35 protein-coding genes, 1 tRNA gene and 1 pseudogene (1 of these 37 cut by a window edge) are annotated in these 45,895 nt (G+C 42.8%); 9 read left to right on the forward strand and 28 right to left on the reverse strand.

The window, feature by feature from the left end; genetic code table 11:
• The 3 genes from DD657_RS02185 to DD657_RS02195 all read right to left on the reverse strand — a co-directional run.
• Positions 1–1,285, reverse strand: partial view of a RagB/SusD family nutrient uptake outer membrane protein gene (locus DD657_RS02185; protein ID WP_287048311.1) — the 5' portion only. 344 nt of this gene lie to the left of the window's left edge; only the first 1,285 of its 1,629 coding nucleotides appear in the window; it begins with the start codon at positions 1,283–1,285; its stop codon lies beyond the left edge, outside the window.
• Between the two features lie 5 nt (positions 1,286–1,290).
• Positions 1,291–4,656 carry a TonB-dependent receptor gene (locus DD657_RS02190; RefSeq protein WP_287048313.1) on the reverse strand — a complete coding sequence of 1,122 codons (3,366 nt, stop codon included), beginning with the start codon at positions 4,654–4,656 and terminating at the stop codon, positions 1,291–1,293.
• 162 nt (positions 4,657–4,818) lie between these two features.
• Positions 4,819–5,820: a FecR family protein gene (locus DD657_RS02195; protein ID WP_287048315.1), complete on the reverse strand. Its 1,002-nt coding sequence runs from the start codon at positions 5,818–5,820 to the stop codon at positions 4,819–4,821.
• A 146-nt stretch (positions 5,821–5,966) separates the two neighbouring features.
• Here DD657_RS02195 and DD657_RS02200 point away from each other — a divergent pair, with 146 nt between their 5' ends.
• The gene (locus tag DD657_RS02200) at positions 5,967–6,557 is read left to right on the forward strand and encodes an RNA polymerase sigma-70 factor (RefSeq protein ID WP_287048317.1); all 591 of its coding nucleotides are present in this window, start codon (positions 5,967–5,969) and stop codon (positions 6,555–6,557) included.
• Positions 6,558–6,688: 131 nt separating this feature from the next.
• Here DD657_RS02200 and DD657_RS02205 read toward each other — a convergent pair.
• The 8 genes from DD657_RS02205 to gdhA form a co-directional block, all read right to left on the reverse strand.
• Positions 6,689–6,760 (reverse strand) — tRNA-Arg (locus DD657_RS02205).
• 67 nt (positions 6,761–6,827) lie between these two features.
• Entirely contained in the window at positions 6,828–7,301 is a 474-nt protein-coding gene (locus DD657_RS02210) for an ExbD/TolR family protein (protein WP_118774072.1), read from the reverse strand.
• Complete coding sequence (locus tag DD657_RS02215) at positions 7,301–7,873, reverse strand: ExbD/TolR family protein (protein ID WP_118774073.1); 573 nt, start codon at positions 7,871–7,873, stop codon at positions 7,301–7,303. Before DD657_RS02215 ends, DD657_RS02210 begins: the two co-directional genes overlap by 1 nt.
• Positions 7,874–7,909: 36 nt before the next feature.
• The gene (locus DD657_RS02220; RefSeq protein ID WP_021989431.1) at positions 7,910–8,350 is read right to left on the reverse strand and encodes a hypothetical protein; all 441 of its coding nucleotides are present in this window, start codon (positions 8,348–8,350) and stop codon (positions 7,910–7,912) included.
• A gap of 6 nt (positions 8,351–8,356) precedes the next feature.
• Positions 8,357–9,148, reverse strand: coding sequence for a MotA/TolQ/ExbB proton channel family protein (locus DD657_RS02225; protein ID WP_021989432.1), 792 nt, complete (start codon positions 9,146–9,148; stop codon positions 8,357–8,359).
• Positions 9,149–9,275: 127 nt separating this feature from the next.
• Positions 9,276–10,316, reverse strand: coding sequence for an asparaginase (locus DD657_RS02230; RefSeq protein ID WP_082989339.1), 1,041 nt, complete (start codon positions 10,314–10,316; stop codon positions 9,276–9,278).
• Between the two features lie 30 nt (positions 10,317–10,346).
• Complete coding sequence (locus DD657_RS02235; RefSeq protein WP_287048321.1) at positions 10,347–11,105, reverse strand: TatD family hydrolase; 759 nt, start codon at positions 11,103–11,105, stop codon at positions 10,347–10,349.
• 114 nt (positions 11,106–11,219) lie between these two features.
• Positions 11,220–12,554 (reverse strand): NADP-specific glutamate dehydrogenase, encoded by a 1,335-nt coding sequence (gdhA, locus tag DD657_RS02240; protein ID WP_021989435.1) that lies wholly within the window; start codon positions 12,552–12,554, stop codon positions 11,220–11,222.
• A 401-nt stretch (positions 12,555–12,955) separates the two neighbouring features.
• On the opposite strand from gdhA, the gene dprA reads away from it, so the two are divergent.
• Positions 12,956–14,068 (forward strand): DNA-processing protein DprA, encoded by a 1,113-nt coding sequence (gene dprA, locus DD657_RS02245; protein WP_287048323.1) that lies wholly within the window; start codon positions 12,956–12,958, stop codon positions 14,066–14,068.
• Positions 14,069–14,315: 247 nt separating this feature from the next.
• Here dprA and DD657_RS02250 read toward each other — a convergent pair whose 3' ends face one another.
• The 3 genes from DD657_RS02250 to DD657_RS02260 all read right to left on the reverse strand — a co-directional run bounded on the left by DD657_RS02250 (position 14,316) and on the right by DD657_RS02260 (position 21,418).
• Positions 14,316–17,963, reverse strand: a complete 3,648-nt coding sequence (locus tag DD657_RS02250; protein ID WP_287048324.1) for a PKD domain-containing protein — start codon at positions 17,961–17,963, stop codon at positions 14,316–14,318.
• A gap of 10 nt (positions 17,964–17,973) precedes the next feature.
• Positions 17,974–20,316: a PKD-like domain-containing protein gene (locus DD657_RS02255; protein ID WP_068691215.1), complete on the reverse strand. Its 2,343-nt coding sequence runs from the start codon at positions 20,314–20,316 to the stop codon at positions 17,974–17,976.
• A 169-nt stretch (positions 20,317–20,485) separates the two neighbouring features.
• The gene (locus DD657_RS02260; protein WP_021989440.1) at positions 20,486–21,418 is read right to left on the reverse strand and encodes a PorP/SprF family type IX secretion system membrane protein; all 933 of its coding nucleotides are present in this window, start codon (positions 21,416–21,418) and stop codon (positions 20,486–20,488) included.
• A gap of 297 nt (positions 21,419–21,715) precedes the next feature.
• Between DD657_RS02260 and DD657_RS02265 the strand changes: the two genes are divergently transcribed.
• Positions 21,716–24,223, forward strand: coding sequence for a hybrid sensor histidine kinase/response regulator (locus DD657_RS02265; protein WP_021989441.1), 2,508 nt, complete (start codon positions 21,716–21,718; stop codon positions 24,221–24,223).
• Positions 24,224–24,232: 9 nt separating this feature from the next.
• Here the strand turns inward: DD657_RS02265 and DD657_RS02270 are convergent, their stop codons facing one another.
• From DD657_RS02270 to DD657_RS02310, 9 genes are all read right to left on the reverse strand, one after another.
• Positions 24,233–25,561: a sigma-54-dependent transcriptional regulator gene (locus DD657_RS02270; protein ID WP_068691219.1), complete on the reverse strand. Its 1,329-nt coding sequence runs from the start codon at positions 25,559–25,561 to the stop codon at positions 24,233–24,235.
• A 141-nt stretch (positions 25,562–25,702) separates the two neighbouring features.
• A complete protein-coding gene (locus DD657_RS02275; protein ID WP_147379540.1) occupies positions 25,703–26,068 on the reverse strand; it encodes a hypothetical protein in 366 nt (121 codons plus the stop codon).
• Between the two features lie 367 nt (positions 26,069–26,435).
• Positions 26,436–27,767, reverse strand: coding sequence for an argininosuccinate lyase (argH, locus tag DD657_RS02280; protein ID WP_273133409.1), 1,332 nt, complete (start codon positions 27,765–27,767; stop codon positions 26,436–26,438).
• A 77-nt stretch (positions 27,768–27,844) separates the two neighbouring features.
• A complete protein-coding gene (locus DD657_RS02285; protein ID WP_273133407.1) occupies positions 27,845–28,903 on the reverse strand; it encodes a M20 family metallo-hydrolase in 1,059 nt (352 codons plus the stop codon).
• Between the two features lie 116 nt (positions 28,904–29,019).
• Complete coding sequence (argB, locus tag DD657_RS02290; RefSeq protein WP_287048328.1) at positions 29,020–29,778, reverse strand: acetylglutamate kinase; 759 nt, start codon at positions 29,776–29,778, stop codon at positions 29,020–29,022.
• Between the two features lie 57 nt (positions 29,779–29,835).
• Positions 29,836–30,963, reverse strand: coding sequence for an aspartate aminotransferase family protein (locus DD657_RS02295; RefSeq protein ID WP_118774527.1), 1,128 nt, complete (start codon positions 30,961–30,963; stop codon positions 29,836–29,838).
• Positions 30,964–31,050: 87 nt separating this feature from the next.
• Positions 31,051–32,028, reverse strand: coding sequence for an N-acetyl-gamma-glutamyl-phosphate reductase (gene argC, locus DD657_RS02300; protein ID WP_074042470.1), 978 nt, complete (start codon positions 32,026–32,028; stop codon positions 31,051–31,053).
• Positions 32,029–32,173: 145 nt separating this feature from the next.
• Entirely contained in the window at positions 32,174–33,364 is a 1,191-nt protein-coding gene (locus DD657_RS02305; RefSeq protein WP_118774532.1) for an argininosuccinate synthase, read from the reverse strand.
• A gap of 64 nt (positions 33,365–33,428) precedes the next feature.
• Positions 33,429–34,037, reverse strand: a complete 609-nt coding sequence (locus DD657_RS02310; protein ID WP_068691235.1) for a GNAT family N-acetyltransferase — start codon at positions 34,035–34,037, stop codon at positions 33,429–33,431.
• Positions 34,038–34,400: 363 nt separating this feature from the next.
• Here DD657_RS02310 and DD657_RS02315 point away from each other — a divergent pair, with 363 nt between their 5' ends.
• Together DD657_RS02315 and udk are read left to right on the forward strand one after the other, a co-directional pair.
• Positions 34,401–35,909 (forward strand): glutamine synthetase family protein, encoded by a 1,509-nt coding sequence (locus tag DD657_RS02315; RefSeq protein ID WP_287048333.1) that lies wholly within the window; start codon positions 34,401–34,403, stop codon positions 35,907–35,909.
• Positions 35,910–36,029: 120 nt separating this feature from the next.
• Entirely contained in the window at positions 36,030–36,644 is a 615-nt protein-coding gene (gene udk, locus DD657_RS02320; protein ID WP_021989453.1) for a uridine kinase, read from the forward strand.
• Positions 36,645–36,918: 274 nt separating this feature from the next.
• Here the strand turns inward: udk and DD657_RS02325 are convergent, their stop codons facing one another.
• A complete protein-coding gene (locus DD657_RS02325; protein ID WP_068691238.1) occupies positions 36,919–38,247 on the reverse strand; it encodes a sensor histidine kinase in 1,329 nt (442 codons plus the stop codon).
• A 31-nt stretch (positions 38,248–38,278) separates the two neighbouring features.
• Positions 38,279–39,643: a sigma-54-dependent transcriptional regulator gene (locus DD657_RS02330; protein ID WP_021989455.1), complete on the reverse strand. Its 1,365-nt coding sequence runs from the start codon at positions 39,641–39,643 to the stop codon at positions 38,279–38,281.
• 274 nt (positions 39,644–39,917) lie between these two features.
• Here DD657_RS02330 and DD657_RS02335 point away from each other — a divergent pair, with 274 nt between their 5' ends.
• The 4 genes from DD657_RS02335 (at position 39,918) to DD657_RS02350 (ending at position 44,152) form a co-directional block, all read left to right on the forward strand.
• Complete coding sequence (locus DD657_RS02335; RefSeq protein ID WP_068691240.1) at positions 39,918–41,252, forward strand: TolC family protein; 1,335 nt, start codon at positions 39,918–39,920, stop codon at positions 41,250–41,252.
• Positions 41,253–41,292: 40 nt separating this feature from the next.
• Positions 41,293–42,543 (forward strand): efflux RND transporter periplasmic adaptor subunit, encoded by a 1,251-nt coding sequence (locus DD657_RS02340; protein WP_068691241.1) that lies wholly within the window; start codon positions 41,293–41,295, stop codon positions 42,541–42,543.
• Between the two features lie 134 nt (positions 42,544–42,677).
• Positions 42,678–43,394, forward strand: coding sequence for a head GIN domain-containing protein (locus DD657_RS02345; RefSeq protein WP_287048338.1), 717 nt, complete (start codon positions 42,678–42,680; stop codon positions 43,392–43,394).
• A gap of 35 nt (positions 43,395–43,429) precedes the next feature.
• Positions 43,430–44,152 carry a head GIN domain-containing protein gene (locus DD657_RS02350; protein ID WP_287048340.1) on the forward strand — a complete coding sequence of 241 codons (723 nt, stop codon included), beginning with the start codon at positions 43,430–43,432 and terminating at the stop codon, positions 44,150–44,152.
• An 83-nt stretch (positions 44,153–44,235) separates the two neighbouring features.
• On the opposite strand, the gene DD657_RS02355 is transcribed toward DD657_RS02350, so the two are convergent.
• The 3 genes and pseudogenes from DD657_RS02355 to DD657_RS02365 form a co-directional block, all read right to left on the reverse strand.
• A complete protein-coding gene (locus DD657_RS02355) occupies positions 44,236–44,481 on the reverse strand; it encodes a hypothetical protein (protein WP_148453342.1) in 246 nt (81 codons plus the stop codon).
• 191 nt (positions 44,482–44,672) lie between these two features.
• A complete protein-coding gene (locus DD657_RS02360) occupies positions 44,673–45,104 on the reverse strand; it encodes a hypothetical protein (protein ID WP_068691249.1) in 432 nt (143 codons plus the stop codon).
• Positions 45,088–45,895 (reverse strand): annotated as a pseudogene (locus DD657_RS02365) (hypothetical protein); the annotation flags it as partial. The pseudogene DD657_RS02365 and the gene DD657_RS02360, both read right to left, overlap by 17 nt.

Consider the following 45,895-nt stretch of genomic DNA (forward strand, 5'->3'; position numbering starts at 1 on the left):
TCGTTTCGTTCAACAAAGACGGTGTAATCACCTCTCCGGCTTCCAGCTTAGCCTCCAAATAACTCAGCAAAACTTCGGCATAACGGATAACGGGAACATTCCCTCCATAACTATTCTTATCCCCCGAATATGCCTCATCAAAATATTTACGCATCATCAGCCCCGTTTGGGTCGTTTGACCGCCCGCCACTTTATCCGGACTATTGGAATCAGGGTGGCAATCATAGACCTTTCCTTTAAAAACAGCTCCGTTATAATAAATCGTATAATTCAAACGAGGATCGCGGTTTTTACCCAGATCTGCAGGATCATAAAGTGGGCTGTTATAACTGAAAGGCGTTCCGTCCGTAAATTCGTATGCCTCGAACAACCCTCCTGCTACATTGATCAGACACCATCCGCCGTCTTTTACGGGTAATGCATGCTGCATCAATGCCATTCCGGCCAGATTCTCTAAATATTGCATTGAAAAAATATTCTCGCTGCTGTTTTCATTACTGGGTAAAAAAATCGACTGATAATTCGGATCGATATCATTATCCCCGAAATCAATGATTTGTTTGTAAGCTGCCGCCGCCTCAGGATACATTTTAGCCCCTAAACAGGTACGTCCCAAAAAGGCAAGAGCCGCTTGTTTAGTAGCCCGTCCCGTTTCATTTGTCTGCAAATCTTTAAAACGGGGTAAATCGGCTGCCGCTTCGGTAAATTCCTGGATAATAAAATCCGTGATTCGGGCTTTGGACGCCTTTTCCACCATATTGGCTTCATCTTTCGTCAGCACTTTCGTTACCAAAGGCACGTCATGAAAAAAAGAAGACAGGTAAAAATACTGAGCAGCCCTTATAAAACGGGCTTCGGCCGTCAAACGGGTTCTGACGGCCTCATCTGTCAATTTCGAAACCCCTTCGAGAAAACGGTTACAACGTGTAATTTTAGCGTATGAATTGCTCCAATATGCGCTAACATAACCGTTATTAGGCAACAAAGCCCCATTGGTCATTTTATAAAAATTAGAATTGGTCCCCCGGCGATCATAGGCATTGTCCGTAGGAAATTCCATAAACAACAACCCTCCATACGACCACCAGTCCGTAGGCCCGTATTCCGGGGAATTAAACAGAATATTTGCTTTATAAATACCAGTCAGAGCGAGTGTCGCGTTATCTTCACTGGTCCAGAAACTCTCTTCCGAAAACTGATCCAACGGGAAACGTTCCAGATCACAAGATATACATGCAAGCACATATATCAGCAAACAAACAATTGTATATTTTATCTTTACCATAACCATTAAAAATTTAAGTTGACACCGAAGGTATAAGTCGCCAGAATGGGATAATAGTTGCCATTGGTATTCTGCTCCGGATCCCATCCTTTTCTGTATTTATTCCACGACAGCGGATTCTCAGCCTGAACATAGAGGCGTAATCCGCCCAACTTGGCTGAATGCATCCATTTCTTAGGAAACGAGTAGCCCAGTCGAATATTTCTTAAACGGACATAAGAAGCATTCAAAATCCAAAAATCAGAAGTCACAATATTGGGACTGACGGAATTGCTCAAGTCCTCTACCCGTGGATATTTAGGATAACGTACCGGTTTTTCCGGCCTGAAACGTCCGTCAGCCTGCCACCTTTGGATATTTCCGTCTCCCCTGAAAGCATAACCGGCAAAATCTCCCAAAGAGCCTTTGACTCCGGCCACGCCTTGAATCAAAATAGCCAGATCGAATCCTTTATATTCCGCTTCCAGATTAAAACCGAAAGTAAATTTCGGAATACGTGTTCCCAAGTACACCCGATCGTAATTAGGATCGATTATTCCATCCGGTTTGCCGTCTGGCCCACTGATGTCTTTATAACGGATATCTCCGGGTTTTGCATTCGGTGTTACCTTTTTTTGATCATGCCAGGCCTGAATATCAGCATCATTCAGGAAAACCCCGTCTGAAAGATAACCGTAATACATCTGTATAGGATAACCGACAAATAAATCGCTTCCATTCCCCACCATACCGTTCAATTGCTCCACATTACCAACTCCTAATGTTTGTAATTCATTCCTGATAATACTCAAATTGGCATTCAGGTGATACACAAACTCTCCGACACGGTGACGATGCCCGATTTCAAATTCCCACCCGTAATTTTTCAGTTTTCCGGTGTTCATAACGGAAATACCCTGTCCCAACACAGAAGATATGCTTCCGCTTGGCCGATACAAAATATCGTATGTTTTACGGGTAAAATAAGAAACACCGAAACTCAAAAGCCCATTCCAAAGCGTTGCTTCGATCCCGCCGTCGATCGTCTCTGTTTCTTCCCATTTTATAGTGGGATCGATGGCAGTCGTCACAGCAGCTCCCTGTGCAAAATTTTCACCGAAGGGATAATTTTGCCCCAATACATATACGGATTGATAAGGATAATTACCTATATTCTGGTTTCCCAAGCGTCCCCACGACACTTTTAGCTTCAAAGCCGATACCCACGATAAGAGCTCGCTCTCTTTAAAAAAGCTTTCTTCCGAAATTCTCCAACCGGCAGCTACCGAAGGAAACAAACCGAACTTCTTGTTTTTAGGAAAGCGGGATGAACCGTCGTAACGCACGGTAGACTCCAATAAATAACGCTCGTTAAAATTATATTTCAACCGACCGAAATAGGATTGAAGCGCCCAACCATATCCTCCTCCCGAGGCTTTCTGATTATCGGGCGAACCGGCATTCAGATAAGGCAAATCATTGCCCGGAAATTTATCACGCGAACCCTGCACACCCCTGTTATCCTCCTGCTCCCAGGAATATCCCAATAAGGCATTCAGATGATGTCCGCCGATCCGCTTATTGTAATCGGCTGTCGCCTGAAAGGTTTTATAAATAGTTTTACCCATAAAATGAGTCAGGCTCGAAGGTCCCAAAAGCTGACCACCTGTCAGTTTCATCGTAGCTCGGTAAGTACGTCTTTCACCATTTGAATAAGTATAAGCGCCGATAGCCGACAACGTGAGGTCCTTGACAGGCTTGTAATCCAGACGTAGATTGGCATTTACGGAAAACCAGGGATTTTCAAAAAACGAACCGCTCTTGATCCATGCCGGAGGTGTACCATGGCCCTCACGTCCCAAACCGAACGACCCGTCGGAAAGTACAGAAGGCGTCAACCCCGGAAAACGCACCGCTTTACTGATCATATTGATCATTTCTGCAGCATCGTCCCCTCCCGGAGCCAACGGTTCGTTACGTATGGAATAAACACCGGACAAACGTGTGGATAATGTCAGATTAGGAAATATACCATTAATCATGTTCACTCGAGCATTATAACGCTGGTAATCATTACGTTCTATGATCCCGTTCTGTCGCAGGTAACCGAACGATATCATATACTTATTTTGTGTGTTTCCACCGTTAACGGTAAGGTTGTGACCGGTTTGAAAACCGTTTCGGGAAAAAAGTTCGTCCAGATAACGGGCATTGGCATAGCGATCGGGATCACTTCCATCTTTAAACTTCTGAATTTCTTCAGGCGTATAAGCCTGCCTGCCTACAGCCTCATTATAAATCGTAGCATATTCCCAAGTATCGACAAACTCCGGTAATTCTGTCGGTTTGTTAAATCCGACATAACCGCTGTAGTTTACCGTTATTCTCCCCTCACGTCCTGTTTTAGTTGTCACCAAAATAACCCCGTTCGCTGCACGGGAACCATATATCGCCGCTGTCGAAGCATCTTTCAATACGGAAATAGACTCCACATCTTCTGCATTGATGTCATTTAATGAACCCGGTATACCGTCGATCAAAACCAATGCATCCGATTTATTACTTTCTCCTCCGAAAGAACCAACACCACGAACACGGATTTCTCCACCTCCGGCTCCCGGCCTTCCCGTTCGCTGAATAACGGTAACACCGGCCATTTGCCCGGTCAATGCGTTAGAAAGCTGCGGTGTCGAACGACTTTCCAGCTTATTGCTACCTATCAAGGCGATAGAACCGATTACGTTTACTTTCTTTTCCGTTCCATAACCGACCACCACGATTTCGTCCAATGTCTGCAAATCCTCAGCCAATTCGATAAAATAGTCCGTCCTGTTACCTACCGTAATTTCTTTTGTAACATAGCCGATATAGGAAATCTGTAATTTAACACCCTGGGATACCTCCAGCGAAAAATGACCGTTTACATCGGTACTCGTTCCGCTACTAGTCCCTTTTACGACCACATTGGCTCCGATAATCGGCAAACCGGACGCATCGACAATCGTACCGGTTATTTTACCATCTTCCTGTTTTTCGTTACCGAGTAATACGATCTTATTGTTTTCAATTCGATACTTGTAAGAAGCAAGAATCCGGCTCAATACCTCGCGAATACTGCCGTTGCGTATATTTATATTCACTTTCTTATTCAAATCAACAACAGAATTATTAAAAAAGAATACAAATTGTGTTTCTGCTTCAATGGTTTTAATCGCTTCACCGAGTGTAACGTCTGACAATTTCAAGTTGATTTTTGTACTTTGGGCATAACTTTCCTGTACGAATACCTGGAACAGGGAAATGACAACGAATAGAAATATCGGTTTCATTTTCCCGAATGAATTAATGTTAAGAATGGGCATAATACACCCATACATGGATTTTTTTTTCATACATTTGCAATGTTTAAGTTTTACATATTGCTCACACGCTCTTACCTTTGTGAGCAGTTTGTTTAATTTGATTCCGGGCAGATGCTAACAGCGTCTGCCTGTTTTTAAATATTTGTTTTTATCAAACCATAAGCCATAAATTTATTAAATTGATAATCTGTTCTATCTGCCTGCCGGGCTTACCACGACTCTGTCACCATCGATTCTATATTTTACCGGAACAATCATTTCCAGAAGTTCAAATATTTCATCCGGCGATTCTTTCCGGATCACCAGTGATAAACGCTGTTCCAACGGAACCCCTTGATCGCACACGATTTCTATTCCATACCACCGTTTCATCCGATACAGGACAACTGCCAATGTCTCATTCGTACAAACCAGTCTTTCATTAATCCAAAGAATATAATCAGCCGCATTGACCTTCGTCAACCGATAAGTGCCGGTTTGTTTGTCACAGGTGATTTTCTGATTCGGTTCAAGAATGGCTTTTTTTTGCGTACCGGGAAAAAATACCTCAACCCTGCCGGTTAGTAAAGTAGTTTCGCTCGTCGCTTTCGATTCGTAGTTTTTCACATCGAAACGGGTACCGAGCACATGAACCGACATACCGTTTGTCTCTACATAGAAAGGCATTTTTTCGTTTTTTATTACTTCGAAATAACCTTCACCTTCCAGAGACACCCTCCGGCAATCAGAGTCAAATACCTCCGGATAGATCAATTTACTGTCTGCATTCAGCCAAACCCGCGTTCCGTCGGGCAAAGTAACAACACCCTTACTGTCTTTGCCTATAATCACCCGGTTCATCACACTCGCTTCCGCTTGTCCGTGCTGTCCCAAGTAGTTCCGGCTCCCGGTAAAATAACCGCCTGTCAGACAGAGAATACAGAAAATAACCGCTGCGGCCTTTCGGATACAAGCATGCAAACGGATACGCTTTCGTCTCGTATCCATAGCCCTCACTTCCGCCTCAAAATGCCGGAATGCTCTCCTGGCATAATCCGAATCGGCCAAAGGTGATTTTCCCGACACCAGCCAAATATCACGCATTTGCGAGAAAAGTTTTCTATTTTCAGAACTTTCTCTCAACCAATCCAAAAACAGCCGTTTTTCTTCATCAGTAGCTTCTCCCTGCAGATATTTTACAATTATACCGTTCATCTCCTATCCATATATTAAAATTCCGAAACTTAAACCTCTTTATATCTATCACAAGTTAAAAAGAGATTACCCTACCTGATAACTAAAAAAATTGTTTTTATTGAAAAATAGTTTAAGTTTGTAAAATAACAAGTACGGCCACCTGGATGAGAAAATTAAAAACAAACTATAAAAACAATGAGATAACTCTGTTCAAAGAGCTATTTGACAAATATTTCCAATCAATGGTCACTTATGCTTATCGCTATGTCAATGACTGGCAAACCGCTGAAGATATCGCACAAAATGTTTTTATGGCTCTTTGGATAAAAAAAGAAAGTATCGATTTCGAGAAACCCATTAAGCCCTATTTATACAAAGCCATTTACAACAAATCGATCAATCATCTCAATTCCGTACTGATACAACGCCGGACCGATGTACCGGAAACCACAGATATCCTGTTGAACCGTGAAATTCTGGATTACAACCAGTACGATACATTGCTGCTTAAAGAAATAAAAGGAGAAATCGACTCTTTTGTCGATACCCTTCCACCACAATGCAGAAAAGTGTTCCTATTGAGCCGCGAAGAGCATCTAAGAAATAAAGAAATAGCCGAAAAACTCCATATCAGCGAAAAGGCCGTGGAAAAACATATATCCAAAGCACTGAACGAAATCCGCAATCATTTGATCAAACTGGATATGATACCGTTCTATATCCTGCTGTTGCTTCCATCGCAAATGAACTCATAAAAAACAAACGGAAATTGGTACGTCCCCGCTTTTATCCTGCATTCTTTATAAATTACAGGAAAAGAAAAAGTCTGCAATATCAAGATATTGCAGACTTTTACTAAACTTGTTGCCGATTGGCTTTTTGTCAGTGATCCCGACGGGAATCGAACCCATATCAAAGGAACCGGAATCCTTCATTTTATCCATTAAACTACGGGACCAATTGCGATTGCAAAGATAATAAAATTTGAAAGAAAAAGGGGATTTGAAATCCCCTTTTTTTCTTTATTAATTTCTCGTCACTTTCTGACGGGCTCCGTAGTTGATTCTCAAAGAATTAGCCTTACGCAATTCCTGCTTTACATCCGTAACGATACCCATCGTTGTTTCCGATTGTACTTTCAGGTTATTGGTAATACTATTTCTTTCTTCTTCTTTCCGGGCTTCACGTTCTGCAGCCACAAACGCTCCCAAATCCTGTAAAGTTGCAAACTTATCGTTCAACTGAATACGGGGTTCGGTTCCGTATGCCTTTTGGAATTGCATGGTCGGCTTTCCTATGTAAATATTACTTACCAACGATTTCTTTTCCAATTTGGCAATCTGTGTCGCTTCAGGTAAATTATTCTGAATCATCAGGGTCACTTCGCGCATCGTCGTACTAACCATGAAGAAGAACAACAACATGAACACTATATCAGGTAATGACGCTGTAGAAATAGCGGGAGTTTCTTTTTTCCCTCCTTTTTTAAATTTTGCCATTATTTTTTCCCTCCTATATTTTTAGGTTCTGCTTCAGATATCGACATGGGAACCTGCTTTCTGAGCGCTTCCTGTTGATCCGAGGTCAGGGCTGAATATTTCTTACCCCACTTTGTCACCGCTTTCCGATCCCTTACTTCATTATAAGCAGCTGCAAGCTGATCTTGTACGGCGATATACATTTCATAGGAAGTACCCTTGTCGCTCTGCAAAGAAACAATACCTTTCGACACTTCTACATTTCCTAACAAATCGATGTTTTCCACCTTTTTTTCAGGTAAATTTTCGTCATTCATCGGATTGAGAAGAAATTCGATGGTTCTCTCTTTAAGCTTAGATACATCCATCAATTCACCGTTTACAGCAAGCTGGTTATTTCTATTCACCAATACCTGCAAAATATTACGTTTTGCAACTTTCGGGACTTCAGTATCATCCTGCTGATATGGCGGCAATTTTCGGAACATACCGGAATCTACGTTCATTGTCGTTGTCGCCAAGAAGAATACAAGCAACAAGAAAGCGATATCGGCTGTCGAAGTAGCATTAATTTCTGGTGTCTTTTTTGCCATATTTTTCGTTTTTATCTATTCCCTCCCGGGGAATGATTATCTTACTTTTCTAAGCAGTTCTGTTGCAAAAATTGCAATAATAGCTGCTCCAAACAGAATGTACATCGTATAAATAATGGTATCCGAGAAAATCAGCCGTGAAGGAACATTGTCCGTTCCGCTGTAACCGATAATATTCATAGGAGTACCGTCAGCCATTGCATACGCGATCAGAACAACGACAGCCAAAGCAGCCAATCCGATAAAACTCTTCATAGCCTGTTTCGGTCTCGTAAACAACCGCACAATGGGGAATATTACTGCTGCAATAACTGCAATAACAAATAATACGTATGCCCAATTCAATAATGAAGCTGTGTAAACCGGTGTTGTATATTGCTGGTCGGGCACATCACCTCCCCAGATAAACATACCCAAGATCACCGCCGTAACAGCAAACATTACTATGGTAACGATTTTCAATATCTTTTCAGTCATGGTTGATTATTTATTTTTTTGGTTGTATTTTACTAAGATATCCAACAAACTTACTGAAGCATCTTCCATATTGTTAACAATGCCTTCGATTTTTGAATTACAGTAGTTGAAGAATATCTGCAGAATCATAGCTACGATCAAACCACCAACGGTCGTAATCAAAGCCACCTTGATACCTCCTGCAACCAAAGCCGGACTCATATCACCAGCAGCCTGAATGTTATCGAAAGCTTCGATCATACCGATTACCGTTCCCAAGAATCCCAACATCGGAGCGATAGCGATAAACAATGAAATCCAGGTCAGACCTTTTTCCAAAAGACCCATCTGTACTGAACCGTAAGATACAACTGATTTCTCAACCATATCAACACCCTGATCGTAACGGGAAAGTCCCTGATAAAAGATGCTGGCCACCGGACCGCGTGCGTTGCGGCAATATTCTTTTGCAGCTTCGATACCGCCGTTGTTCAATGCATCTTCAACACCGTTAACCAATTTCTTGGTATTGGTATCAGAAAGATTCAAATAAATTACTCTCTCGATAGCTACAGCCAAACCGAAAATCAAACACAATACAACGGCAGCCATAAATCCGGCACCACCTTCGATAAATTTCTGTTTGATGGCAGCATGCATTGATGTACTTTCAACAACATCTTCATCCAGCGTCTGGGTCGTAGTTGTCTGTGTTTCCGTTTGTGCAGCAGGTTCTGTTGATTCCTGAGCCATTAGCATAGACGATGCTCCAATAGTAAGCATTCCTAAAACTGCTATTAGTGCAAATAATTTTCTCATGATCTCTTTAACTGATTTTTAGTTTATAAATAATTAAAATTTAACTCTATATATTTCTATTTTAATTCGCAAACCTTTGAGTCTCCCTACTACACTCCGAAAGACGGGGCAAGGTACAAAAAAAATGTTAAAATCCAATATGATTTACGGTTATTTCTCCTTTTAGAGCCGAATTTAAACTTTTTTTTATTTCATTAGCGTCTTTCTCCCGGGCCAATAAATGCATCATTTTACATACGGCAGCTTCCGTTGTAATATCGTATCCGCTTGTCACTCCGCTCCTTAAAAGTTCCCGACTGGTTTCATAACGCCCCATTTCCACGGTTCCTCCCTGGCATTGGGTGACATTGTAAATCAATATCCCTTTTTCGCAGGCTTTCCGGACTTTACCCAAAAAAACCTCATCCGTCGGCGCATTCCCTGACCCATAAGTCTCCAGAATCAACCCCTTCAAACCCGGCATTTCAATAACGGCATCGATAAATTCAGGCCGGATACCCGGAAATATCTTCAGAATAGCGATATGGGTATCCATATCCGTATAAGCAGATACCTCCCCGATCCGAGGCGCATAATCGATCGCTCCGTAATTGTAATGAATGTGGATACCTATTTCCGCCAGCGGCGGATAATTAAACGACTGAAAAGCATCAAAACTTTCAGCATTGATTTTTGTCGTCCGGTTACCCCTGAACAATTTGGCCCCGAACAAAATACAAACTTCCGGAACAACGGCCTTGCCTTCAATTTCTGCCGCTGCAATTTCCAAAGCAGCGATCAGATTCTCCCGTCCGTCTGTCCGGATTTTCCCGATAGGCAATTGTGAACCGGTAAAGACCACCGGTTTCGTCAGATTATTGAGCATAAAGCTCAACGCCGAAGCAGAATAAGCCATTGTATCCGTACCGTGCAAAATGACAAAACCGGAATATTTTTCGTAATTCTCCAGAATGATATCACATAACTCTTTCCATAATTGAGGCTTTACATCTGAAGAATCAATCAGCTTAGGCAACGTATAACTATCAATCTTAAACCCAAATTCCTTAATTTCGGGTACGGCATTCATGATTTGTTCAAAATCAAACGGACACAAAGCGCCGGTTTCAGGATCATTGATCATCCCGATAGTACCACCCGTATATATGATTAAGATCGATCTGGTCATCATGACATATTTATTTCATACGTTTTCGAACTACAAAGTAAATAAATTCATTGCATTTCGAGTCGTAATTTCTTCTATTTTTTTAACATCCGTCTTCAAGGTATCCGCAATTTTTTGTGCAATAAGCGGTATATACCCGCTTTCATTTCTTTTCCCCCGGAAAGGAACCGGAGCCAAATAAGGCGAATCCGTTTCCAGCACCAAATGATCTGCCCCGATTTCCTGCACAATAGCTGCCAATCCGGAATTCTTAAACGTCACCACTCCACCTATACCGAGCAAAAAACCCATATCTATAGCACAGCGGGCCTCTTCAACCGTTCCTGCAAAACAATGCAATATTCCCCGGACATAAGGATGTTTCTTCAAAATCCGGAAAATCTCTTCCTGAGCATCCCGGGAATGAATGATCACCGGAAGTGAAGCATCTTCGGCTATTCCCAACTGGTATTCGAACACTTTCACCTGTTCCCGGTACCAGGTTTTATCCCAATAAAGGTCTATACCGCACTCTCCGATACCGCAAAAGGAACGGGTACCTAAATAATGCACTACCTCTGCCAGTTCCTGCTTGTAATTTTCATTTACAGACGTCGGATGCAATCCGATAGCCGGCAGCATGATTCCGGGATACATTTCAGCAAGCCCCAGCATCCGTGGCCTGGTCCCGCTATCGATATCCGGAAGGACAATACGGCCGACTCCGGCCTCAACAGCCCGTTGTACAACTTCCTGGCGGTCGTCCTGAAATTCGCTTTCGTAAATATGAGAATGAGTATCTATATACATATTAATCCACCGATGAGGCGAAAATAATAAAAAACCGGTATAATATAAAACGTGCACGGTTGATCCGTGCACGTTTTAAATTTATTTATTGTTTATAGACAAAATCTACAACAATTATACATGACCCTGAGCGCACATTGCCTCGGCCACTTTGATAAAGCCACCGATATTAGCCCCCTTCACATAGTCGATCTTATCACCGTTCTTACCGAATTTAACGCAAGTGTCATGAATGTCTTTCATAATTTGAGACAATTTCTGATCTACCTCTTCGGCAGTCCAGCTATATCTCAATGAATTCTGACTCATTTCCAAACCGGAAACGGCAACACCACCGGCATTTGCAGCTTTACCAGGAGCGAAAGTTATGTGCTCGTTGGCATACTTAACAGCACCGGCAGTACAACCCATATTGGATGTTTCAACAATCATTTTACAGCCGTTAGCCACCAATTGTTTAGCATCTTCCTCATTCAATTCGTTCTGGATTGCACACGGGAATGCGATATCACATTTTACTTCCCACGGTTTTCTCTTGGCAAAGAATTTAGCGCCGAATTTAGCTGCATACGGTTCAACAACATCGTTGTTGCTGGCACGTAATTCCAACATGTAGTCAACACCTTCCTGTGTCAAACCTTTTTCATCGTAAATATATCCGTCCGGTCCGGAGATCGTTACTACCTTTGCTCCCAACTGAACCAATTTCTGTGCAGCACCCCAGGCAACATTACCGAAACCTGACAGGCAAACAACTTTACCCTTGATATCTTCGCCCTTTTCTTTCAACATGTGTTGTGCGAAATAAACCGTACCGTAACCGGTAGCTTCCGGACGTACACGTGAACCACCGAATTCTCTCGGTTTACCGGTCAATACGCCTACAAACTCATTACGGATTCTCTTATATTGGCCGAACAAATAACCGATTTCACGACCGCCTACACCGATATCTCCGGCAGGAACGTCAGTATCTGCTCCGATATATTTGCAAAGCTCCGTCATGAAACTCTGGCAAAAACGCATTACTTCGTTATCGGATTTTCCTTTCGGGTTGAAGTCTGAACCACCTTTACCACCACCCATCGGAAGAGTTGTCAACGAGTTTTTGAAAGTCTGTTCGAAACCCAAGAATTTCAATCCACCTAAGGTAACCGACGGATGGAAACGCAAACCTCCTTTGTACGGTCCGATAGCACTGTTAAACTGTACACGATAACCGCGGTTGATTTGTACTTCACCTTTATCGTCAACCCAGGGCACCCGGAACATAATTACTCTTTCAGGCTCCACCATTTTTTCAAGAATCTTATTGGCTTTGTATTTCGGATTTGCCTGATAGGTATCCCATACGGTTTCAATAACTTCTTCTACAGCCTGGTGGAATTCTGATTCACCTACTGTTTTAGCCTTTAAGGCTTCCATGAATTCTTTAATTTCTGCTTTCATGTGTATAATTTTTAGGTCTTTAAAATCGTTACCGATTTTAATTTAAGGTTATAAAACAATATTTGATCGCCTGAAAAAATTCAAACGTTTTCAAGAGTCAAAATTATCTATTTATTTATTATTCCAAAACTTTTTTCTCTTATTTTTTAGAATTTAGAAAACGTTTTCTATTACAATTTATTACAATAAACTAAAATGTAAGTATAATCTGTTATTAAAAATAAAAAATTGGTTTTAGATTTAAAACTTCCTGCTAGTATTGCCTGGCTTTTCTCTTTTCTCATTTTTCTTTATTTCGTATCTTTACAAAAAGTAAACTATACCTTGAGCATGCCTGTACAAACGCGGTTTGACATCCGGCCCATACGATCCTTGTTCATAACTTCCTATTCCCGGTAACGATGGCAACAGACAGTTCTTTATATACAAAGGTAGCAGTGAGTTTCCTGCCCAAACTAAACACAATGGCCAGCCTGCCTTTGCTCGGGCGCTGTGGCGGAATTGAAGGTTTTTTCCGGGAAAGTAAAAAAGGAATAACCGCCATTTGCCGGGAATTCAATTGCCTGCCTGAAATGTTCGACCGTCAATCGGCCCTAAATAAGGCAAAAACAGAAATAAACGCCATCGACAAACACGATATCCGCATTTGTTCCGTCGAAGACTACAACTATCCCTGCCTTTTAAAACAATGCGAGGACACTCCTTTAATACTATATTATAAAGGAACTTTAGAAACTGAGCATATCCCGCATTTGGCAATTGTCGGCACCCGGAATGCCTCGGAATATTACAAAAACAGGGTACAAGATATACTCCGGGAATTGGCTGATATGAAACACCGGTTGGTCATTGTAAGCGGTTTGGCCTATGGCATCGACATAACCGCCCATTCAGCAAGTTTACAACAACAATTTCGCACCTATGCCGTATTGGGACATGGACTACATACCATCTATCCGGCTGCTCACAGAAAAACGTCGGAAAAAATCATCGCAGCCCAAGGAGCACTGATCAGTGAATTCCCGACGACAACCCCTTTCGTTCCGGCCAATTTTTTACAAAGAAACCGGATCATTGCCGGTTTATGCCATGCGACATTAGTTGCAGAATCGGCATTGAAAGGAGGAGCCATGGCAACTGCCCGCATGGCTGTTTCATACAACCGGGACGTTCTGGCCATTCCGGGAAAACCCACAGATCCGTTTTCCCGGGGATGTAACCTACTGATCAAAGAAAACATGGCCGCATTGACCGAAAACGGGGAAGACATAGCGAATGCCCTCGGTCTGAAATGCATTCCTCCCGGTCCTGTTCAGACAAGTCTGGATATTTTCGGAGTAAACGACCGGGAAGCGTTCGTCAAAAAACTGCTGCAAACCAAAGGATGTCTGAACATAGAAGAAATCAGTAAATATCTGTCCATCCCGACGAGCGAACTAAATGTAATCCTCCTGAAACTGGAATTCGAAGGCTATATCTTAGCTTTACCCGGGAAAAATTACACGATAAACTGAATAACCGGGAGATTCCCGGTTACCGGACCTGAAAAAAGAAGCGCGGATCAATTCTCGTCCGGCTGGCGGGTGAATGATATACCGACTATCGGATAAAATTCCCGGAAAAGACTGTCCACGCTCCAATATTTTGAGAATAACCCAAAGAATGAGGTTGCACAAAAATAATCAAATGTTGCAACTCATCAAGTGATCTTCATACAATATTGAAAGAAAGATATCAGAAAACAAGCCGTTATAAACAACCTTACCGGGCTACAGTAATAAAGCCTTTTTTAGTTACAATCCCTCGTGCAGCCTGATAAAATATTTCGTAAAAATAAGTGTCTTCAGCCACCTGCTTCCCATTATAAGTACCGTCCCAACCGTCACTCCCCTTATATATCTCAACTCCGTTACGGTTGACGATCCGAACCTGATAGCCGGGCATAAAATAATCGTTTATTCCGTCTCCATTCGGAGAAAAGGTATTGGGAGGCGTAATCCGATGATAAACCGGTAAGCGTAACCTACTCTCTGTCAGGCAATCGTCGGCATTCCGAACGGCCAGGGTTATTTCATAATAATCCCGGTCATCGATCTCATATTTATGTGTCACCTCACAATTTTTTGCCGTATATCCGTCCCCCAATGTCCACGTATAATCCATATCGGCATAACACTCCGTTTGCAAAAGTACTTTCGCCCAGTCCTCATCCAGTGCATCCGGATAAGATTCTATCGGAAAATGATCTCTGTAATAAGGAACCTCCAACTGATATTGGACCGATTTTTCACACCTTCCACCACGATCTACGGCCAAACCGATCTGATACCTTCCGGAATCCGGATACACATGCGATACTTCCCGGTCCGTTGCCGTTACTCCATCCCCGAAATCCCATACATAAGTCTCCGTTACCGCTTCGGGCTGCTCTCCCCCCTCTATGGAAAACAAATACTCGTGTGTATGACAATCCATTAATGCGGAAGCGATTTTCCCCTTAAAATAATCGATCACCTGAAGACGTAACGTAACGATACTATCGCAAGCGTATACCGAATAATAATGCCGCGTATATTCTCCAGCCTCTCCGGTATAAAATCCATTTTGAGCATAACGCTCACCTTTACAGATAGAGGCTTCTATCACGTGATGATAAAGCGGTGTTACCACCAGATCCATCCGATAAAGGCTATCACAACCTTTTTCCGTCACAAAAACATCCTCATAGCGACCGGATTCCGTCAATTCACGCCCCCGGAAATAATACCTTTCTCCTTCACAAATCGAAGTAGAAGAAGCAAAAAGATAAGTCCGGTTCACCCTGAGGTCCAAAGTGACAACAGAATCACAGATATTTCCCGTTTGCAACCGACGATTGTATATCCCCGCCTCCGATACGTCAAAACCATGTTTCCGATAAGTGTCCCCTTCACAAATAGCCTCCCGGATCGTGTCCCGGTAAACCGGATGAACAGTCAAAAACAAAGTCACCAAACTATCACAGCCATACTCACTTTGCAACAACCGATTGTGAAAACCGGCATCAGAAACCCGGAAGCCATTGCCTGTATAAACTTCCTCTTCACATATAGCAGCCGGAATAGTATCCCGATATACCGGATGAACCGTCAGATGCAAGGTCACCAAACTATCGCAACCCAATATACTGTGTAATTCCCTATCATAATATCCGGCAACAGATTCAACAAAACCATTGCCCGAATAAGTATGTCCTTCACAAACAGATGCGGCTATCGTATCCTGATAAACCGGATGAACCGTCAGGAACAAGGTCACCAGGCTATCACAACCGGTCACACTCTGCAATAACCGGTCATGGTATCCGGGCGTATGAACCGTAAACCCATAACCCGTATATATTTCCCCGGTACAAATTTCTGCCTGAATCGTATCCCGGTACACCGGATTTACCGTCAGAAACAGAGTTACTAAACTATCACAACCAAACTCACTTTGCAGTAAGCGGTCATGAAAACCCGGATCGGAAACCGAAAAACCGAAACCGGAATAAATTTCTCCCTGGCAGATTACAGCCGGAATCGTATCCCGGTAAACCGAATTCAATATCAGATGTACCGTTACCAAACTATCGCAACCGGCTACAGTCCTCAACGGAACGTCATAATACCCGGGAATACCTGTATTCAATCCGTGTTCTGTATACGTTTCTCCATCACAAATCATCACCGTTACCGTATCCTGATACACCGGAAGTACCTTCAAGTCCAATGTGACAAGACTGTCACAACCGGCAACACTCTGCAAATATTGTCGATAATATCCCGCAGATGAAACGATAAAACCATTCTCCGCATAAGTCTCCCCCTGACAAATCACAGCGGGGATTGTGTCCCGGTACACCGGATCTAAAACCAAATGTACGATAATCAGGCTGTCACAGCCCGTAATGCTCTTCAATGAATCTTCATAAAAACCAGCGGCACCGGCATGCAGGCCGTGTCCCGTATATACATCTCCGGCACAAACCGACACCTCTAACGTATCCCGGTAAACCGGCAGCACATCCAGGTGTAACGTAACCAGGCTGTCACACCCTTGAAAAGTCTGCAAACGAAGATCATAACAGCCTGGCAATGTAGCATTAAAACCGTGTTGTGTATAATTTTCTCCCTGACAAATCACAGCAAAAACAGTATCCTGATATACAGGATTCAGTGTCAGATGCAAAGTCACCAAACTGTCACAACCGAAGATATTCTGAAAATTCTGACTATAAAAACCAGGGCTGGAAACATTAAAACCGTTCTCTGTATACGACTTACCTTCACAAACGGCCGCTTCTATCGTATCTCTGCCGAGCGGATGCACCTTAAGATTCAATACAACCGTAGAATCACAGCCGTTGCTCCCCGTCCAGGTTTGTACATACTTGCCCGACTCCCAGGCTGTGAAATTATTCTGATGATACATCTCTCCCTGACAAATATCCTCATTGATTACCGTCATCACAGTATCTTTCTGATACAAATGTAAAGTGACGGTTTTCCGGCACCCGCCTGCATTTTGTAACCCGAAAATATATGTCGTATCGGCCTTTGTAAGGTTAAAGCCGTTTTCCGTATAAGCCTGTCCCGGACAGACATAGCCGACAATCGTCGTATCGTTTCCGGAAGCGACCAGAATCTGCCGGGAAGCCTTATTCGAACAACCGGCAGCCGTCGTAACTTCAACCTCATACTCCGTATTCCTGCCAGGATAAACCGTAATACCGGGATCTCTTTGCCCCGAATTCCACTTATAAGCCAAGGTCCTGTCGTATTTTACATCCCGAACAGAAAAAGACCGGACCGGACGGACATACAAAACACTGTCTTTCGTATCGAAATTCAGTTCCCCGGGATGACAATACACAAACCAGGCAGCCCGGGCATCGTATTCCGTACTCGACCAATATCTGCCCACTTTCAGAGCATCACCTCCCCGGTTTTGTATAACGGTCCGGATGCTGTTCATCGACGTGAAAAGCTTACGCATTTGTCCGGCGGCAGGTACATACCAACCGTTTCCGAAATCCACCAGTTGAGCCGGATATTGAGTACCGCTCCCCTGATATTTACGTAACTTCAATGTATTCTGATAACCCGAAGTATCGGCCAAGCCTTTGAATATCTTTGATAATTCATTCACTCCGGATCCCGAACCGACATTTTCCAATTCCGGCACATCATCCCTCAATCTTCCCCATTTCAACGGCCGGGGTAAATCGTGTAAAGCCACCATCCACCCTTCACTCCCTTCTGCATTTACCCAAAACACGACCCCCTGGGAACCGTCCTTATTAACAATGACGTCTCCCACCTTATATGTCTGTGCATATACGGACAATCCCAGACACAACCAGCCTATTATCAAACCTATATACCTCATTTCTTTCGTATCAGAAACTTTTTACAGCCCGTATATTGTAATACGAATCTCTGTCATTGACACTTATATAGCCTAACCACAAAGCCAGATTCCACGCTTGTCTGGCACTGGCCTCCGAACTGCTCCAGTAACGTTTATAACCCGACAAAGCTGTCAAAAACGGTGCACCGGTCACCTTCCGGAAAGATTCATTTATATCTTCAATTGCCGAAAAAAGCATAGTCAACTGTCCGGCTGCCGGAATATACCAACCGTGTTCGAAATCCACTGCCCATGCAGCCGGAATATAATACCTGCTGTCAGTTACATTACGCATCGCACGTGTATTATTATATCCGGAAGTATCGGCAGAAGCCTCTATCGACAGATAATAATTTTGAATACCGGCAATATCTATCATATATCCCGAACGCAACCAAAAAAACAAATCATTGCCACCACTCACCGCATCTTCCAAACTGACCGCCCAACCGTGTTTCCCGGTTTTATTCAGCCAATAAACGATACCGGCTGCCCTGTGTATTCCCGGATTATATTCGCCGATTTTCAGGATACTACCGTCTTCACAAAGTACATCGCCGATAGCAATTGCAGGCGGATCCGGGGGTGTCAATTGCGCCTGACCGGCCAAAGCCTCCAATCGCACAGAATCTCCGGCACAAACCAAATAATCGGAAGCGACAATACTCACTTCGGGCGTAGGATATACATGCAGGCTCAATGTAATAATACTGTCACAACCTCCGGCAGTCGTATTGTGCTGAACATAGGAATACACGCCTGCACTATCCTGTGCGGGCACATGAAATCCTTGTTTATGGTATTCCACACCGGTACATACGGTATCCGGCACAGTTTGCCAATAGGTACGGCCCGGCTCGATAATCAGGGGATTCGTCCCCAAAGCGCAGCCTCCCGTACCGTACAGCAAAATCACTTGTCCCGTCACAGCAATATCCGTTACCTGTACGACAACTTCCGGTTGCCCCTGTCCGCTCAAAATGGTATACCCCTCCGGAAACTCCCAGGTGTAACTGCCCTCCGGCCAGTTTTCCCGCATATTGTAATGTTGTACCGACCCCACACAAGGATGTTGCTCTCCCACAATATCTTCAGTCATCACGACCAAAGGATAAACGTCGAGTTGCAATACGACAATACTATCGCACCTGTCCGTCCGCGAATAAGTCAGGGTGTCGTAATACTTCCCCGCCCGGGCATTCAAATAAGAAAAACCGTTGCCGGTATAGTCATCACCCTCACATATCCGGGCCCCGACGGGATAATAACGCTGCAAAACCGTCAAAAAGAGAGTCGTCTCCCCACTCTTTCTGCAATCCGACAAATCAAAATACGTATTGTAATAAGGAGAAGTCCCTGTATCCTGCTGGGGCGGCAAATCGTAATTATGCTTCGTATAAGGATCGCCCTGGCATATCGTATCGTAAAACACCGGAGTCGGGGGCAAATGCGGATCATCGGCCACCAAAGCACTCAACGTAAAGCGACAACCGGTGGCAGAGGTTATTTCACAGGAAACATGCATCGTTCCCTCTGTCCGTGTCCATTGGGTAGACGACGTCGTCCGCCCGTCCTGCCATAAATAAGAAGAAAAACCTTCCGGAGCCGAAAGAGTAAAACCGTCACCCGCACAGGCAGATAGCATCAACTGACTGGAAATACAACTGGCTGTAAAATAAGCATATCCGAAATGTCCCATCAAGGCACAATCGTAGGTAACAAATTGCACCTGCACTTCCTGTCCCGCATACGAAGACATATCCAGACCGACATTTGTCCAATCACGCCAACGCACCGGAACACCGAACATCTCAAAAGATTTGAATCCTTCAATTTCAGCTCTTGCCGACACATCATACTCTGCACAAGACTCTATCAATGCACCCTCACGGCTCATTATCCTCACCACAAAACGGGGCTGATCTTTACCGGGATGTCCGGGGTCCTGAAACACAACGGCAAATTTTAAAAACAATACCGATTTTTCCGGATCAACTTTAAAATGATAAGTAATACTCTCGGCTTGTCCGCCTATCGAATCATTCCCTAAACGAACCACTTTCGTTTCACCTGAAGGTAAAAATTTCAGTTGATTCCCCGTATTGGGGTCCGTACCCTGACGGGTTATCAGGCTGTGCCGGTTTGATACAATTCCCTTCGTTGTAAAAGGATTTCCGGTTGTTCCATAAGTAGCCTCCACACAAGCAGCAGTAATATCTGTAAAGTCAGGTACTGTCGGAGAAACGACATACCCCTGGGCATACCCTGCCCTCCCCAAAAACAGAAGTACAGTTACAACTGTCCATAAATACCACCTGCTAGTTTCAAACATTTTATCTTTTATCGATTAATGGCCTCCGGCCTGATTATCATTCAAAATCAACAATCCCTTACGGCCCGTTCGTGCGCCCAATCATAAATCTGAAATCATCAATCTACAATTGATTCGGGATTGGTTCATATCGTTAATTTAAAGTTTACAATTTATAATCTAAAATTCCTCAACGGTCCCATTCACTCCTGCACATCGAATTACGATGAATCGGATAAGTAATCATCACCTCGAAACTCCCACTCGTTTCCCCGCTTACAGCCTTGAAATTATAATCATAGGCACAAAGAAATTTCAATTCGGAAATCAACTTCATCCCCACTAAAAAACCGACTTCCCCAACCGACCGGCCGTAAATCGAAAATTGCATCATTTCTTCCCGCCGATCCCGGTTCAAATACAAGGACACCATGCCGTCCACCTGAAAATCCTCCTCGTACTGCTTGGCACAAAGTCCATACTCCATGTCGATACTACGTTCCACCGAACGGGTGCGATAACGGACATAGGCATAATTCGTCCCACCCCAGATATGAGGTTCTCGCTTAAAAAAAGAGAAAAGATTCTGGCTGGCCATCCCGACTACCAATTTCTTATCGAAAACATATTCCGCGCCGATATTCGCATTCCATTCCTTCAATCCACGCATACGCTCGCTTCCTAAAACAGGATCGTCCGGATTTTCAAGTTCCACCTCCTTCCGGTCTATGTCCTGCGATTGCCAGGAACCTGCAACTCCCATGTTCAAAAAACTGTTCCAGCTCAACCGAAGGGTGTAAGCATAGGAAAGAGAAACATCAAAAGTATTGAGATATCCGATTTTATCTTTCAAAACCTTCATCCCCACCTGTGTCCGGTAATCTTCCAGATAAAAAGCCCCGGTAGCTCCAAAAGTAACCGGACTTCCGGGAAAAGAAGCCCATTGCTTACGGGCTGCCAAAGAAAAGAATGCACTGTAATCCAAATTTACGGATGCAGGGTTGACCGAATACGGATTTTCCCAATAAAAAGCCGTTTCCGGGTTTATCTGGGCTCTCAAGGAAGAGATACAGAACAAGCATATGCATATTCCCAAACTATATGTCCGCAGACAATTTCGCATCACACTACTCTTTTACAATGCTTTTTCTGCACTATAAATAAACCTTCAAATCTTAATACTACATGCACCTGAACAGACCTGATCGAATTAGGTCTGATTTACAATAGGCAACAAAAGTAAACATTTTTTTCTTTAAGCAATATTTATTAACTTTTAATTAAGATAACTCCGCCTGTATTCTTTGTTTTCAGCAACTTTCAATCAGTATAATTTTAAAAGTCTCCTATCGGAAAAGAAAAAGAAATCACTTTTTTATGCTAATTTTGCTACAACAGCAAAATCAAAACTCCGGGACATATGAATTCACCGTCACGTTATACAAAATTTAAAGTCATCAGCGGTTATGTATTGCTTTTCATTTTGACGATAGCGACCATTACATTCATATACAAACAAATATCCCGGTTCACAGACAAAGAAAATTTCGTCAGTGCCACCAACCAAAAACTATACCTCATCGGCAATACCATCGCCAGTCTGTATGAAGCCGAAACACTGAGCAATTCATTTCTGCAAACCGGCTCGGAGCGTGCTTTTCATAAATACATCGACATTATCCGGCAAGTTGAGTCGAACATCGATTCCCTGAAAAAAATGACGGCCGAACCGGGACAGGAAGCCCGTATCGATACAATCCATCTCCTGTTAAACGACAAAATCAAAAACCTGAAAGAACTGCTCAAGGTAAAAAAATCAAAAGAATCAACCGACTATTATAACAAAGCCATTGCTTTGATCGAATCGGCCAAAGACTCTGTACCGCCTGCCCCGAACATCCGGAAGAGAGTAATTACCACCCGGGACAGCTCGTATGTCGCCACCGTAAAAAAGAAAAAATGGTTCCTGGGCCTATTTTCTACAAAGGAACCGGACACGACTTTGCAAATCCGGGAATCCGAACATATCATCTGGGATACCCTTCCGCCTGTTTCTGCCCAAAACAATCCCGACAGTATCGTACATATCTTAAAATATGCCTGGGAAAGTTTTCAGGCAGAAGCGGCAAACCTCAATCGCCAAATCAGCCGACGGGAATATAACATCGTCAACCAAAGCGTCCAGATTACAGAACAATTGAAAAAGGTACTTTATGCCTACGAAAAAGAAGAAATCGCCTATTCCCTGAAACGAATAGAGGAACGCGAGCAGGTTATGGATTCGGCTGCCCGGCTGATCGCCATTATCGCAATTGTTGCCGTATTGTTTATTGCATTCTTCTGTACACTCATTTTAAAAGATATCTCCCGCAGTCAGCGTTACCGGAAACAGTTGGAAGAAGCCAACGCATACACAGCCCGGTTACTTAAAAGCCGGGAACAACTGATGCTGACAGTGACCCACGACATCAAATCTCCCTTAAGTTCCGTTATGGGATATATCGAACTGCTCAATTCCGGCCCAATCGATAACAGACAGCGTTATTTCCTGAAAAATATGAAAAGCTCCGCCGATCATATCCAAAAGCTGATTACAAACCTGCTCGACTTATCGAAACTGGAAAACAACCGGTTGATGGTTGAGGAAATTATTTTTAATCCGGCACAACTTTTTCATGAAATTGTAGACACTTTTCTGCCGCTGGCTACCGCTAAAAATTTAACATTAAACTGCACTATTCACGAAGATCTGAATACGACATGCAAAGGAGATGCTCTTCGCATACGCCAGATCATTACGAATATCTTATCGAATGCTGTTAAATACACTGAATCGGGAACAATTACCTTTACGGCAACAACGTCGGAAGATAAGCGGATGATTTTCCGGATCAAAGATACGGGTCCGGGTATGACTCCCGGAGAACAAAAACTGATTTTCCAGGAATTTACCCGGTTAAAATCCCATGCTTCAATAGAAGGAACAGGATTAGGCCTGACCATCACACTTAAATTAATCCATCTCTTAAAGGGAGAAATGACGCTGGAAAGCGAACCGGGAAAAGGAAGCTGCTTTACCGTATCACTCCCCCTCGATTGCACGGCAACCGGCACGGAAATCCCGAAAGCAAAAACAGATGTACAGATTACGTCCGTCCACAGCCCGAATGATAAACAAATAAAAGTACTGTTAGTCGACGACGATCCATTACAACTGGAAATGACAAGCGGGCTATTGCAAAATTACGGCATACAGACCGAATGTACGGACAATCCTCAAAAAGTGACCGGGAAACTGGAAAAAGAGAATTATGACATTGTCTTTTCCGATATACAAATGCCGGGAATGACAGGCTTTGAACTGGTAAAGCAAATACGGGAACAACATTTTACCGTTCCGGTCGTCGCTTTATCTGCCGATTCGGGAAAAACAAAAACAGATTATCTGAATGCAGGATTTACGGCGTATCTGGGAAAACCTTTTACGTCGGCACAACTTTTAGACGTTATTTGCCAGATCTATCCCGGCTCCTTTTCCGGCAACCTCCAGCAGCAACCGGCTGCTTCTCCGGTATTACCGGCGGATCAAAACGGCTATAGCCTGAGACAAATACAACAATTTACGGACAACGACCCGGAGGCCACCCGAAAGATTCTACATTCTTTTGTTTCCGAAACCCGGAAACACCTTCAGAAATTAAAAGAATATGCAGATGAAAAACAAATGAAAAAAATTGCCGGGCTCGCCCACAAAATGCTTCCGATGTTCAGGCAACTAGAAACGGCAGAAATCATCCGTACCTTACAAACACTGGAACGCGACTCTCTTACCTCGGAGGAATCTGAAAAATTAACCCGGCAGATTATCGAAAAAACACAACTTTTACTACAGACTTTAGAAATGGATTTAAAAATTGCCACGGACTGATACAACGACTCAATCTATCGAGTAAAGTTTCATCTTATTGTAAAGGGTTTTTCGGTCGATTTTCAACATTCGGGCAGCCTCACTTTTATTATTATTACATTTAGCCAAAGCTTCCCGTATCAAATCTACCTCATTTTTTTCCCGTCTCAACGCCAGATCCTGAATCGTTTGTACAACAGGAGCCGCCGCCAACTCTGCCGGTATATCCTCCGGAGAAATAAATTCATGCTGACACAACAAAGTAGCCCGTTTCACGACATTCCGCATTTCCCGCAAATTGCCGGGCCAACTGTAATTCTTAAATATATTCATCACAGCATCATCAAAGCCGACTACCGCTTTCCCCAGTTCCTCATTGGATGTCGTTAAAAAATGATTGGCAAAAATTGGAATATCCTCCGGACGGTCACGCAAACTCAAGGCTGTCAGAGAAAACTCGTTCAACCGGTGATAAAGATCTTCCCGAAAACTTCCTTCTGCTACCGCTTTTTTCAAATTTTCATTCGTAGCGGAAATAATCCGTACGTCAAAAGAGACTTCCTTATCACTACCCACCGGTTTCACTTTCCGCTCCTCCAAAGCCCGCAACAACTGCACCTGTACATCGTAACTCAGATTTCCGATCTCATCCAGAAATATCGTACCGCCGGAAGCGGCGACAAAATAACCTGTCTTGTCGTTTACCGCCCCTGTAAAAGCACCTTTGACATGTCCGAAAAACTCACTGGCAGCCAAATCTTTGGGGATAGCTCCGCAATCGACAGCTACAAAAGGAGCATTTTTCCGGCTACTTTGGGCATGGATCAGACGGGCAATATACTCTTTTCCCGAACCGCTCTCACCGGTAATCAGCACCGTCATCATCGTCGGAGCCACCAAACGTATATATTCAAATAATTTCTGAGATTCCGGACTATTACCTTTGATATAGGGCACATCCTGACTTTCAGGCCTCCTCTTCTTCCCCTCCGGCATACTCTTTTGCTCCAGAGCCTCCTGTATCTTCTTCAATATTTCATCCGGAATAATCGGTTTGGCGACATAATCGAATGCTCCCGATTTCATCGCATGCACTGCCGTCTGTATATCGGCATAACCCGTCATCAGAATCACCTGTGTTTTGGGATAAGTTGCTTTAATCTTTTCCAAAAGGAAAATACCGTCCTTATCAGGTAATCTCAGATCGGTAAGTGCCACATCATATTGCCCGGCAGACAAAGCTTTCAAAGCAGCATCAACGGAAAAAGCTTCCGTTACGTCAAAACCTCGTTTTACCAACCAGGTTTTTAACATCAAACAAAACGTAGTATCGTCGTCTACCAATAAAATTCTTACCATACGTCGTTCTTTCCTTTATAAAACCGGTGTTCTTTTATCCTCCCATTTCCGTTTTCACGTTGAAAACAAAAGTACCAAAAAATCCGCTAAAAGCAAAAAGGAGCCCCTTGAGGCTCCTTCGGCATGAAATAATAATAATCACTAAACAAGCTGTGCGGACACATCTGTCTCTTCTTTTTGAAATTCACCGGTTTTATTATAATAAACAGTTATTTTTTTATCATTTCTCTTCAATATCAGCTTGTAACAATCATCATCTCCCTTAAAAGCCTCATCGATAACATAGGCAGAATATTTTGCTGCTACAGCCGTACGTACTACATTCGGAACTTCGGATACTTCAATTTTAACATAATTTACCGCATTGCCGGCCAAAAGTACAGGAACTTCGATATTTTTTTTCACAATATTTCCCAACCGGCTATCACATGTTGCCGTTACCGAACCTAAAAAAACAAACAAACCGAAAACGGCAGCGATCATCCATACTATTATTCCACTTCTCATATAAGTAATTGTTCAAAATTAATTATACATCTCTATACTTTAAGTGTTTGTATACAAAGAGTCTGCGAAAACATCAAATAAGTCTATGGAATCAGATCATTTTAGCAACAATAGATTCTCTGTTTTTACGACCCTGTATCCATCCCTGAATTTTCACCTTTCAAATCCGCAACGGACAATCCCCACCATAGATCAAAAATCAAGGCATTCTATTTAATATGTATAAAAATCATGCCAAATCAAAAAAAAGAGATAATTTTCGTTTTAAATGCAACAAAATCAATGATTTACGAAAATACTATTTGAGAAAAGAATGGGGAATGTGTGTAATTTCAACTGAAAAAGCGGGGAAATATTCCCCGCTTTTTCAATCCATCAGTGCTTTTTCAGCATCCAGCACCTTGGTATAATTCCAGGTATGTCGTTTGAATTTAACTTCGATCCGGTCGAGGCAAAGATTCCCGATACTCCCTTCGTGGGTATGGTTCAGAGTGCGTTGCGTATCTGCCGCATACGCCCCCTTTTGTACTTTCATTCCGATTTCCCGGTAAGCTTCCCGAAAAGGCACTCCTGCTGTTACCAAATCGTTTACATCTTCAACCGTAAACAGATACTTATAGCGTTCATCTTTCAATATTCCGGTATTCAGTTCCATCTCCTGCAATACGGCCGTACTGATAAGCAAACAATCCGTCAACTCTTTAAATGCCGGAAAGAAAATTTCCTTGGTCAGTTGCATGTCCCGGAAATAACCGGAAGTCAGATTGGCACAAAGCATTGCCATCTGTCCGGGCAGTGTCTGTAAGCGGTTGCATTTAGCCCGGACCAATTCGAAAATATCCGGATTCTTCTTATGAGGCATAATACTCGATCCGGTCGTATATTGATCCGGTAATTTTATAAACCCGAAATTACCGCAGGAAAAAAGACAAACATCAGCAGCCATTTTCCCCAATGTCGTCGCAATCGCCGCCAAAGCAAACAAAACGTTTTTCTCCATCTTTCCCCGTTGCATCTGGGCATATACCGAATTATAAGCCAAATCGTCAAAGCCCAGCAGATCAGTTGTCATCTGCCGGTCGAGCGCCACCGAAGAACCGTAACCGGCTCCCGAACCGAGCGGATTGGTATTTACCATATCGTAAGCTGCCTTCAACATCAGTAAATCGTCGGCCAAAGACTCTGCATACGCACTAAACCACAAACCGAAAGAAGAAGGCATGGCAATTTGCAAATGCGTATACCCGGGCAACAACACTGCCTTATTCTCTTCCGCTTTCTTTAATAAAACGCGGAACAATGTCCCGGTATAATCCAATACTTTCAGCATCTCTGCCCGGGTAAACAATTTGATATCCGTTAAAACCTGATCATTGCGGGAACGACCTGTATGAATTTTTTTCCCGGCCTCGCCACATTTTTCCGTCAACAAATATTCTATTTGGGAATGTACATCCTCAATGCCATCTTCAATCTTAAAATTTCCTTTCTCTACATCCGCATAAATCTCCCGCAAGGCTTGTTCCAGTTTCCGTAAATCGGTTTCGTCCATCAATCCGATCTTATGCAACATCTTCAGGTGAGCCATATTTCCCAATACATCAGCCTTCGCAAGCATAACATCCAATTCCTTATCTTTCCCGATCGTAAACTCTTCGGTAAACCGATCTGTATCATATCCTTTGTCCCAAAGTTTCATTCGCTATATTTTAAATATTTACAGTGTCTCTTGTTTATTCCGGCAACCACACCACCTGTCCCAAAATTCCTCCTCAATCAACGATCATAAATCCTGAACCCTTTCAACAATTTCTCAAAAAGCCCGATACCCTGTTCGATTTCATCCAATCTGATATACTCATTCGCCGTATGGCTACGGGCACTGTCTCCCGGTCCGATTTTCAGAGACGTCCAGGGAAGTACCGCCTGATCGGAAGTTGTCGGAGAACCGTAAGCAGACAACCCTAATTCACGGCAACGCTTTACAATCGGATGCTCCGGTGATATCGAAGACGAATTAAGTGAAAAAGAACGCGGCTTTACCTCGCTTTTCACATGGGCTTTTATCGTTTCAAAAATTTCGGCATTCGAATAATGCTCGTTGACACGGACATCCACCATAAACGTACACTCAGCAGGCACAACGTTGTGTAATGTCCCGGCCTGAATACCCGTAACCGTCATTTTCACTTCTCCCAACAAATCCGATACTCTCTCAAAACGATAGGTACGAAACCATTCGATATCGGACAAAGCCTCATAAATGGCATTCTGCCCTTCGTTACGTGCCGCATGCCCTGCCTTTCCCCGAGCCGTAACATCCAACACCAGCAGTCCTTTTTCTGCAATCGCAGCCTGCATCCCGGTAGGCTCCCCGATCAAAGCCAAATCGACCTTGCCGATCTCTTCCACAACGCTACGTACGCCACCCTCTCCGGTATTCTCTTCCTCCGCCGAGTTGAGGTAAATCAAATTATAAGGCTGCTCCTCTTTATCCAGCCGGAGAAAAGCTGCCAGCATTGAAACAATGCTTCCCCCCGTATCATTGCTTCCCAAACCGAATAACTTTCCGCCTTCTACAACGGGCGTAAAAGGATCGGTTTTCCAATTCCCGTTCGGCCGTACCGTATCGATATGTGCCTCCAACACCAAAGTAGGCTTCCGGGCATCAAAATGAAGTGAACGTACCCAGATATTATTGCCTTTACGTTCCACCCGGTATCCATAACCGGATAAAACAGACACCATCAAATCCGCCACTTGCCGTTCCTCCTTACTGAAAGAAGGCAGAGCAATTATTTTTTCCAACAATTCTATCGCTTCCGTTACATTCATTACAATTTACGATTTTTGGTTTACAACCGGAATTCCATAAAACCGGTCATCTTAATAAATTTACGATTCTTCCCTCTCGTAAAGAAGAATTGTGGATATCCTCTAAAATCGTCAATCTAAAATCCGATCACCGTTCCCCCGTCCGGATTTTCCGGACTCGTCAACCTCACTTTTTTTACTCCGGATTCCAATGTCTTAAAGGCATTTTCTAATTTAGGCAACATTCCGGAATGAATGTATCCTTCTTTTCTCAACACATCGTATGTCTCTCTGTCCATTTGCGGTATCACGGAAGAATTATCTTCTGCATCCTTCAAAACTCCGGGTTTATCGAAGCAATACACCAATTCGGTTTCATAACGCCGGCTCAAAGCTATCGCTACCGCTGAAGCAACACTGTCCGCATTGGTATTCAACAATTGTCCGGCTGGCGAACAGGTTATCGGAGAAATCACCGGCATGATCCCATTTTCAAGCAATAAGGCCAGCATTTTTTCATTCACCGTATCGATATCCCCGACAAAGCCCCAATCCATACCGGAATTACTACGTTTGTGCGAAACGACGACCCCCATATCACATCCCGATAAACCGCAGGCTATCATTTTTTTCGATTGCAGGCAAGACACGATTTTCTTATTCGCCAAACCGGCATAAGTCATCACCGTTATTTCCAATGTCGCCTCATCGGTGATCCGCCTTCCTTCATGCATCTTTGTCTCCATACCGAGACGCGATGAAAGTTGACCTGCCATACCACCCCCTCCGTGTACCAAAACACAATGGGGATAATACGCAGACAACTTATCACACAAACAGCCTAAAACTTTATCATCTTCAATCAGCTTACCACCGATCTTGATTACTTTTATCATTTTTATAAAACTATATCGACTTAAATAATACGGCAGAAACAGGTTGTCCCTGCCTAATCAAAACATCATCACTTTCCGGAAAGCATCCAAAAACTCATCGGCTTCTTTCCGGGTTATCGTCAGGGCCGGCAACAAACGCAACGTATTCTTACCGCTATATCCGGTCAACGTATGAAAATCCTTTAACAAACGTCCCCGCACTTCTGCCTGGGGACATTCGGTATCTACGCCGATCATCAGTCCTTTTCCGCGAACTTCCGTCACTCCTTTGATTTTTTTCAGTTCCTGTACCAGATAATGTCCCAAAGCTGCCGCATTATTGACCAGATATTCCGAGTTCAACACTTCCAGTACGGCCAATGCCGCACTACAAGCCAGATGACTTCCGCCGAAAGTAGTTCCCAACATGCCGTTCCGGGCTTCAATACGTTCGGTAATCAATAAACCGGCTATCGGAAAACCATTCCCCATACCTTTCGCCATTGTCACAATGTCCGGATATACCCCGGCATACTGATGGGCAAAAAACTTTCCGGAACGCCCATACCCACTCTGAATTTCGTCCACAATCATCACCGTTCCGGCAGCATCGCAACATTCCCGCATCCGTAACAGAAAAGCGTCATCCACAGGACGAATTCCCCCGACACCCTGAATACCTTCTACAATAACAGCAGCATATTCCCCTCCGGCCAACGCTTTTTCCAAAGCTGAAACATCATTCAGCGGAATAAAATCCACCTTATGACACCGATTGACAGGCGCCTGTATATTCGGATTGTCCGTAATCGCAACGGCAGCACTGGTACGTCCGTGAAAAGCAGCTTTAAAAGCCAGAATTTTATCCCGTCCGGTCACAAAAGAAGCCAGTTTTAAAGCATTCTCATTCGCTTCGGCTCCGCTATTGCATAAAAAAAGATTGTAATGCTCATATCCGGAAGTACGGCACAACTCTTCCGCCAATTTTTCCTGTAACGGATTTTTTACCGCATTGGAATAAAAACCGATTTTATGAAGCTGCCCGGCGATTTTATCCACATACACCGGATGGCTGTGACCGATAGAAATAACAGCGTGTCCTCCGTAAAAGTCAAGGTATTTCACCCCTTTGTCATCCCAGATATAAGACCCTTTCGCCTCTACGGGCACAAGATCGGATAAACTATATACTTCAAATAATCCCATAATAACAACAAATAAAATCCCTCAACTTATTTATAATTTCCGCGATCTTCCATACAGTAAAGAATACCGCAAAACATCATCAGACACTTAAAAATAATTGGCCTTCAGATTCAATCCCATTGTCTCTTCCAGTCCCGACATCAGATTCATATTCTGCACGGCCTGCCCCGAAGCCCCTTTCAGCAAATTATCGATCACCGACGTCACCAACGTCTGCTTTCCTTGCTGGGTAATATGTATAAAACAATAATTCGTATTCACGACTTGCTTCAAATAAAGAGGTTCGTCGCTTACACACACAAATGGATGAACGGCATAATAAGCCTTGTATAAATCCGTCAATTCCCGTACACTTGCCGAAGTACGAAATACGGTATCGATAATAATACCCCGCGTATGGCATCCCCTTACCGGAACAAAAGCCAGATCGTAACTATTTTCAGCTCCGGCTCTTTTCAATGTCTCGTTAATCTCACTCAAATGCTGGTGGATAAATACTTTATAATTTGAAAGATTATTGCATCGGTTACTAAAATGTGTATCGGCTACGGGTTTCTGACCCGCTCCTGTCGAACCGGTTACGCCGAACACAGAAATCTCATCGGGAAGCCCATTCAAGGCCGCCAAAGGCAATAATCCCAACTCAATCGCCGTAGCGAAGCATCCCGGATTTGCAATATAACTGCTCTTCGCAATGGTTTCCCGGGATAATTCAGGTAAACCGTATACAAACCCGTGAGCATTCTCAGCCAAACGAAAATCATTCCCCAGATCGATAATCTTTACCGTAGCAGGAATCTGATGTGCTGACAGGAATTTCTCTGATACCCCATGTCCCATACACAGGAAAAGAACATCAATATCCGAAAAATCGATATCTCCGAAAGTCAGAGGCAAATAAAGCAAATCCCGGTGGACGGCATATACTGCTTCTCCCGCATGTGATTCACTCTGAACATATTTGATTTCAACCTGAGGATGATTTACCAGTATCCGGATCAACTCTCCTGCCGTATATCCCGCACCTCCTGCAATGGCAATTCTCATTTTAATTCGTAAGTCCATAGACTTATTTGATATTTACGTAATCATCCTGATTACAGATGATTACATTTTTGAAATGTATAATTAATTATGAGCGCCTACTTCATTGATTATTTTTAAGTAAGCGACGTATAAAGCGAAACGTAAACCTGTAAATCCGACCGACTTACAGGTCCTTGTTTACAAAATTGTAAACTTTTAAAGGCATTGCCATCATCTTCGTAAAGCCTTTTACATCTTCCGCTGTCCAGGCATTATTCATTTCCCCGTATTCGGCAAAGCCGGAATTCATCAGATCATGCTCCGATTCTATACCGATCAGGTCAAAATGATAAGGACGAAGTTGGATTTTCACCTTGCCGCTGACATGACGCTGGCTGTTTTCCAGAAATTTTTCAATATCACGCATTACAGGTTCGGAATACATCGCCTCATGCACAAACATACCGTACCAGTTTCCCAACTGCTCTTTCCAATATTGCTGCCATTTCGTCAAGGTGTGTTTTTCCAGCAATTCATGCGCTTTGATCATTAAAAGGGGAGCTGCAGCCTCAAATCCGACACGGCCCTTGATCCCCACGATTGTATCACCGACATGAGTATCCCGCCCGATAGCCCAAGGTGCTGCAATTGCTTCCAATGCCCGGATCGCTTTTATTCCGGCTATTTTTTCCCCATTCACAGCGACCACTTCTCCTTTGTAAAATTCGATCTCTACCTCCTCTTTACCCTCTTTTTGCAACTGTGACGGATAAGCCTCTTCCGGCAGGTTCGTATCGGCATGCAACGTCTCTTTCCCTCCGACCGATGTTCCCCAAATCCCTTTATTTACGGAATACTCCATTTTCTTCCAGTCATAGCTTACTCCGTGCTCCTTCAGATATTCAATTTCTGTTTCCCGTGAAAGTTTCAGATCCCGGGTTGGGGTAATAATTTTCTTGTCCGGCGCAAAAACCGTAAAGCAAAGATCGAAACGAACCTGGTCGTTACCTGCCCCCGTACTACCATGTGCAATGTAATGAGCCCCGATTTCATTGGCATATTCCACAATCGCCAAAGCTTGAAAAGTACGCTCTGAACTGACAGAAATCGGATAGGTCCGGTTACGCAACACATTTCCGAATACCATATATTTAATACATTTTTCGTAATAGGCTTCTGTCACATCCAAATTTACATGTTTCTTAGCTCCCAATGCATAGGCTTTCTCTTCTACCTCCTTCAATTCCTCTTCGCTAAAACCACCTGTATTTGCCAAAGCCGTATACACCTCCAAACCCATCTCTTCACTTAAATACCTGACACAATAAGACGTGTCCAAACCTCCGCTATATGCCAATACTACTTTTTCTTTCATCTCTTCAATTTTAATACACACCCATTATTATCACTTCCGGGTATTTCAAGACCCTTGCAATAAATCAAGCTAATTTTTTCAATAAACGTACAATACCGGAACGATTGCGTCCGAGATTCCTCATCTCAGCTTCCTTCCGGGCCACAGCTTCCGGATCGTACACCATACCCGTACACAAACATTTCGTCATATTGGTACGTTGCAAAATATCATAATTAACACAGGATTTACAACCGGCCCAAAATTGTTCGTCATCTGTCAGTTTGGCAAAAGTTACAGGAACATATCCCAGCTCCGTATTGATACGCATCACCTGCTCTCCCGTCGTCAAACCGAACAATTTGGCATGCGGAAACTTTTTGCGGGACAAATCGAATGCCGCCCGCTTGATTTTCTTGGCAACCCCCATTCCCCGATAAGCCGGTTTTACAATCAATCCTGAATTAGCGACAAATTTTTCATGCCCCCAGGATTCGATGTAACAAAAACCCACAAACTCTTCCCGGTTAAAAGCAATAATCGCTTTTCCCTGCTTGATTTTATCGGCGATGTACTCGTCGGTTCTCCGGGCAATACCCGTACCTCTCGCTTTAGCCGCTTCATCAATCGTATTATTAATAACAGACACATACTGCAAATGCTTCTCTGAAGCAACCACGACATCTATTTTCATCTCTTTCTTCGTTTAAAAACTTTTCAATTTTTCAGATAGAATTTTTTCTTTTCAATTTTGTGGGGCAAATATATGCATAAATATCTATTTAAAACAAATATTTATGCATTATTTTTTAGGACACATTTTGCTTTTTCTTTATAAATACTGGAAATCCAATATCTCAAACGTATGCATAAATATTCATCAGTATGAAATTCATAACTCAAATACAGGAAAATCAATTAAAAATTCTAATCATTTCCATTCTTTTCCTTATAATTTTATATTGAAAGCCGACATTTATTAATAATTCATTACAATTCATTTTTAATTCAGGATATTTTTCCTAGTTTTGTCTCCGCAAACGTTAACACCAAAGACATGGAAAACAATTATATTTTGAATCCTAATCCTTTAGTACAGTTTTTACAAAAAGAGCAAAAAGACTTTACCAAAGCCGACATCATTCGTTATGTAACAGAAAATGAAATCGAAATGATCAATTTCCGCTATGTAGGCGGTGACGGTCGTTTGAAGACATTGAATTTCATTATCAGCAGCCTCGAACATCTCGACAGTATATTGACTTATGGGGAAAGAGTGGACGGTTCGAGTCTTTTCCCGTATATTGAAGCCGGATCGAGTGATTTATACGTTATTCCACGTTATCGCACAGCCTTTCTGAATCCGTTCAGCCAAATCCCGGCCATCGATATCTTATGCAGTTATTATACAAAAGAAGGTAAACCGCTGGAAAGTGCCCCGGAATACACCTTACGCAAAGCACACGAAGAATTCAAAAAAGCAACGGGCATGGAGTTCCAGGCCATGGGTGAATTGGAATACTATGTAATCAGTGAAAAAGAAGAATTATTCGAAACCGCCGATCAACGGGGATACCACGAATCTTCTCCGTTCTGCAAATGGGGTGATTTCCGTTGCGAATGTATGCGGGCCATCGCTCAGGCAGGAGGCAAAATCAAATACGGACATTCCGAAGTGGGCAATTTCACCATCGGTAACACCCAATATGAACAAAACGAAATTGAATTTTTACCGGTAAACATTGAAGAAGCTGCCGATCAATTGGTTATTGCCAAATGGATCATGCGGACACTGGCTTCCCAATACGGCATTGATCTCACTTTCGCACCGAAAATCACAGCCGGGAAAGCAGGCAGCGGCTTACACATCCATACCCGTCTGGTGAAAGACGGCAAGAACATGTACATCGCCGACGGCAAACTGACAGACAATGCCCTGAAAGCCATTGCCGGAATATTGGACATCGCCGGCTCGCTGACGGCCTTCGGTAATACCAATCCAACTTCTTATTTCCGGTTGGTTCCGCATCAGGAAGCACCCACCAACATTTGCTGGGGTGACCGCAACCGTTCCGTATTGGTAAGAGTTCCGCTCGGCTGGACCGAAGGAGCTGAAAAAATGGTTTCCGATGCCAATCCGTTAGAAAAAGCCGATGCTTCATTCGATGCCGGTATCAAGCAAACCGTAGAATTCCGTTGTCCGGATGGTTCCGCAGACCTGTACCTGCTATTGGCAGGCCTGGCTGTTGCCGCCCGCCATGGCTTCGAAATGCAAGACGGTATTCAGTATGCTAAAGACCGCTATGTCAGCGTAAACATCTTCGACGATGCTCACAAAGCAACAGCCGACCGCCTGAGCCACTTACCGGCATCCTGCGCAGAGTCGGCAGAATGTCTCGAAAAACAACGGAGTATTTACGAAGCTCACGGTGTTTTCAGCAAAAATATGGTCGATGGTATCATCAAACAACTGAAAGCTTTCAACGACCGTACATTACGCCAGGATATCGGAGACGACAAAGCCCGCCTTACTGAATTGGTAAAGATGTATATGAACGCAGAATAAGATCGGTTGCCGAAAGCTTTTGCTATTTCAACGATCTCTTATAAACCAAAAGTCGAAAGTCTTTCCTGATTTTCGACTTTTGACTTTTTAAAATATATTTGCAGAAACAAATCCATTAACATGAATACGACAGTTATCGGTGTTGCCGGCGGTACAGGATCCGGGAAAAGTACTCTAGTCCGTAAACTACAGGAAGCATTTGCAGAAAAAGATGTAGTTACACTCAGTCACGATTTTTATTACAAACCTCACAACGATATCCTTCTGGAAGAACGGCGTAAGCTGAATTACGACCATCCCCAGTCCTTCGATACCGACATGATGGTAATGCATGTCGAAATGCTGAAAAACGGCATACCGGTAGAACGTCCGGTCTATTCATTCGTCGATCATACCCGTTTGCAACAGACGATCCCTGTTGTCCCGGCCAAAGTGCTCATCGTAGAAGGTATTCTGATTTTCGACAGTAAAGCTCTACGCGACCTGATGGACATCAAGGTTTTTGTCGATACCGATGCCGACTTACGTCTGGCCCGCCGGATTTTGAGAGACGTGGCCGAAAGAGGACGCACCATGGAATCGGTTATCAACCAATACATCGGCACTGTAAAACCCATGCACGAGGAATTTGTCGAACCGTCTAAAAAATATGCAGATGTCATCATCCCGGAAGGCGGCTTCAACTCCGTTGCCATCTCTCTGTTAATCGAAAACATCAAATCAGTAATCAGATGAGCAATTGCAGATTCAGGACTACAAACTCCGTCTCTCCCTGATGCATACCCCTTGTTTATCGCTCAAATTTACGATGGGGAAATCTGTATGTCCAATTTAAAATCTGAATTTACAACCTGAATTCTTTTCAGAACTTTACTTATATAATGCGGCAAAAATCGTAAATCGTAACCCCCAAATTACACAATGAGTCCGTCCCAGTGTGTAATTTTTACGCCGACTTGTCTTCAAATTCAAACTAAATCTGCCGGCATAACAAAAAACGTAAATCGAATTACAGCTCTATCGTAAAACGGGTTTCCTTATCCGGAACGGAATGAACCCGTATGCTACCGCCGTGAGCCCGCATAATCTGACGGGCAATACTCAAACCGATACCGGATCCTTGCTCCTTCGTCGTAAAGAAAGGTACGAAAATCTGCTTCATCAGTTCTTCCGGAATACCGGGGCCATTATCCTTTATTGTAAATATTGTCCTGTTATCTTCTGTTTTCCATACCTTGACTTCAATCGCTGCATCTTTCCTTCCCCGCAAAGCCTGAATTGCATTTTTTACAATATTGATCAACACCTGTCCCAGCAGATTGGCATCGGCATACAACTTCAAATCTTCCGGAACTCCGGACATATCGATCTTCACCGAATTGAAATTATCTTCGGCACTACACAGAATCACAATCCGCTGTACGAATTCACTGACATTGAACAACTCCCGGCTGGGTGTCGGTATTCGCGTAAATTTCCGGTACGACTCGACAAAAGAAACCAAACCTTTACTGGTTTCGCTGATGACATGCAACCCGTTCATCGCTGTCGGACGGATAGCGTTGGCATCTACGCTCTGATCTTCGTACAAATTCAGCAAGGTATCGCTCAAAGAAGTAATCGGTGCTATGGAGTTCATAATTTCATGGGAAAGCACACGAATCAACTTGATCCAGGACTCGATTTCTTTTTCATCCATTTCATTATTAATATCGTGTACGACGACCAATCTCTGTGCCTCATTATCGATCGTAATTCCAGTTACCTTAATACTCAATTGTACCGTTCCTCTCTCCATCGTCAGAGAAAAAGTCTTGTTATCCCCCGGTTTCAAGGAATCGAAAAGCGAGGTCATTGCCGGGTCAACCCGGTCCAACTGACGCGTGTGGGTAAACACATTCAATCCCAGCAATTTCAATGCCGCAACATTGGTTTGCAGAACAAACCCCTTCGGATTCAGAATTACAATACCCGAATGTATACTGCTCAGAATCACCTCATAAAATTTTTCTTTCTGTTGAGCCTCTATCCGGGTTTTCTGAATGATATGCTTCATCTTGTTCAGAATATAATTCAGAAACATTTCCGCACTGGTTCCTTTCTTCTCCCGAAAATTCACAGAATAGTCGTCATTTTCCATCGACTCGAAAAAATATGCCAGTTTACGGTTCACTGCATTATAAAACGTCAGTGTTTTAGAAACATAATATACCACGACCAATGCCGCTATAACTCCCCAAGCGTTGTATCCTCCGATAAAAAGAATACATGTCGCTACGGAACAGGAAATAATAATCAGCAGGAAAAACAACAGATGCAAGGATATTCTTCTAAACATAGTTATCTGATTAAGTTCCGGACAGCCGGTATTACAAACCGTATTTCTTCATTTTATTATACAAGGTCTGCCGGGTTATCCCCAACTGAGTTGCAACAGCCGACAAATTTCCGTTACTACGATCCAGAGCCAGCTTGATCATTTGTTTCTCCATATCTTCCAGCGTCTCATTCCGGTCGATAAAGGTCGTGGTCACCGTTTTAAAGAAAAAGTCCGAAGGTTTGATCGTATTCCCTTCACACATAATCACAGCCTTTTCTATCGCATGCTGCAACTCCCGGATATTCCCCGGCCATTTGTATTCCAGCAGCTTGTCTTTCGTCGCCGGCTGGAGCCGGATCATCTCTTTACCGTATTTTGAAACATATTTTTTTAAGAAATATTCAGCCAACGGAATGATATCTTCCTGCCTTTCACGTAAAGGCGGTATCTCGATATGAATGGTATTGATGCGATAGAGCAAATCTTCCCGGAAATGATTTTTCTCCACCATCTCCTGTATATTACGGTTGGTGGCACAAATCAAACGTATATCCGTATCGATCTGTTTATTCGAACCCACCCGCACAATCTTCCGGCTTTGCAGGGTAACCAGCAATTTCGCCTGTAAAGCATACGACAGGTTTCCGATCTCATCCAAAAACAAAGTACCTTTATTGGCAGCTTCGAACTTACCGGCACGATCTTCACGCGCATCTGTAAAAGCCCCTTTCACATGCCCGAACAATTCGCTCTCGAAAAGCGTCTCCGTCACAGCTCCCATATCGACAGAAATCATCACTTCATTGGAACGGTTTGACAAACGATGAATTTCTCTGGCAATCATCTCTTTACCCGTCCCGTTTTCTCCCGTAAGCAATATATTGGCATCCGTTTTGGCCACTTTGCATACCAGATTATAAACCTGCATAATAGCAGGAGACGTTCCCCATAACATGGAAGGTTCGCTATTGAGTTGATTCTTCAATACATTTTTCTCTTCTTTGAGTTGCTTTACTTCACTTTGGGATTCCCGCAAACGGTAAGCCGACAATAAAGTTGCCACCAGTTTGGCATTATCCCAGGGCTTCACAACAAAATCAGCAGCCCCTTCTTTCACCGCTTTTACCGCTAACTCAATATCGGCATAGGCTGTAAACAACACCACCGGGATTTCCGGAGCCAATTCTTTTATCCGCGACAGCCAATAAATTCCCTCATTTCCCGTATTAATCGCAGCCGAAAAATTCATGTCCAGCAAAACAACATCTACCCGCTCTGCGGACAACACCGTAGGAATCCGGTCCGGAAGCGTCAAGGTAATCACTTTCTCAAAATATGTTCCCAACAACAACTCTACCGCCGTCAATACGGATTTATTGTCATCTACAACCAGTATTACTCCTTTTTTAGCCATAACATTCGATTTAATATTCCAAAACTACAAATCGTTCTGTTATCTCCCTATACATGTGTCTAAAAAATAGACATTTTTGAAGTTTTTTTTCTATCCCTGCTTCATGCCGGGAAACACTTGTAAAAATATCACACAACATTGTCTATTTTTTAGACAGTACACATTTGAAGTGTCAATTATAAAAAATTGTAAATCAATATATTAATAATTTTGGCACGCTTTTGGCAAATGCTAAGGCAAAGTGCAAAAGTAATATCACGAAAAAATAGATAAAATGATAAAATTCAGTTTTACTTTAATGATTTTGCTCTCTTTTCTATTTCAAAGTCAGGGGCAGGACAAAAAATGGACATTGCAGGAATGTATCGACTATGGAGTAGATCGCAATCTGAGCATGGAACGTCAGTTACTAAACAACAAAACGGATAATAAAAATTTAAGGGATGCCCGTTTGGATCTGCTTCCCAGCGTCGACGGTTCTTCCAGTTGGAACTATAACTTCGGACGTTCCATCGGTGCCGACAATACCTACATCAACACACGTAATATTACGAATTATTACAGAGTGGGGGCTTCTCTTAACCTATTTTCCGGTTTCAGAGCCATCAATACTCTTCGTTACCGGAAGGTTTCCCAAATGAAAGGCTTGGAAGACTCTGAAAAAAAGGCCAACGACATTGCTATCAGTATCATGCAGGCATTTTACGATCTGGCCTATGCAGAAGGATTAATCGAAATTTCAACCGAACAACTGGAAAATGCCCGTCTGCAACTAAAACGGATGGAACGGCAACACGAGCTCGGGATGAAACCGAAAAGCGATTTATTCGATATACAGGCACAGGTTGCAGAAAGCGAATACAACCTGATTGCCAACCAAAACCGCAAAGCCACGGCCTTGGTGACCTTAAAACAAGCCATGAATTACGAGGAAGAAAAAGAAGGCTTACTGGACATTAATGTCAGTTCACTGAGCAGTGCGCTTCCCCAAAATCAGGAACTCGATATAAAAGCACTTTACGAAAAAGCCCAGACTGACCTTCCACAAGCCAACTCTGCGGAACGGGCTTTCCGGGCCGCCCAGCTCAACTGGTACATTAGCAAAGGTAACCTTTTCCCGTCCTTCAGTGCATACGGCGATATTTCGACTTATTATTACCACACCCAAGACGCTTCTTATACCTATCAGTTTAGAAACAACATGGGTAAGAGTTTCGGTTTCCAGGTGAACATTCCGATATTCGGCGGATTATACAGGCATTCGAATGTTGCCCGTGCCAAATATCAAATGAAAGACGCTGAGTTCGCTTACCGGGAAACACTCCAGGACGTTTACAAAGAAATCGAACTGGCCGTATTGGACCTGAAAGCTGCTTCCCAGGAATTCGACATGGCCATCAAAAAGGAAAATTTCAGTGAATTATCTTACGAAGCGAACAAAAAGAAATACGAACAAGGTCTGGTAACAATCATCGATCTCAATACCAGTGACAATAATTTGCGTCAGGCAAAACACGACGTGCTGAAAGCCAAATTAACCTATGGGATCAAGAAAAGAATGATCGACTTTTACCAGGGCAGTCCTTTGCAAACAAAGATTCAACATTAAAAATACAAACATTTGAATAATAATTAAAATACTATATATCATGGACAAGGTTATCGAACAAAAGAGAGGATTAAAGAAAAAACATATCCCTTATCTTATCGGAGGTGCATTGGCACTACTCTTCATCGGCTGGCTGATATTCGGAAATCACAGTTCGACCTTACGGGTAGAAAAAGATAAAATCACCATCGAAGAGGTACGGAAAGGTACATTTAATGATTATATCCGGATCATGGGAAATGTGGAACCGATCATGTTTTTCCAGTTGAGTGCTCTGGAAGGAGGACGGGTTGTTGAAAAAATCGTGGAAGAAGGAGCTATGGTAAAAAAGGGAGACATTATCGTTAAATTGGAAAACCCCAACCTGTCGATGGAAATCCTGAAAAGTGAAGCCGACCTGGCCTATCAGGAAAACGAATTGAGAAATACATTGCTCTCCATGGAAAAAGAAAAACTGAGTATTCGTCAGGAACGTCTGCAAAGTGAATTGACAGTCACCCGTAACAAACGTAAATACGATCAGAATAAAAAACTGTATGAAGAGGACCTGATCGCCAAAGAAGATTACCTGACAGCCAAAGAAGATTATGAAACATCCGTTGAAAACAACAAAATGCTGATTGAACGTCAAAAGCAGGACTCCATCTACCGCGAAATCCAGGTCGAAAATATGCAGGAGAGTTTGAACAACATGCGGAGAAACCTGAAACTGGTACGGGAAAGAAACGATAACCTGAATGTAAAAGCACCGATCAGCGGACAATTGGGAACCTTATCGGTTGAAATCGGACAAAGTGTATCCAGCGGCATGGAGATCGGGAAAATCAATGTTCTCGACAACTACAAAGTCGTAGCGCAAATCGACGAGCACTATATCGACCGTGTACGTAAAGACCTGGAAGCTTCTCTGGAACGCCAGGGCACAAACTTCAACATGAAAGTGCTGAAAGTATATCCGGATGTAAAAGGCGGACAATTCAAGACAGACCTTTGTTTCGTCGGAGAAATGCCTGAAAATGTTCGTACCGGACAAACCTATCACATCAACCTGCAATTGGGACAAGCCGACGAATCGGTACTCATCCCGAGAGGTGCCTTCTATCAAAGCACCGGCGGTCAATGGATATTCGTACTTTCGCCGGATGGCAGCGAAGCTTACCGCCGCACAATCAAGATCGGCAAACAAAACCCGCAGTATTATCAGGTAATTGAAGGTGTAGAAGCGGGAGAAAAAGTAATTACATCGGGTTATGAAATGTACGGAGACAACGAACGACTGATATTAAAATAAAAACTACCCGGAAAATTGATATCCGGGAAAGCGGAACAAAAGATATAAAACATACCTTATTTAAATAAAATCAAATTTTACTGTAACATTTTACTACCTATCAACGTCTTAATTAATAAATAGTAATAGATATCATGAAAACTTTATCTTTTTTCACACTCCTGATTTGCGCATTATTCGCCTTTTCAGCATCGGGGCAAGACATTGTCGGTTCCGGAAATCCCAAATCGGAAATCCGTAAAATAGCCTCCTTCGAAAGCATTGATGTCGGGCTTGCTTTCCAGGTAACTTTGACACAAGGCAAATCACAGCGCGTGAGTATCGAAGCCGATGACAACATACTCCCCTATATCGTAACGGAAGTAAAAGACAAAAAATTATATATCAAAATGTCCGGTAACCGGGGATTCGATTCAAAATGTCCGATGAAAATCGACATCACAATCCCGGTTATTCGTGAAATCGAAGCCAGCGGAGCCTCTTCCATCAGCAGCGAGTCGTTATGGAAAAGCCAGGAAATGGAACTGGATATCTCTGCTGCTTCCAAATTAACCCTCCGAATCGACGTGACTTCACTGAAACTCGAGCTTGCCGGAGCCTCCAAAGTAGACTTAAGCGGAAGTGCCGGAGTTCTGAAAGCCGAAGTTTCAGCAGCAGCCAAACTGAATGCAGAAAATCTGAATGTACGTAAAGCCGACATAGAGGTTGCCGGGGCAGCCAATGCTGAAATAACCGTAACCGAAGAAATTGAATACGAGGCAAACGGAGCTTCCAAGCTTACTTTCAAAGGTTCTCCCCGTGTTCTGAAAGCCGAAGTTTCAACAGCCGCTTCTGTCAGCGAACGCAAATAAATAACATCAAACAATAAATTTTACAACATTATACTATGAAGACTATTTTCTGTTTACTATTGACAATTATGATTTCAGCCTGCTGCTACGGCTGGAAAACCCAGAAATCCATCAAAGGATCGGGTAACGTACAAATCGAAGAACGGAATGTCACTTCTTTCAACGAAATAAAAGCCAGCCGGGGTATACATGTTTTTCTTACCCAAGGGGAGGCCAAAGCTGTAGTCGTAAAAACCGACGACAATATCCAGCCTTACCTGGAAACCGTTGTCAAGGACAATGCATTGGAAATCCGGATTGTACAGGATGTCAATATCGAAAAAGCAACCCAAATGGACGTATATGTAACTGTACCTTTATTGAAAGAAATAAAAGCGACAACATCCGCCAATATCGAAGGAACAGCCCCCTGGGAATTCACAGATCTCAACATCAGCACAACTACATCCGCCAATATCAACCTTGATTTAACCGCTGTCGCTATAGATGTGAAGGCAACGACATCAGGCAGCGTAACCCTCAAAGGGAAAACGGAAAAGCTCGAAATCAAAGCAACAACTTCCGCCCAAATAAAGGCCGAAGAACTGACAGCCCGTTTTGCAGAAGTAGGAGCAACAACAAGCGGAGACGTCTATATTTATGTAACAGACAAATTGGAATATAAACTCACTACCGGAGCAAATCTGGTATACAAAGGAGATCCTCGCGTTACTAACGCAGCAACTTCTACCGGCGGAAGTGCCACACACCGGAAATAAGATAAAGTTAGACATATTCAGGCACATGAAGCCGACTGAAAAATAAAATTTTCGGTCGGCTTATTTATGTTTAAGACACCTGATTACCACACTCCTGACGCATACCAAACGGATAGTAATCGTTCTGCTCTTTTACCGATCCCACTCACCACGCCCTCTCCAAAAAGCCCGCTTTCAAAAACAAAAAAACTTCCCCTAAGCCAATACACTAAACTTTCCACATAAGCATAACCGTTGCTGCCCCTGCCCGATACCTTTAACTTATCCCCTTCGTAACCGTATTCATAACCAGCTATAATCGTACCACCTTCCCTGACATTATGTAACAAATTTAGAAGACTGTATTCAAAATTCAAATTTATTCTAAGGAATAGGAAAAATAAATAGATAAAAAATCCCGGCAGAAATTCTGCCGGGAAAGTAGTAAAACAGTCTTATTCCTTATCATTCAATCTTTCTTTACGAAGAGAATAAAGAACTTCAACAGCCAAACAATATCATAAAACAAAAGGGAAACAATTTATCTTTTTCTAACTCTTATCATTTGTCCTTCAGAAGTTTCTAAATCAAAAGTATATTTTTTGTCTTTTGATAATGGGGCTAATCTTTTCTTATACTTCTTTTTGTCTAAATTGTAAATTTTAAGAATAACAAATATCTGTTCAAACCAATTCTTTCCTATTTCGATTTCATAATTATAAATTTCCTGTTTCCCTTTAGATGAATATTGATAATAATCAAATTGAAGAAACAAGGTAATTTCTTGCTCTGAAAGAATCAGATTATAATCTTCGGAACTCAATGATAAATTACCTGCGTAGTAGTTTATATCTATTCTTTTCAAAACATTCATACCTTGCTTAACTATAATTACAGGTTTAGTTAATGAGGTTGCAATTTCTCCATCAACACAGACTATAAAATCAAAATTTTTTCTATTTTCTTGAGCCATAGAAATTTGACATATAAATAGGAATAAAATCCAATACACACACTTTTTCATAATTTTCATTTTTTATTATGTTTTGAATAGCTTTTCTCGTAAATTCTACTTGTAGCGTTGTATTCCTATTATAAATAACCGCCCCATTGGGTCTATTGGGAAAATTTAAAATCCCATTAGAGTTTATAGTAGCAGTCTTTACAGTTCCCAAAGGTCCGACCATAATATTTGTATTATATTGACTGAAAGTTCCTCTGTCTGTTGCTGAAGGAATACTTGCCGATTGCGGAAATATTTGGTTACCTACTTGTTGTACTGTTGTAGGGTGAGAATGGATTGTAGCTTCTGCGTCTGCAGGTGTTGTTCCTGCTGGTAAGTTTGGTAAACTTGTGGTAGCTGTTTGAACTCCATTAACAACAGTAGGCATAGAGCCTGTTTGCCCCTGAATAACTGTTCCGTCTTTCATAACAATTGAAGACTCTTCCATTAACCCACCATTGGCAATAGTTCTGTCTAAAACATTTAGGCTTTCTTTTAAAGTAACATCACTTGGTAAAGTTACTCCAGACTTAACATTATTCAAATCAACATTCCCTTTGATTTTTAAAATTTGCCTTGCTTCTATTTTATCAGTAACAACTATTTTAACACCATTATCAACTCCGTCAGTTCCAATCTTTTTACCGGCTGTATTATATAAATCTGTATCAAAATCAACCGCTATTCTACCGTCAGGGTCAATATATCTTATGGGATTATTCCCGCAATAAGCATACAGACTCAAACCGTAATACTTCTCC

It is taken from the genome of Culturomica sp. (assembly GCF_003524185.1).
In the GTDB taxonomy this organism is placed as follows: Bacteria; Bacteroidota; Bacteroidia; order Bacteroidales; family Marinifilaceae; genus Culturomica; species Culturomica massiliensis.

Coding starts and splice junctions, on each gene's coding strand:
- DD657_RS02190 (WP_287048313.1), bottom strand. CDS start 4,656: ATGAAAAAAAAATCCATGTATGGGTGTATTATGCCCATTCTTAACATT.
- DD657_RS02195 (WP_287048315.1), bottom strand. CDS start 5,820: ATGAACGGTATAATTGTAAAATATCTGCAGGGAGAAGCTACTGATGAA.
- DD657_RS02200 (WP_287048317.1), top strand. CDS start 5,967: ATGAGAAAATTAAAAACAAACTATAAAAACAATGAGATAACTCTGTTC.
- DD657_RS02210 (WP_118774072.1), bottom strand. CDS start 7,301: ATGGCAAAATTTAAAAAAGGAGGGAAAAAAGAAACTCCCGCTATTTCT.
- DD657_RS02215 (WP_118774073.1), bottom strand. CDS start 7,873: ATGGCAAAAAAGACACCAGAAATTAATGCTACTTCGACAGCCGATATC.
- DD657_RS02220 (WP_021989431.1), bottom strand. CDS start 8,350: ATGACTGAAAAGATATTGAAAATCGTTACCATAGTAATGTTTGCTGTT.
- DD657_RS02225 (WP_021989432.1), bottom strand. CDS start 9,148: ATGAGAAAATTATTTGCACTAATAGCAGTTTTAGGAATGCTTACTATT.
- DD657_RS02230 (WP_082989339.1), bottom strand. CDS start 10,316: ATGACCAGATCGATCTTAATCATATATACGGGTGGTACTATCGGGATG.
- DD657_RS02235 (WP_287048321.1), bottom strand. CDS start 11,105: ATGTATATAGATACTCATTCTCATATTTACGAAAGCGAATTTCAGGAC.
- gdhA (WP_021989435.1), bottom strand. CDS start 12,554: ATGAAAGCAGAAATTAAAGAATTCATGGAAGCCTTAAAGGCTAAAACA.
- dprA (WP_287048323.1), top strand. CDS start 12,956: ATGGCAACAGACAGTTCTTTATATACAAAGGTAGCAGTGAGTTTCCTG.
- DD657_RS02250 (WP_287048324.1), bottom strand. CDS start 17,963: ATGAGGTATATAGGTTTGATAATAGGCTGGTTGTGTCTGGGATTGTCC.
- DD657_RS02255 (WP_068691215.1), bottom strand. CDS start 20,316: ATGTTTGAAACTAGCAGGTGGTATTTATGGACAGTTGTAACTGTACTT.
- DD657_RS02260 (WP_021989440.1), bottom strand. CDS start 21,418: ATGCGAAATTGTCTGCGGACATATAGTTTGGGAATATGCATATGCTTG.
- DD657_RS02265 (WP_021989441.1), top strand. CDS start 21,716: ATGAATTCACCGTCACGTTATACAAAATTTAAAGTCATCAGCGGTTAT.
- DD657_RS02270 (WP_068691219.1), bottom strand. CDS start 25,561: ATGGTAAGAATTTTATTGGTAGACGACGATACTACGTTTTGTTTGATG.
- DD657_RS02275 (WP_147379540.1), bottom strand. CDS start 26,068: ATGAGAAGTGGAATAATAGTATGGATGATCGCTGCCGTTTTCGGTTTG.
- argH (WP_273133409.1), bottom strand. CDS start 27,767: ATGAAACTTTGGGACAAAGGATATGATACAGATCGGTTTACCGAAGAG.
- DD657_RS02285 (WP_273133407.1), bottom strand. CDS start 28,903: ATGAATGTAACGGAAGCGATAGAATTGTTGGAAAAAATAATTGCTCTG.
- argB (WP_287048328.1), bottom strand. CDS start 29,778: ATGATAAAAGTAATCAAGATCGGTGGTAAGCTGATTGAAGATGATAAA.
- DD657_RS02295 (WP_118774527.1), bottom strand. CDS start 30,963: ATGGGATTATTTGAAGTATATAGTTTATCCGATCTTGTGCCCGTAGAG.
- argC (WP_074042470.1), bottom strand. CDS start 32,028: ATGGACTTACGAATTAAAATGAGAATTGCCATTGCAGGAGGTGCGGGA.
- DD657_RS02305 (WP_118774532.1), bottom strand. CDS start 33,364: ATGAAAGAAAAAGTAGTATTGGCATATAGCGGAGGTTTGGACACGTCT.
- DD657_RS02310 (WP_068691235.1), bottom strand. CDS start 34,037: ATGAAAATAGATGTCGTGGTTGCTTCAGAGAAGCATTTGCAGTATGTG.
- DD657_RS02315 (WP_287048333.1), top strand. CDS start 34,401: ATGGAAAACAATTATATTTTGAATCCTAATCCTTTAGTACAGTTTTTA.
- udk (WP_021989453.1), top strand. CDS start 36,030: ATGAATACGACAGTTATCGGTGTTGCCGGCGGTACAGGATCCGGGAAA.
- DD657_RS02325 (WP_068691238.1), bottom strand. CDS start 38,247: ATGTTTAGAAGAATATCCTTGCATCTGTTGTTTTTCCTGCTGATTATT.
- DD657_RS02330 (WP_021989455.1), bottom strand. CDS start 39,643: ATGGCTAAAAAAGGAGTAATACTGGTTGTAGATGACAATAAATCCGTA.
- DD657_RS02335 (WP_068691240.1), top strand. CDS start 39,918: ATGATAAAATTCAGTTTTACTTTAATGATTTTGCTCTCTTTTCTATTT.
- DD657_RS02340 (WP_068691241.1), top strand. CDS start 41,293: ATGGACAAGGTTATCGAACAAAAGAGAGGATTAAAGAAAAAACATATC.
- DD657_RS02345 (WP_287048338.1), top strand. CDS start 42,678: ATGAAAACTTTATCTTTTTTCACACTCCTGATTTGCGCATTATTCGCC.
- DD657_RS02350 (WP_287048340.1), top strand. CDS start 43,430: ATGAAGACTATTTTCTGTTTACTATTGACAATTATGATTTCAGCCTGC.
- DD657_RS02360 (WP_068691249.1), bottom strand. CDS start 45,104: ATGGCTCAAGAAAATAGAAAAAATTTTGATTTTATAGTCTGTGTTGAT.